The organism is Pseudomonas sp. GW821-FHT07F05 (genome assembly GCF_059418765.1).
Genome location: NZ_JBWKQL010000008.1, coordinates 55,522 through 113,192, shown reverse-complemented (window position 1 = coordinate 113,192; position 57,671 = coordinate 55,522). Strand labels below are relative to the sequence as shown.

The following is a 57,671-nucleotide window of genomic DNA, read 5'->3' as shown; positions in this document are numbered from 1 at the left end:
GCCATGTCACCACGCGCCGCGAGTTTCTTGATCACCGCGCCGATTTCTTTGATCACCGAGGGCTGAATGCCTTCGGTGGGTTCGTCAAGAATCAGCAGGCGAGGGCGACTGGCCAGGGCGCGACCGATCGCCAGTTGCTGTTGCTGACCGCCGGACAGGTCACCACCACGCCGGTGCTTCATCTGCAGCAGCACCGGGAACAGCTCGTAGATGAACGCCGGGACTTCCTTGGCCTCTGAGCCCGGGAAACGCGACAGGCCCATCAGCAGGTTTTCCTCAACGGTCAGTCGGCCGAAAATCTCCCGGCCCTGGGGCACGTAGGCGATCCCGGAATGCACACGCTGGTGGGGCTTGAAACCGGTGATCGGCTTGCCTTCCCAGTGCACCACGCCTTCTTTGGCGGGCAGCAGCCCCATCAGCACTTTCAACAACGTGGTCTTGCCCACGCCGTTGCGACCGAGCAGGCACGTGACCTCGCCGATTTTTACGTCAAACGACAGGCCTCGGAGGATGTGGCTGCCGCCGTAGTACTGGTGGAGCTTTTCGACTTGGAGCATGGCCAGTTTCTCAAGAAATCCTATGATCGTTCCCACGCTCTGCGTGGGAACGCCGCATCGGGCGCTCTGCGTCTGCTTCATGACGCGGAGCGTCACCGGATGCATTCCCACGCGGAGCGAGGGAACGATCAGCAGATCGGAGGTTTACCGCCCCAGATACACCTCAATCACCCGTTCATCCGCCTGCACGTCTTCCAGCGATCCTTCCGCCAGCACGCTGCCCTGGTGCAGCACGGTGACGTGGTCGGCGATGGTGCCGACGAAGCCCATGTCGTGCTCGACCACCATCAGCGAGTGCTTGCCGGCCAGGCTCTTGAACAGCTCGGCGGTGAATTCGGTTTCGGCGTCGGTCATGCCAGCGACGGGCTCATCGAGCAGCAGCAATTGCGGATCCTGGACCAGTAACATGCCGATCTCCAGAAACTGTTTCTGGCCGTGGGACAACAGCCCGGCGGGCCGTGACATCGACGCGGTCAGGCGAATGGTTTCCAGCACCTCGTCGATGCGGTCGCGCTGTTCGCCGTTGAGCTTGGCCCGCAGGCTGGCCCACACCGATTTGTCGGTCTTCTGCGCCAGCTCCAGGTTTTCGAACACGCTCAGCGCTTCGAACACCGTGGGTTTCTGAAACTTGCGCCCGATCCCGGCCTGGGCGATCTGCACTTCGCTCATCTTGGTCAGATCAAGGGTTTCGCCGAACCAGGCCTTGCCGTGACTGGGGCGGGTCTTGCCGGTGATCACGTCCATCAGCGTGGTCTTGCCCGCACCGTTGGGGCCGATGATGCAGCGCAGCTCGCCAACGCGGATGTACAGATTCAGATCATTGAGAGCCTTGAACCCGTCGAAACTGACGCTGATGTCTTCCAGAGTCAGGATCGTGCCGTGCAGGGTGTTCAGCCCCTTGCCGGCAACCTGCCCGAGACCGATGGCGTCGCGGCTGGTACCGGCATCGCTGTTCGGGTCGAGCACCGGATCGAATGCGGGCGTCGGAGTGCTTTTCATTGCTCGCCCCTTTTCTTGATCAGGCCGATCACGCCTTTGGGCAGATACAGCGTCACCACGATGAACAGCGCGCCGAGGAAGAACAGCCAGTATTCAGGGAAAGCCACGGTGAACCAGCTCTTCATGCCATTGACCACACCGGCGCCGAGCAGCGGGCCGATCAGCGTGCCGCGACCGCCCAGGGCGACCCAGACTGCCGCTTCAATGGAGTTGGTTGGCGACATTTCGCTCGGGTTGATGATGCCGACCTGGGGCACATACAACGCCCCGGCCAGGCCGCACAACACGGCGCTCAACACCCAGACGAACAGCTTGAAGCCGCGCGGGTCGTAGCCGCAGAACATCAGGCGGTTCTCCGCATCGCGCACGGCGGTCAACACGCGACCGAACTTGCTGCGCGCCAGACGCCAGCCGACGAACAGGCTGCCCGCCAGCAACGCCACTGTCAGCAGAAACAACACGGCGCGGGTGCCTTGGGAGGTGATGCTGAACCCCAGAATGCTGCGAAAGTTGGTGAAGCCGTTATTGCCGCCAAAGCCGGTTTCGTTGCGGAAAAACAGCAACATGCCGGCGAAGGTCAGGGCCTGGGTCATGATCGAGAAGTACACGCCCTTGATCCGCGAACGGAAGGCGAAGAAGCCGAACACCAGTGCCAGCAACCCCGGCGCCAGCACCACCAGGCACATGGCCCAGAGGAAATGCTGCGTGCCGACCCAGTACCACGGCAGTTCGGTCCACGACAGAAAGGTCATGAACGCCGGCAGGCTGTCACCCGACGCCTCGCGCATCAGGTACATGCCCATCGCGTAACCGCCGAGGGCGAAGAACAGCCCGTGGCCCAGGGACAACAGGCCGGCGTAACCCCAGACCAGATCCAGAGCCAGCGCGACGATCGCGTAGCAGAGGATCTTGCCCACCAGCGTCAGCGTGTAGGCCGACACCTGCAGGCCGTTGCTTTCAGGCAGCAAGGACAACAACGGCAGGGCGATCAGCAGGGCAAGAATGACCGCGCCGACCGCGACCGTGACTTTGGTGCCGGCGCGTTGTGCGGCAGTGACCATCAATGGCTGATTCATCAGTCGATCACCCGTCCTTTGAGTGCGAAGAGGCCTTGCGGACGTTTCTGAATGAACAGAATGATCAGCGCCAGGATCAGGATCTTGCCCAGCACCGCGCCGATCTGCGGTTCAAGGATCTTGTTGGCGATGCCCAGCCCGAAGGCCGCCGTGACGCTGCCGGCCAGCTGACCGACGCCCCCGAGCACGACCACCAGGAAGGAGTCGATGATGTAGCTCTGGCCCAGGTCAGGGCCGACGTTGCCGATCTGGCTCAGCGCCACGCCGCCCAGACCGGCGATGCCGGAGCCGAGCCCGAAGGCCATCATGTCGATGCGCCCGGTGGGTACGCCGCAGCAGGCGGCCATGTTGCGGTTCTGGGTGACGGCGCGCACGTTGAGGCCCAGGCGCGTTTTGTTCAGCAGCAGCCAGGTCAGCACGACGACAAACAGCGCGAACGCAATGATGACGATGCGGTTCCAGGGCAGCACGAGGTTGGGCAGCACTTGAATGCCGCCCGACAGCCATTCCGGGTTGGCCACTTCGACGTTCTGCGCGCCGAACACCACGCGAATCAGCTGAATCAGCATCAGGCTGATGCCCCATGTCGCCAGCAGTGTTTCCAGCGGGCGACCGTACAAGTGGCGAATGACCGTACGCTCCAGCGCCATGCCGATGCCCGCGGTGACGAAAAACGCGATCGGCAGCGCCACCAGCGGATAGAACTCAAGGGCGCCGGGGGCGTAGCGCTGGAACATCATCTGCACGACGTAGGTGGCGTAGGCGCCGAGCATCAGCATCTCGCCGTGGGCCATGTTGATCACACCGAGCAGGCCGAAAGTGATCGCCAGTCCCAGCGCCGCCAGCAGCAGAATCGACCCGAGCGACAGGCCGGCGAAGGCTTGCCCGAGGATCTCGCCGAACATCAATTTGCGTTTGACCTGAGCCAGGCTGGTTTCGGCCGCCAGGCGCACGGTAGCGTCGGTTTCGACGTTGGGTTCGAGCAGGGTTTCGAGACGGGTGCGGGCCAGCGGATCACCGGTTTCACCGAGCAGACGCACGGCGGCGAGCCGCACGGTGGGGCTGATGTCGACCAGTTGCAGATTGGCCAGCGCCAGGGTCAGGGCGGCGTGAACGCTGTCGTCCTGTTCGCTCGCCACTTGCTGCACCAGCAAGGGCAACTGCGCCGGACGGGCGCTTTTTTGCAGGACCTGCGCGGCGGCCAGACGGACTTTCGGGTCGGCGGCTAAAAGCTGATGGCTGGCCAGCGCGGTATTGATCAGGCCGCGAAGGCGGTTGTTCAGGCTGATGGCTTGGGGCGCATCGGGGTTGGGTGCATCGGCCACCGCGGGGGCGTCCGGGTCGACGGCGATAAAGCTGTCGCCGTTCTGGATGAACGCCCGGTTGCTGCTGTCGGCAGCGACGCGGCCATCCTGCAGGGCAACCAGCAACTCGACGCGCGCCGGGTCAGGCCTGGCGGCCCAGCTTTCCAGCAATTGGGCGCGCTCGGAGGAGTCGGCCGCAACAAAGTCGCCGGCCTCGCTGGCGTGGGCGGCGAAGGGCAGCCACAGGCACAGCGCGAGAATAAGGTGATGGAAGTATCTGGGCATATCGAATCCTGAGAGCACCCGCATGACGTAACGTCAGACGAGGAACCTGTAGGAGTGAGCTTGCTCGCGATGGCGGTATACCAGCCGACATCATCGTCACAGGCAGATCGCGATCGCGAGCGAGCTCACTCCTACAGGGATAGGTTCAGCCGGAACATTTCAACCGACCGTTTACCCTGTTTTTTCCTTAGTTGCTCTTCACCGCGTAGTCAGGCTTTTTGTCGTTGCCCGGAATGAACGGGCTCCACGGCTGGGCGCGAATCGGTTCTTTGGTCTGCCAGACCACGTTGAACTGACCGTCGGCCTTGATCTCGCCGATCATCACCGGCTTGTGCAGGTGGTGGTTGGTTTTGTCCATGGTCAGGGTGAAGCCCGACGGCGCGGCGAAAGTCTGGCCAGCCATGGCTTCGCGGACTTTATCCACATCGGTGGACTTGGCTTTCTCGACCGCTTGCGCCCACATGTGGATACCCACGTACGTGGCTTCCATCGGGTCGTTAGTCACGGCCTTGTCGGCGTTCGGCAGGTTGTGCGCCTTGGCGTAGGCCTTCCAGTCGGCGACGAACTTGGTGTTGACCGGGTTCTTCACCGATTCGAAGTAGTTCCACGCGGCGAGGTTGCCCACCAGCGGCTTGGTGTCGACGCCGCGCAATTCTTCTTCGCCGACCGAGAACGCCACCACCGGTACGTCGGTGGCTTTCAGGCCCTGATTGCCCAGCTCTTTATAGAACGGCACGTTGGAGTCGCCGTTGACCGTGGAGATCACAGCGGTTTTGCCGCCTGCCGCGAACTTCTTGATGTTCGACACGATGGTCTGGTAATCGCTGTGACCGAACGGGGTGTAGACCTCTTCGATGTCCTTGTCCGCCACACCTTTGGAGTGCAGGAACGAGCGCAGAATCTTGTTGGTGGTGCGCGGGTAGACGTAGTCGGTGCCCAGCAGGAAGAAGCGCTTGGCCGCGCCGCCGTCTTCGCTCATCAGGTATTCAACCGCAGGAATGGCCTGCTGGTTAGGCGCGGCGCCGGTGTAGAACACGTTCGGTGACATTTCTTCGCCTTCGTACTGCACCGGGTAGAACAGCAAGCCGTTCAGTTCTTCAAAGACCGGCAACACCGATTTGCGCGACACCGAAGTCCAGCAACCGAACACCACGGCGACCTTGTCCTGGGTCAACAACTGACGACCTTTCTCCGCAAACAACGGCCAGTTCGACGCCGGGTCGACCACCACAGGCTCGAGCATCTTGCCGTTGACGCCGCCCTTGGCGTTGATTTCATCGATGGTCATCAGCGCCATGTCCTTGAGCGAGGTCTCGGAGATGGCCATGGTGCCGGACAAAGAATGCAGAATGCCGACCTTGATGGTTTCGGCCGCCTGAGCGGTCCAGGTCAAACCCATCGCTGCGATCGATGCAGACAAAGTGAACGCTTTCAGCAAACTACGACGCTTCATTGGCTAGCTCCATTCCTTGATTTTTTTAGATGACGGCTGTTGGCGGTGCAGAGTTGAGTCTGCTTAGGCTTTAGCAAACGCTGGGCCAAGGCCGCGCGCGTCGCAAAATGGAATGAAAAAGTCGCCTGCACAGGGCGCCCCGCACCAATGTGGATCGGTGCGAGTCAGGTGGTGCGTCAGGTGCGCCCAACTGGTGCGATCCCTTTGGAGTCGCAAGGCTGGGTGGTCTGACGCGATTGGCGAGAAGGGCTACCTCACAAAAAGCTCACGCTCGCCGGTGAACAGATCGAATGTTTCGTACACCAGCCTGTCCGGCGCGGTGAAATAGGCGAACGTTTCTCCGTTCACCTCTCTGAACGCCCTGAGTTGCAGGCGGGTGCCGGGCGGGATGGCGACGTGATCACCGAGAAAGCCCGAGAACATGTTTTTCTTCGGAACCGACGGCGCGAAGATCAGAAATACCGGATGCGTATTGCTCGGCGCCGGGTCAGTCACGAAGCTGTCGAGGCTCCAGCGCACGGCATTGGTTCGGCTGATCGACGCCGATTGCACGCCCGCATCCACGAACACCGCACCGAGCTCGCGTCGCAATTGCTGCAGGCCCTCGTCTGTTACGTGCGCGGCGCGGAACGCATCGCCTTTCCATGAGCGCAGGCGGTGGAACTGGTTGAGGAATGCCTGCGTGCGGGGTGTTCGCGCGCCGCTTCTCAAGAGTCGGTTGATCTCGGCCGAGCCCCCTTCGATATAGTCGAGCAGTTCGGGGTAGAGCTCCGCTTTGGCGTGGTTTGCGAGGGCCAGGAAGCGCGGTTCATCAAGGGACGGTTCAGTGATGGAAATGCCTTCGATTGGGGTAGGCCATCCGTTGAGCAATCGGCTCAAGTCATGCCGGGCCTGTCGGTCGGCCTGTGGACTCAGGCGTACGACCGGTTGCGAGACCTTCTTCCAGCCCCCGGTGCTTGACCGGACGACATATTCATCCTCATGGATCAGTAGCGCTGGATCCCGAGGATAGGGGCGATACAGGCGAGATCGTCCGAACAGGTTGAAGCGTCGACCCACGTAACCCGTTTCAGAGCCGAAGGTGATTTCGGTGAATTTGTTCGGGTCCAGCCGCGTGACCATGCCCGACTCCGCAAAGAAGGGCGCACCAGCGGGTGACAGCATATAGCCGATTTGCACCTGCCCATGGCGTCCGGTGCGGCGGACCAGATGCGGGCGTTTTATCATCGCCAGTTGAGGCCCCTTCAGCGCTGCGGCGCTTGCTCGACCAATCCCGGCAGTCAGCAAATAACCGGCCGCGTCCATAAACTCTTGGGCTGCACCCTCCCAGTCGTCTTCATCCACTTTTTGAAAGCCGCTCCAGGCGTTGTAAAGGCCCAGCCCCAGTGCGAGCGGAACCATGACCGGCGGGGGCAACAGCAGCAGTGCGATGCTCACGACCATGTCGAATACCTGCTTTCGGGAATTGCCACCACCAGGCTGGACCAACAGGGATTTCGCTTCTTCTTTCAGTTGGCGGATCCTGATCCTGAAATGCTCGTCAAACAGGTCGCCGGTCTGCGTCACGAAGACCACTGGCTTTATCAAATGGGACGGGGCGGGAAATGGACCTGGCAGCGACGTCAATGCGTCTGGAAAGCGCCAGTGCTTGAGCCACTCCTCATAATCGAGCATCACCCGGGCCAGGCGCCTGTCGGCCAATGGCATCAACCTCGCCACGTAGGATTTGTACACGTCTTGTTCCAGAAACGCCTGGGTGAGATGGAACATGCTGTCAAAGGTGCGGAACACCACGTTATCCGGCGCGTTAAGCGTGCAAAGGGTCAGAGGCCCCCTGTCGAATTTGCCGACCGGGGCAATCAGCATGATGTCCGGGATTTTTACCCCGCTGATCTGCAGTAATCGCACCTCGATCCTGACCCCGTCCACCCCCTGACGCCGCTGTGAATCGGGACCGTCCAGTACCGCTTTGATCCAGGCCAGCCGGTTTTCAGGAAAGCCGTTCAGCTCACTCTCGATATACGCCATGCCCAGGCGCGCCAACAGCAACTCGCGGTGCTGATGCTTCAACTGGTCAGCGAAATCAGAGTGGTCAAAGTGTTCGGCAAGGTAGTCATCCAGTCGCTTTGGCATGTCGATTCGCGCCAGCAACTCGCGCGTGAATTCTGCGGAGAGCAACGGTATTTCTGCACCGTGCCCGTCTGCAGCCCGCAACTCGCTGGCATCCTGAGCGGTCACCCGCAGTGCGTTGTCGTGGGCCAGGGCGTGCAGTGAGAAGGTCTGCGAGTGAGTCTCGGTTTCCATCACGGTGATAGGGTAAAAGCGCACCGGGATGGGCTGGTGGAACATCGCCGTTACCACAATCTGTCGGGGCGACAGTTGAATGTTTTTCTCCGCCAGTGCGGCGCTGACCGTCGCATCGGCGTAAGCCCTCAGGACGTGCAGGCTGTCAGCTTGTGGTGTGTTGAAGTGATCAAGGCTGATGCGCCGGATTGCGCGGATCGCCTGCGCGTACACCGTCGCGTGTCGCGCCCATTCGACGTGCTGATCTTCATTCATCCGTTGCCACCACTCAGGCATCTGCTCGCGCACCACATCGCAATCCAGCAGGCGCTCGATGCGGTGGTTATCGAACAGCTGTTCCGAGGCCATCAGCTCGAAAATCAGCCGCTGGAATGAGGGTTGATCCAGCCTGAGGGACTGAGCGATTTTCACCGCGTGATCAAAGTCGGCCTTCTGTTTGATGATCTGCAATGTCAGCAGCAGGCTCATGAAATTGTTGCCCAGCCTCTGCAAGCTCCAGCGCAGAGCGGGCTGCGCGTTTTCAACGCCGGGAAGCGCCAGTGCCACTACGTCATCGAGCGTGAGATGGCTCAGCAGCCGACCGCGTTGAGTGTCCTCGGCAAGGCGTCGGGTGAGAGTCTCGGTGAGCTGATGCAGTGAATCGAATCGCTCCAGGCTGTCGGCGGGGGTGTACAGAATGACCTCGCCCAGTGACGCGTCGTCGGTTGCCGGAACCTGATCGCTGCGTTGTTCGGTGATCACAAACGTGCCGGTCAGAGGAAACAGCGGACCGTCGCTCCTACCCAGCGACAAGCTGAACACATCGTATTTCTGCAACGGCTCGGGCGAGGTGTCGACGCCGTAATCCAGCGTGTCGTTAAGCATGCTGTGCAGATGCGGCTGAAACTGGCCGCGCTCCACACGCATCTGGCCTTCCAGCCTGAGCAGTTGAACCCGGTCGGCGAGAAAGTCATCGCGCCGGGTTTTGCCGGAAGGCTGAATCTCTGCCCAGTGATCCGAGAGCCGTTGCTTGTACCGCTCGGCCAGCGTTTGTGCGACGCAGGTGTACAAAGTGGCCAGCGCGTCGCGGTCCAGTCCGCCAAGGGAGGGCGTGTCAGACGAAGGAAACTCTGTGGCGTAGAGCCCGGCAGACTCGACGTTCTGCCATTCAAAGAGCCCGGTGAAATGGGCTACCAGGCTGGCAAGCAGCGGGTAACTGCTGATGGTCGCCGTTGCGGCAGGTTGCGGGTTTCGCTCTCGGCAGACGAGCCGCGCACTGGCGCAGTCAACCACAAGACCGGGATGGGTCAGGCGAAGGCATTCGGCAAACGTCTGTTCAAGGGCCTGGGTGAAATCGGGCAGCTCGTAGCGTGTCAGCGCGGGGCTGTCAGCGATGGGTGTGGAGGTAGACGTAGTTGAGGGAGTGACGGTTGTGGGATTCATGGTGCCTGTTCATTGCATGGGGGATGATTCGCAGAACCGTTGGGTTCGGCAACTCATTGCATGGAGTCAGGGCTTGGGGCGTGCGTCTGTAGGCACTCTCTGGCCTGAGCGCGAAGGGAAAGCGACCAGGCAAGTAGGATTTTTCGGGGGAGAAAGGCAGCGCTCAGTGAGCAGATAAAACAGGTGCGGAGCCTGAAACCCGAAATGAGGAGGAATTCATCACTAAACCACCCAAAAGAGGTTCCAGGCCCCGCGAGACGCAATCTAAGCTGTTGTCGCCATTTTGGCAAAGCGCGAACGCACTATTCGATCGAGCAGCCACACCGCCAGCATCGAAACGCCCACCAGTGGGAAGGCCACGCCCAGCACGATCATCACCGCCGTCGCAGTTTTCCAGCGCGGCAAGTCATGGCGCAAAGGCGGAACGCCAAAGCCGTTCTGCGGGCGACGCTTCCACCAGATCACGATTCCGCTCACCGAACTCAGCAGCACCATCAGGCAGATGAACAGAATCAGCAGCTGGTTCACCCAGCCGTACATCTTGCCTTCGTGCAGCATCACGCCCAGTTCAGTGGCCTTCGACACCGTGCTGTAATCGCTGTAACGCACATCCGCCAGCACCTTGCCGCTGTACTGATCGACGTGCAGCGTGGCGTCATTTCGCGGGTCGTCGGCGAATACGGAAACGGTGAATACGCCGTCAGCCGTTTTCGGTTGGGTGATGCTGTAGCCCGGCTCGATATGGTGCGCCTTGGCAATGTCCACCACTTGCTGAAGGGAGATGCCCGGCGCTGCGGGAGCGCTGGACATGTGCATGTGATTCATGTGCTCGGCGTGATCCCCGGACGACACCGGCATCGGCGTGTTTTCCATGGCCCACGGCACGGTCTGTATGCTCGCGCTGTTCAATGCGCCCGCTTGCTTATCCGACTTGGGTACGTCATTCCACATGGCCGCCGGAAAAGTGTTCCACACGTCGGCGTAGACCTTTCCCCACATGCCGGTCCAGGTCATGCCGCTCAGCAGCATGAACAGCAGCGCCACCGAACCCCAGAATCCGGTCACCGCGTGCAGGTCGCGCCAGAGAATGCGACCACGCGCGGTGAGGCGAGGCCAGAGCACGCCGGCCGGTGATCGCCCTCGCGGCCACCACAGATACACACCTGAAACCACCAGCACGATGCCCCAGCCAGCGGCCAGTTCCACCAGCCGGTCACCGACGGTGCCAATCATCAGTTCGCCGTGCAGTTCGCGCGCGATGGCTTGCAGGTTTTGCTTGGCGTCCTGGGTACCGAGCACCGTGCCGCTGTACGGATCGATGAACACGTTCACGTCGCGGCCGTCGTTTTTCACCACGAACTGCGCGCTGCCCTCGGCATTCAGCGGCGGCAGGTACTTGCTCACCTGCGCCTGTGGATAAGCCGTCAGCACGCGGTTTTGCAGGTCATCGGCACTGAGTGAGTGGTGAGCGGGTTTGACCGTCAGCAGGTCGCTGTACATCAGCGTGTCGAGCTGAGGCTTGAACAGGTAAATGATCCCGGTGACCGCCAGCAGGATCATGAACGGCGCGACGAACAGGCCGGCATAGAAATGCCATCGCCACGCCAGGTTGTAGAAAGACACATTCGGTTTGGACATGGTGCAACGCTCCCGTCAGGGAAAACACGGCGCAACCCGCTGGCGGCCGGAAAGCCGTCAGCGGGTACGAATCAATTTGTGGTGTTCAGGCGACTGACGAGAGGGGCGGCGCGCGACTGCGGGCGTTGGGGAAGACGTTGCGCTGAGCGTGGCCGTGTTGCGGGGCCTCGTTGTAGAAGTCCGCGGGCTTAGGCGGGACCGGCGCCAATACGGCCACGGTTTTGGTCAGCGCCGGGCAACTGAACAGCAGCGTGCAATAGCCGCACTTGGCCCAGATGACGTGATCGACGCCGGCGCTTTGCTCGGCCTTGACGTGACTACTGTGCTCGCCTGCGCCCATGTCCATCGACGCCGACATGTCCATCTCGCCATGCATCGACATGGAAGTCGGCGCAGGCATCGCCATGCCGCTGTGATGCTCCATCGGCATGGATTGCGAGATCAGCGGACCGATGAAGATCATCAGCATGGCGAACAGGCTCAGCCAGGCGCCCTGCGGATGACGAGGGGCGGTGGCGGATCTGGCGCGGTTCGCGGGCAGGCGGTTCAAGTGGAGTGGTGTCGGTATTCAGCGGGTCAGTGGGCGTGGGCCGGAGCGGCAGCAACCGGTGGTTGTTTCAGTACCACGACGTCAACGGTCAGGTCGCCCGCTTTTTGAAAGTGCAGGGTCAGCGGGAAGGTCTGGCCGTCGATGAGTCGGGTGCGGTCTTTCAGATCCAGCAGCATGACGTGATAGGCCATGGGGGCGAATGTCACGGTGCCACCGGCAGGGATATTCACCGTCTCGACGTGCTGCATCTTCATCAGGCCGTCCTGGCTCACGTGTTGATGCAATTGGGCGGCACCGGCGATGGGGCTGTCGACCGCTTCCAGTCTGTCGGCGTCAGGACCGTTGTTGGTGATCACAAAATACGCAGCGACGGTGGGCGCGTTGGGCGGCAGCGCCATGGACCATGGCTGCGCGACGGTCAGTTTGCCCTTGGTGTAATCCTGGGCTTCAACGAAACCGGCTGGCAGCGCGAGGGCGATCAGCAGGAGGATTTTGTTCAGCATCTACGCAGGTCTCCGGTTCATTCAGGTACGCGACGGCACGATCGGGACATCAGACCTTGGGCGATGCGTGAGGATTACGGTCAGGCCAGTGCTGACGTGGTGCCGCGCGCAGCACCAGCACCGCGACAGGGAAACGCACCGGCTCGACCAGGGCGAACAGTCCGAAACCGATGCGGGTCGGCACTGCAACCAGTGGCGTGGCGTGTGTGCAGCAGGCGCAGTGCTGCATGAACGCGATGTCGGGGTGATAGGGTGATTGTCTGTCGATGACTTCAACGGGCGTCATGGCCAGTCGTGACGCGGCGCCAGTGCAGGCGCTTCCCCAGACCAGCCGCTCACCCTCGGGGCGCGGCATGGTCGGTGTCATCGGCATTGCCAGTACGCCGAACAGCAACGCGAAACAGGCCACCCAGGCAAAGGCCCGGCGCCGCTTCTGCGTGATGATTTGATCTTGTTGTTTTTTCATGTCGGCCATTTAGCCTGATCGGCCGCCAGATGTAAAAAGCCCGCCCGCGACGTTATGTCGCGCGGCGGGTTTGGTTCAGTCAGGGTTCAGCAGGGGGTCAGGCGGTGGAGGCGTGGAGTTTCAGGCCAAGGGCTTTGATGACTTTCATGATGGTGGCGAATTCGGGGTTGCCGTTTGTGCTCAGCGCTTTGTACAGGCTCTCTCTACCCAGCCCAGTATCACGTGCGATCTGAGACATGCCATAAGCCCGCGCGATGTTGCCCAGAGCTTTGCGTATGAGCACACCATCGCCATTGTCTTCTTCAAGGCACGCGTCCAGATAGCCTGCCATGTCTTCGGGTGTTTCCAGATATTCCGCTGCGTCGAACGGTTTGAATTCTTCTTTCATCATTGTTCCCTCGCCGTGAAGCGTTCCGCACAAAACACACGGGAAGGTATCCCGGAGGATACATTTCCGATGTCAGGCGAGTCAGACGGTGGAAGTCAGACCGATCCGCAAACCCGGACGATGTTCACGGCATCTTTGGCATGCGTCAGCCAACGTCCCGCAACGCATCCAGCACCTCGCCCACACTCCAGAACGCCCGATCCACCTCCGGCAACACCGGCCGCTTCAACACCAACACCGGCATCCCGCGTTCCCGCGCCACTTCCAGCTTCGGCTCGGTCGCGGTGCTGCCGCTGTTCTTGCTGATGAGGACGTCGATGTTGCGAGTCTCGAACAGCTCGCGCTCGTCCTCCAGGCGGAAAGGCCCGCGGGCGCCGATCACTTCACAGCGTTCGTTTCCGGCGTAGATGTCCAGGGCGCGCAGCGTCCAGAACTGATGGGCTGGAATCTCGTGCAGATGCTGCAAAGGCTCGCGGCCCAGGGTGAACAGGGGGCGTTGAAAGGGGGCGAGGGCTGCGATCAGTTCTGCCCAGTCCGCGACTTCGCGCCAGTCATCGTCTGGCCCCGGCTGCCACGCGGGTCGGCGCAGTGCCCAGCAGGGAACACCGGTCAGCTTCGACGCCGTGACAGCGTTCTGGCTCATCTGCGCAGCGTAAGGGTGCGTCGCGTCCAGGATCAGATCGATGCCAGTTTGCTGTACGAAGTTTGCCAAACCTTCAGCGCCGCCGAACCCACCCACACGCACTTCACAGCGCAAGTCGGTGGGCACGCGACCCACGCCCGCCAGGCTGTAAATATGTTGAGGCCCCAGCGTGCGGGCGATCGCGAGCGCGTCGGTCACGCCGCCGAGCAACAGCACGCGTTTGATGGCTGCCTTTTTCAAACGAAGCCCCCCGCGTGCCCGACGATCCCGCCCTGTCGGTCGATGGCAAAAACCTCGACCTGAACCTGCGCCGGCACCACGCTGCGGGCGAAATTCAGCGCGTGCTGACACACCGCATCACCCAGCGCGATGCCGAAGGCGGAGGCCATGGCCAGCGCTTGCTGACTGGTGTTGGCCTCGCGAATGTTCTGTTGCAGCTCGGCATCGGCGCCCACATCGGCAGCCCATCGCGCAAGCTGATGCAGATCGATGCTGGAGTGCCGGCTGTGAAGGTCCATGTGGCCTGCCGCCAGTTTGCTGATCTTGCCGAAGCCGCCGCAGACACTGAGCCGCTCCACCGGAGTTTTGCGCAGATGCTTGAGGACGGCGCCAACAAAGTCGCCCATCTCAATCAGCGCGATGTCGGGGATCTGATACACCCGACGCATCGTGTCTTCGCTGGCGTTGCCGGTGCAGGCGGCGATGTGCTGATAACCGTTGGTGCGCGCAACGTCGATGCCTTGGTGGATCGACGCGATGTACGCCGCGCAGGAAAAGGGCCGGACGATGCCGCTGGTGCCCAGAATCGACAGCCCGCCAAGAATCCCCAGTCGCGGGTTCATGGTTTTCAACGCCAGTTCGCTGCCGTTTTCGACGCAGACCGTCACTTCAAACCCGCCGCCATAGCCGACCTCATGGGCCAGTTGCGTGAGGTGTTCGGCCATCATCCTGCGCGGCACCGGATTAATCGCCGGCTCGCCGACCCCCAGCACCAGGCCTGGGCGGGTAACGGTGCCGACCCCTTCGCCCGCGACAAAACGCACGCCCGGCTCAGGGATCAGCCTGACCTGAGCAGACACCAGCGCGCCATGGGTAACGTCCGGATCGTCCCCGGCATCCTTGAGCGTGCCGGCCTCGGCGCCGCCCGCAATCAGGCGGCAGAATTCCAGGCGCATCTGCACGCACTTGCCTTTGGGCAGCGTGATTTCGATCGCATCGTTGGTTTCGCCGGCCAGCAACAGGCGCGCAGCAGCGAGGGACGTCGCCGTGGCGCAACTGCCGGTGGTCAAGCCGCTGCGCAATGGCGCGGGTTGTTCGGCTGTTTCGTCGCGCATCAGGGTTTGATCGCTTCGAGCAGGGTGATCGGCAGCGCCTGACGCCAGGTGTCGAACTCGCCCAGCGGTTTGGCGTGGGCCAGATGAATGCGGGTCAGTTCGCCGCCATATTGCTCCCGCCAGTTCACCAGCATCGCCTCGCTTTGCAGCGTGACGGCATTGGCCACCAGTCGACCGCCCGAGCGCAGGTTTTGCCAGCAGGCGCGCAGCACACCTTCGCGCGTCACGCCGCCGCCGATAAAGATGGCGTCCGGTTGCTCAAGGCCTTCAAGGGCATCGGGCGCACGTCCACGAATCAGCTGCAGGCCGGGCACGCCCAGCGTATCCCGGTTGAATTCGATCAAGTGTTGCCGTCCCTCGTCAGCCTCGACAGCGATGGCGCGGCAGGTCGGGTGCGCGCGCATCCACTCGATGCCGATGGAACCGCAGCCTGCGCCCACGTCCCACAGCAGTTCACCAGGAACGGGGGCGAGACGGGCCAGGGTAATCGCGCGCACGTCGCGCTTGGTCAACTGGCCGTCATGCCGAAACGCTTCGTCCGGCAGACCGCCCAGCGGCGAGAGGCGCAATGTATCAGGCTGTGTGCGGCACTCGATGGCGACCAGATTCAGCGCCGCGATGTCGGTGGCGTTCCACTCACCCGCAGTGCCCTCGATCTGTCGCTCGGCGCTGCCGCCCAAGTGTTCGAGGACGATCATGGGACTCGGACCAAAACCGCGTTCCTTGAGCTGCGCCGCGATGGCCGCCGGGCTCGAACCGTCGTTGCTCAGCACCAGCAGGCGCAGGCCATGCTGCAAGTGGGCGTTCAGCGCGGCGACGGGGCGGGCGACCACCGACAACGTCACCACGTCTTGCAACGCCCAACCCAGGCGCGCCGCTGCCAGGGAATAAGACGACGGCGCGGGAATTACCCGCATCTCATCGAAGGGGACGAGTTTGGACAGGCTTGCGCCGACGCCGAACAACATGGGATCGCCGCTGGCCAGCACGCAGACCGGGGCGCCGTGTTGTTCCAGCACCGGGCTCAGGGAAAACGGGCTCGGCCACTGGCGCTGCTCCGCCTGTATGCACGGCGGCAACAAGGCAAGCTGCCGCGCGCCGCCGAACACCTGCCGCGCCTGCAACAGCGCGTGCCGAGCGTTTCGGCCCAGGCCTTTATAGCCGTCCTCACCGATTCCCACGACTGTCAGCCACGGCGACATGAATTGCCCTCAACCCGATTGCGTGCAACAGGCCCGCCTGCTCGGCCTGTAAAAGTGGCCGGCATGATACCGCGCCGACGGGCCCGGTTCGTACGGGTTTGTGAATCCGACAGAGCGTCTTTTCATGGCAACGGCCAAAGCAGGCATAATACGGCCCCTGTAACTTTTCGTTTCTCTACGCGTCCGCCCGTTCGCACCAGGTGATCCTTTGACCGAGCCGTTGTCTGCTCGCCCATCCGCTACGCCCATTCGCCCCTCGGCCTGCCCGGGGTTGCTGCGTATCGTCCCGGCGCTGGATGGCGGCATCTGCCGGATCAAGCTGCCGGGCGGGGTGCTTTCAGCGGAACAGGCGATGGTCGTGGCAAGTGCCGCCGAGGAGTTCGCGAGTGGCGTGATCGAGGCGACCAATCGCGGCAATCTGCAGATTCGCGGCATCGGCGCCGACCACGACGGGCTGATTGCCAGCCTGCTAGATGCCGGTCTGGGGCCGAGCAATCCCGCCAGTGACGACGTGCGCAACCTGATGCTCAGCCCGACCGCAGGCATTGATCCGCAGCAGCTGCTCGACGTGCGTCCGTTGGCCGGGCAGATTCTGCATTCCCTTGAGCACCACCCGCGTTTCCATGAGCTGTCGCCCAAGTTCGCGCTGTCGCTGGACGGCGGCGAGGGGTTGGCGATGCTCGAGCATCCCCATGACCTCTGGCTGTCCCCGTTGCAGGTCGATGGCCAGACGTTGCTGGGATTTGGATTCGCGGGTTGCCCGGCCACCGATTCGCCGGTGGCCGCAGTGGCGCCGGACGCAGCGCACGCATTGGTGGTCGCGGTGCTGGAAACCTTTCTGAATCTCGCTCGCCCCGAACATGCCCGCATGCGCGATCTGCTGAAAGAAGTGCCCGTTGCGCGACTCATCGAACACATCGCCGCGCGTTTGCCGCAGCGACTGGTGATTAATCAAAAAGTAACCGATTGGCGGCGTTCGCCTGCCCGGTCTTTCGCGCACATCGGCACGTATTCCCAGGCAACAGCCGGCATCATGGCCGTGGGCGCAGGCGTGCCGTTGGGTCGTTTGCGACCGTCCATGTTGCGCGAAGCCGCCCGACTGGCGATCGCGTTCGGCGACGGTCAGTTGTGCATGACCCCATGGCAAAGCCTCATGCTGCGCAATGTCCCGGCAGGCCATTCGGTGACCGTGATGGAAGGCTTGAGCCAAGCGGGTTTGCTCGTCGATGCCGCTCAGTCGCTGTCGAAAATCGTCGCCTGCACCGGCTCCGCTGCCTGCGCGAAAGGGCTGGCGGACACCAAGGCCGATGCCCTGCATCTGGCCGCACTGCTGCAAGAAAACGCCATCAGCCGCGCAGTGCATCTGTCCGGCTGCGCGCGTTCATGCGCCGCTGCGCACGTGATGCCGGTGACCTTGCTGGCAGCGTCGCCCGGTCGGTACGACCTTTATTTTCGTCATGCAGGAGTGTCCGGATTCGGCGATCTGCATGCACGTGACCTCACTATTGAAGCAGTCGGCGCGTTGTTGACCGCCGACTCACGGAGCAACACCGATGATTGATTACATCCGCGACGGCCAGGAGATCTACCGTAACTCCTTCGCGATCATTCGTGCCGAAGCCCGGCTCGATTCCATCCCGGCCGACCTGGAAAAACTCGCCGTTCGGGTGATTCACGCTTGTGGCATGGTCGATGCGGTCGAGGGCCTGCGCTTCTCCCCCGGTGCGGGCACGGCCGGCCGCCGCGCGCTGGCGGCCGGGGCGCCGATTCTGTGTGACGCGCACATGGTCGCCGAAGGGGTCACGCGCACGCGCCTGCCCGCCAACAATCAAGTGATCTGCACCCTGAAAAACGAACGCGTGCCCGAGATGGCCCGTGAGCTGGGGAACACCCGCTCGGCGGCGGCGCTGGAGCTGTGGCGGCCGCACCTGGAAGGAGCGGTCGTGGTGATCGGCAACGCGCCGACTGCGCTGTTTTATCTGCTGGAAATGCTTGATGCCGGAGCGCCCAAGCCTGCGCTGATCCTGGGCTTCCCGGTAGGTTTCGTCGGCGCCGCTGAATCTAAGGACATGCTCGCCGCCGACAGTCGCGGCGTGCCCTACGTGATCATGCAGGGTCGTCGTGGTGGCAGCGCCATGGCCGCCGCGGCAGTCAACTCACTCGCCACGGAGATCGAATGATGGCACCACGGGGTCGTCTGATTGGCCTGGGCGTGGGGCCGGGTGATCCGGAACTCATCACCGTCAAGGCGCTGCGCCTGCTGCGCGAATCGCCCGTGGTCGCGTACTTCGTCGCCAAGGGCAAGAAGGGCAATGCGTTCGGCATCATCGAAGGCCATTTGCAGCAGGCCCAGACGCTGATGCCGCTGGTGTATCCGGTGACCACCGAGGCGTTGCCCGTTCACATGTCTTACGAGCAAGTGATCAGCGATTTCTACGACTGCTGCAGCGCTGATCTGGCGGCGCATCTGGACGCTGGACGCGACGTGGCGGTGATCTGCGAAGGCGACCCGATGTTCTACGGGTCCTACATGTACCTGCACGATCGTCTGGCCGATCACTACGACGCGGAAGTCATCCCGGGCGTCTGTTCGATGCTCGGCGGTGCGTCGGTGCTGGGTGCGCCGCTGGTGTACCGCAATCAGAGCCTTTCAGTGCTGTCCGGCGTTTTGTCCGCCGAGGAACTCAAACGTAAGCTTGAGGACGCCGACGCTGCGGTGATCATGAAACTGGGGCGCAATCTGCCGAAAGTGCGCCAGGTGCTGGTTGAAACCGGGCTGGCCGAGCGCGCGCTGTACGTCGAGCGCGCGACCATGGCCAATCAGAAGATCGTGCCGCTGGCCGAGGTCGACCCGATGTCATCGCCGTATTTCTCGCTGATCATTGTCCCCGGTGAACGGTGGCAGGGCTGATGAGCACAACCCCTCTCAACGCCCCGGCCATCGTCATTCTGGGCAAAGGCGCGCTGGCCACGGCGCGACGCATTCAGCAGCTGTACCCCCAAGCGCTGATTTATGGGCTGGCCGGACGTGTCGAAGACGTCGACCGCCGCTATTCGGAATTTGGCGCGACGCTGCGCCAGCTGTATCAGCAAGACACGCCGATCATCGCGCTGTGCGCGGCGGGTATCGTCATCCGCACGCTGGCGCCGGTGTTGCTGGAGAAGGGCGTCGAGCCGCCGGTGCTGGCCGTCGCCGAGGATGGCAGCGCAGTGGTGCCGCTGCTTGGCGGACTGGGCGGCGTCAATGTCATGGCCCGGGAAATCGCCGCCTCGCTGAACACCGCAGCCGCCATCACCACCAGCGGCGAACTGCGCTTCGGCACCTGTCTGCTTAATCCTCCCGCCGGCTATGCGTTGGGCGATCTTGAGCTGGGCAAGCGCTTCGTCAGCGATTTGCTGTCGGGGGAAAGCGTGCGCGTCGAGGGCGCGGCGCCGTGGCTGGCTCAGGCACAGTTGCCTGAAGATGACCAAGCGCAGTTGGCTATTCACGTCGGTTACGCCGAGCGCGAGCCCAGCGACCACGAACTGTTGATCTACCCGCGCAACGTGCTGGTGGCGGTGAGCGGTGATCTGGCAGATCCCGCCGATACCGTGAAAGCCGCGCTGCATGAATCGCGCATCGCCGTGCAGGCGCTGGGCTGTTTACTGGCCAGCAAAGCCGAGATGGCCAATCCGGCGCTGCACTCGGCTGCCGACGCACTGGGCGTACCGTTGCGTTTTACCACCGCCGGTACGCCCGCCGACATGACCCGGCAGGTCCTGCCGCAATTGTTGCCACCGTTGACCCCGGCGGCGGGCATCGCCATTGCCGTGGCGCCGCAGCCGTTGGAGGTTGAAAAGATCGGCTGTGCACGAGGACGACTGGCGGTTATCGGGCTTGGCCCGGGCGCTACTGACTTCATGATTCCTGCTGTTAAAGCCGAGCTCGCACGCGCCAATGACGTGCTCGGCTACGAGACTTATGTACGCATGGCCGGGCCGTTCCGCGCCGACCAGGTGCTGCACTGCACCGACAACCGCGAAGAAATGCTGCGCGCCCGGCATGCATTCGAACTGGCCGCTGAAGGCCGTTCGGTGGTGGTGGTTTCATCGGGTGACCCCGGCGTGTTCGCCATGGCCGCGGCGGTGCTGGAAGCGCTGCACGAATCGGATAATCCCGACTGGCACCGGGTTGATCTGCACATCCTTCCGGGGGTGTCTGCCTCGCTGGCGACGGCGGCGCTGGCGGGTGCGCCGTTAGGTCACGACTTCTGCGTCATGTCCCTGTCGGACAACCTCAAGCCATGGGAGATCATCGAGAAGCGCCTGGATCTGGCCTGTCAGGCCGATCTGGCGCTGGCGTTCTACAACCCGATCTCGCGCTCTCGCCCTTGGCAGCTGGGGCGGGCGCTTGAAGTCGTGCGCCAGCATCGCAGCCCTGAGACGCCGGTGACGCTGGGGCGTGATGTGGGTCGGCCGGCGCAGACGTTGCGGGTCATCACCCTTGGCGAGCTGAGGCCGGAGCACGTCGACATGCGCACGATGGTGCTGGTGGGGTCGTCGTTGACCTGCGTGTTCCCGCGCACCAATGGTGAGTCGTGGGTCTACACGCCGCGCTGGTACGGTGCCAAGCCGACGTGAGCGACGGTTCGGTTTGCTCTGTGGGATTGGTCCGATAACTCGCGCAGGCCTGACGGCAACGCCATGACGAAACCGCTGCAGACGCCTGCGGAAATCCCGTTGGGCCGGCTCCGGGTTACGTCGTCTGGTTCCGCGCTGACTGAGCCCCAACCTCGAGAGCATCCGTATTTCTTGAGGTTCAGGGGCTTCATGTTTCCCTGAATTCAACGCTTTGCTGTAGGACATGCTGCGCACACACAGCGCGAGGGGCTCTTTGCCACTGCGTTGCGACCCCAGAAAATTCCGTTAACCTCGGTTGTGTCCACGACGGACATTCCCACCAGTTAAAGGAATAACGAAATGACACATGAAGCAAGCCTGACCGACTCTGAACGCCGCGCCTATATCGCCGGTTGCCAACTGGCCGACTGTTCTCACTCGCTGATTGACCACGTTTCAAAGATGGATGTGCCGGCCCTGGACAATCCACCTCAGGGCGCTGTTGTCGGCAGCAATCTCCTCGCCTTTGCAGAAGGTGTTTCGCGACAGAACAAGCAAGACGTTATGGATTCCTTCCTGTTCGCGACGATGGTGGCTAACAAAGCGTTCAATCCAGAAACTCAGAGTCAGGAGTGGTACGGACGTTTTAACCGAGTGTTGTCAACCCAGGGCTGGTTTTCAACCAACTGGAATTACGCTCGTTATCGCTCCACCCACCAGCGTTTCAGCATGGAACAAGCGGGGCTTGAAATCCTGGGCTCCGCCATTGCTGCTGCGGCTCTGCCCGGACCCGCCAGTGCCGCAATGCTCAAAGTGGCTGGCGATGCCATCGCGGCACTTAGGGCTCAGGAAAAACCGCTGCATTTGTTCGAACGTCAGACCAAGACCCATCGGGGTGCAAACTTCCGGGTCGGCGCATGTGCGGAGTCTGCTGAAGGAACCGTCACGATGGCGCTGGGCGCGGTCAACTTCTCCGCCAACTCGACCGTCACCGACGTGCTCTTCTGGACATGGAACAGCGCAGACGTTTCGACTTTCCGCGGCGAGGATATGCTGGTGTTCAACACCCGCGCCTATGCGCGGGTCCGCAACCAGGTTCAGGACCAATTGAGCAAGAGCGCTTCTTTGGCCATCTCGGAATTCGAGATCTGAACAAAAGGGAGGCGCCATGCGCCTCCTTTTCTCTGGAGATGTGCCATGCATCAGGGAATGATTGAAACCCGGATCAGCGCAGGGTGCTTATTGTTCATGCACCGTGACTGCACTGAAACCCAAAAGAGCGATATCGCTGACTGCGTGTTGTACACGCAACTGGCGGCCACAAAAAAACACGAACGGTTTGCCGCAACGCCTGCGTGGAACGAGACCTGGCTCGCGGCCTTCACGCGCTTTGGCGGGGTGCTGAAAGCCCATGAGGCAATCAGCTGCCCAGCTCCGGAGCTTGGTCCCGGCTCTGTGTGGGCATGGATGAAAATCAGACTACCGCTCTTCATGCCCAGCGATATGGTATTCGAGGGTGAATCCGCCGCCTGGCGCGCTCTATCCAGCCATCCCGCTCAGCCAGCCTTCGACCTGCTGGCCGCGCAGGTGCTTGAACCGATGACGACGGCGATTCCGGGGGAGATCCGCATCGAGCAGAAAGTGGCGATGCAAATCGCTTTCCTGGATGAAAGCGCAGCGCTCTCGGTTGTCCTTGTCACCTTTACTCACCGCTTGCCGCTGAAAAATGACTTTCTTTTCGAGCCTCTGCTGCCCGGCGATATCATCGGCAATGTTGAGTTACGGTTCTACTCTCTTCGCCTGATGGATTTGGTCTACTCGCCGTTTCGGCAAAAGATCAGCCAGGCGCTGGAGGATCGTCGACCCCATCTGGTGTCTGCGCTGGAAGGAGCTGAAGCATGAGCGCCACAGGTGCGGTGGTCGGTAACGGTCTGGTGTCGCTGTCCACCGGCATCAATAAGCAGGACCGCGAGGATCTGTTTGACTGCTTGCTGCGAGCCGAGCGCGTGGCCGGTCAGGTCAGTCGGGATGAGCATTTCACCTACTGGGCGTACCGGTATGGCAAGGCACTGGAGCAACGAAGTTTCGTCAAGTTGAGTCCGATCATGCATGAACCCATGGTGATCCGGAGCGCGTCGGAGCTTGAGGAAATCAGCTTCCGTGTTATCGAATCACGCGGGTCCGCTCGGTTGGCGCGACAGGCGCAGGCGTCGCTTCAGGCCATGCAGATTCACCACTACGCGGAGCACTTTTTTGAAAGCATCAACGGGAACAGCGTCATCGCGGGTTTTCAGGTCATTCCGTGCGCAGTGGATACGACAGGCGCTGTGATGGTGCTGCTGTGCGGCATCCAGATGACAGGTCACGTCGAGACGCGGGATTTCGACTTCTGGTCTGACTCACGCAGTGAGCTGATGTTGCGTATCACGGGAGGGGCCTACCGTTTTGATCGTCGAGATTATGCGACGCATCGCGATGCCGTCGCCAGGGAGCTGGACGCCCATGGGTCGAGGGCCATTCAGACATTTGCGCTCTGAGCGCGCCTCAGGTCAGCAGGTAGCCCTTGATGCCCGTGAAGATGATCTGGGCCGCGAGTGCGCACACAAACAAGCCCATGAGGCGGCTGACAATCTGTAGCCCCTGATCCCCCAGAATTCGCTCGATGCTGTTGGACAGATAAAGGATCACGCCCACCGTCAGGCTGGCCAGCGCGATGCTGACGATGGCAGTGAGTTTGTCATCCCAATGGGGCTGGCTGATCCCCATGACCAGCAGTGCGCCAATGGTGCCGGGGCCGACGGTGATGGGGATGGTCAGCGGCACGATGGCGACGTCCTGCTGAACGTTGTCGGTCTGCACGCCGGATTTACCCTGGGCCATGGCCAGGGCTGAGATGAACAGCACGCTGCCGGCGCCAATTCTGAAGGCGTCGGCGGTGATGCCGAAGACCCCGAAAATCACCCGCCCGAACAGGTACAGCAAGACGCTGGACACCAGGGTCGCCAAGGCGATCTTCCAGGCCAGCTGCCGGCGTTCCTTGCGCGAATAACCGCGGCTCAGGGAAATGAAACAGGACAGGACGAAGAACGGGCTATAGAGCACCAGCATCTTCAGGTAAACGCTGAACAGCACGTGAAGCATGGTTTGAGCTCATGGCAGCAGACTGGGACGGCGCCAAGTCTATCAGCCCGTCACGGACACTTGGCGGTCAGTTTTGCTCGTAGCGGTCTTCGCCACGGGTGGCGCGCGTCGCCTCATCCCGGGCACGCTGTTCCACCCAGTATTCGACCAGCTCGCGTAACTGCGACAGCTCCACCGGTTTGGACATGTGGCCGTCCATCCCGGACTGGCGCGCGCGATCCTTGTGCTCCGCAAGGATGTGCGCGGTCAACGCCACCACAGGGGTGCGAATGCGCTGGTTGCCGGTTTCCCAGGCGCGGAACTGCTGTGTGGCCGAGAACCCGTCAAGGATCGGCATTTCGCAATCCATCAGCACCAGGTCATAGCGCCGGGTCTTCATCGCCAGCAGCGCCTCTTCGCCATTGCTGGCGGTGTCCGGCTGCAGGTTGAGCTTGCCGAGCATGCCGCGAATGACCTTGGTGGAAATGCTGTTGTCCTCGGCGACCAGAATGCGGAAATCGCTGGGCACATCGATGTCGCTGATCAGCCCCGGCACCGCAGGGAAGGGCGCGTTACCTTTGTTGCGCTGATTGAGCTCGTCCGCCAGCGTGGTCTTCAACGTGTACCCGGCAACCGGTTTGGCGAGGATGCGTTTGACCCCGGCATTGCGCGCGATGACCTTGCTCGGCGCGTTGCTGATACCCGTGAGCATGATCAACAGAATGTCGTGGTTCAGGCTCGGGTCTTCCTTGATCTTGGCGGCCAGTTGCATGCCGGTCATGCCGGGCATGTTCTGATCGAGCAAGACGATATCGAAGTAGTCGCGCAGGTGAGCCTTGGTGCGCAGCAGCGCCAGTGCTTCCTTGCCCGATGGCACGGCGCTGACGTTCAGCCCCCACGCGCTGCACTGCTGGACCAGTACCTTGCGGCAGGTGTCGTTGTCATCGACGACCAGAACCCGCGCGCCTTTGAGCGGGCTGTCCAGATCAGCGGGCGGCTGCTCCAGTCGTTCTGCATCAAGGGGCAGACTCAGCCACAGCGTGCTGCCCTGATTGGTGCCGCTCTGGATGCCGAACTCACCGTTCATCAACAGGATCAGCTGTCGGGCAATGACCAGCCCCAGGTGACCGCCGACCTTGCTGGCAGCCAGGAAGTTCTTGCTATGCAGCTCGGCGTGCAGCAGTGCGTCCCGTTCCTTGGCCGTCAGCGGCGTGCCGCTGTCCTGCACCGCGATGCGCAGCCGTGGCTTGCCGCCGCGGGAGTCGAGGGCGACGACCAACAGGATCTCGCCCTCGTCGGTCTTCTTTAAGGCGTTCTCCAGCAGACTGAGCAGCGTCTGCCGCAGGCGTGTCGGGTCACCGCTGATGACGCGCGGCACCTGGGGCTGAATGAAGCTGATCAGCTCGACACTTTGCTGCTCGGCCTTGGCGCGGAAGATACTCAGGCAGTCCTCGATCATCGCGTTGAGGTCGAACTGCACGTCATCCAGCTCGATCTGCCCTGACTCCAGTTTGGTGATGTCGAGGATTTCGTTGATCAGGGTGAGCAGTTCGTTGCCGGCGCTGTGAATGGTCTGCACGTAATCGCGCTGTTTGACCGACAGCGGCGTGCCCAGCAGCAACTCGGTCATCCCCAGCACGCCGTTCATGGGGGTGCGAATCTCGTGACTGATCTTCGCCAGAAACTCGGCCTTGGCGTTGATTTCTGCCGTGCTGGCGGCCAGTTCGCGGCTGATGCTGAAATTGTCTTCGGTGATGCTGCGATGCCGCTCGCTGAGGGCGATGCTCATCAGCAGGCCGCACAGGCAGAACACCGCCAATACCCCGATGATCAGCGTCTGCGCGGGAAAGCTTGTCAGCCAGAGCATGGCCGGCAGCACCACGAGGTTGCCGAGATTGAACGCGATCATGGCGATCACAAACGGTCGGGCAGGGGAGTAACCCTTCTGCAGGTGGTAGATCGACACCAGGGTGATGCTGACCGTGGTCAATGCCACCAGCAGGAACGTCATGATGTTCAGAGGCAGCGTTTCAACGAACAGCACCAGCAGAGCGCCAAAGCCGACCACCAGCAGCACGCCCATCAGCAGCCGGTTGAGCATCTCGACCCCGCGCTGAATGAAGAAACAGTACGTGTACATCAGGCCTGTCGCGGCGGCGAGCAGCAGAGCCAGGTGAGCGCTCGGCGTCTGCGCCAGATGCCAGCGCGGCAGCCATGGCGCCTGAAGGTTGAGCAGCAGTAAGGCGCTCAGCCCCAGAAACGCCTCGCACGCTGCCAGCCACAAGCTACTGACCGAGCGGGACTGGGCGAAGCGCGTGAGGTTCTGCACGATCAGCATGGCCAGCGAACCGAAGAACAGGCCGAGCAGCAGGGGGCGGCGCTCGTCTGCGGCACTGGTGACGGCGGACTGCAGAGTGATGTTCGGGCGCAGTTCCTGTTCGGATTTGAGGCGCAAATACAGGTCGAGGGGCTTGTCGCTCTGGGGCACCGGCAGCAGGAAGTCCAGTGACGGCAGGGGTTGGGCTCCGCGCGGCACCCGGTTACCGGAGCGCGAATGATCGATCAGGCTGTCGCCGTCGAGCACGTACATGTCGACCGTCGCCAGGTCGGGCGCGAAGATCCGCACCAGTTGCTCATGGGTGGTCGGGGGCAGGCGGTAGTGCAGCCACAATGCGGCGTCGCGGCTGGTCGCGCGCACTTGATCGAGTTCGACCGGGCTGAACTGGGATTCGTAGTGGGGGGAGCGGACGTCGCTGAGGTTCAGGTTCGCCTGGTCGTCGACAAGGGTTGACCAGCCTGCACTGACCTCGGCGGCGGCGGAGGATATACAGAGCAGGGTCAGCAATGTGACGGTCAAACGAGTGGCAATCCTGAGCCAGCGCACGGCGAAATCCCTTCGTGAATGAAGCCTGTTTAACTCTGGGGCACCGGATGAACGATCAGCGACTCCACGAGGAGTCGCTGATCGGGCCGAGGCTCACGCCAGATCTTCGCCGCGTTCCCGGGCAATGGCGCGGTAGCCAATGTCCTTGCGGTAGAAACAACCGTTCCAGTCAATCTTTGCCGCCAGTTCGTACGCTTGTTTCTGCGCATCGCCAACGGTGTCGCCCAGGGCCGTCGCGCACAGTACGCGACCGCCGGAGGTCACGATACGGCCATCCTGCAACGCGGTGCCAGCGTGGAACACTTTGCCCTGCAACGCGGCCGCAGCGTCCAGCCCGTGAATCTCGTCGCCCTTGGCGTAATCGGCCGGGTAACCGCCGGCTGCCAATACGATTCCCAGACTCGGACGCGGGTCCCACTGAGCATCCACTGTATCCAGCGTTTGCGCCAGAGCGGCTTCGACCAGCGATACCAGGCTCGACTGCAGACGCAGCATGACCGGCTGGGTTTCCGGATCACCAAAGCGGCAGTTGAACTCGATGACTTTCGGATTGCCGGCCTTGTCGATCATCAAACCAGCATAGAGGAAACCGGTGTAAATGTTGCCCTCGGCAGCCATGCCCCTGACGGTCGGCCATATGACCTGATCCATCACGCGCTGGTGAACCTCGGCGGTGACCACAGGGGCCGGGGAATATGCGCCCATGCCACCCGTGTTCGGGCCGCTGTCGCCGTCGCCGACGCGTTTGTGGTCCTGGCTGGTGGCCATGGGCAGCACGTTCTTGCCGTCGACCATGACGATGAAGCTGGCTTCTTCGCCATCGAGGAATTCCTCGATCACCACCCGCGAACCTGCGTCGCCGAAGGCATTACCGGCCAGCATGTCGCGAACGGCGTCTTCTGCTTCCGCGAGGGTCATCGCGACGATCACGCCTTTGCCCGCTGCCAGGCCGTCGGCCTTGATGACGATCGGTGCGCCTTTCTCTTGCAGGTACGCCAGTGCCGGTTCGATCTCGGTGAAGTTCTGGTAATCGGCGGAGGGAATAGCGTGGCGCGCCAGGAAATCCTTGGTGAAGGCCTTGGAGCCTTCCAGCTGCGCGGCGCCCTTGGTCGGGCCGAAGCAGTTCAGGCCACGGGCGCGGAACAGGTCGACAACACCGGCCACCAGCGGCACTTCCGGGCCGACGATGGTCAGCGCGACGTTCTTCTCGGCGAAGTCGGCGAGTTGCTCGAGCGCCAATACGTCGATGGCAACGTTTTCGCACTTGGCTTCAGTGGCAGTACCCGCATTGCCCGGTGCGACGAAGACTTTCTCGACACGAGCGTCCTGCGCGACCTTCCAGGCCAGAGCGTGTTCACGGCCACCGCTGCCAATGATCAAAACATTCATTTCCAAAACCTCAATAACGACAACGCGTAAAAATCCGAAGGCAAACAGTGTGGAACGCCGAACGCAGACTGTGGGACCGGCTTTAGCCGGGAAGAGGACAGTACATCCGACACATCTGTCGGGTCAGTCATACCGCCTTCCCGGCTAAAGCCGGTCCTACAAAGGCCAACAGCGTAAACCGTATCAGTGACGGAAATGGCGCATGCCGGTGAATACCATCGCGATGCCTGCTTCGTCCGCTGCCGCAATCACCTCGGCGTCGCGCATCGAGCCGCCTGGCTGGATCACTGCGGTGATGCCAACCTTGGCCGCATTGTCGATGCCGTCGCGGAACGGGAAGAACGCATCGGAAGCCATGACAGCGCCCTGCACCTGCAAACCGGCGTGTTCGGCCTTGATCGCCGCGATGCGCGCGGAGTTCACGCGGCTCATCTGGCCTGCGCCGACGCCGATGGTCTGGCGGTTCTTGGCGTAGACAATGGCGTTGGACTTCACGTACTTGGCGACTTTCCAGGCGAAGATCAGGTCGTGGACTTCCTGCTCGGTCGGCGCGCGCTGGGTGACCACTTTCAGGTCGTCGGCGCCGATCATGCCGATGTCGCGGCTCTGCACCAGCAGCCCACCGTTGACGCGCTTGTAATCCCAGGCCGGCGCGCGCTCGGCGTCCCACTGGCCGCTGGTCAACAGGCGCACGTTGGCTTTGCTGGCGATGATGGCCTGGGCTTCGGCGCTGACGCTCGGGGCGATGATCACTTCGACAAACTGACGCTCGACGATGGCCTTGGCCGTCTCGGCATCCAGTTCACGGTTGAAGGCGATGATGCCGCCGAACGCCGATTCGCTGTCGGTGGCGTAGGCCAGCTCGTAGGCCTGACGAATCCCGCCTTCGGCATCCGGGCTTACTGCAACGCCGCACGGGTTGGCGTGCTTGACGATCACGCACGCGGGTTTGACGAAGCTCTTCACGCACTCAAGCGCCGCGTCGGTATCGGCGACGTTGTTGTAGGAAAGCTCTTTGCCTTGCAGCTGGGTCGCGGTGGCGATGCCCACTTCGGCGGGCTTGGCTTCAACGTAGAACGCCGCGCTCTGGTGCGGGTTCTCGCCGTAGCGCATTTCCTGCGCCTTGACGAACTGAGTGTTGAAGGTGCGCGGGAATTCGCTGCGGCCTTCGGTGCTCAGGGTTTCAGCGGACTGGTCAACGCTGCCCAGGTAGTTGGCGATCATGCCGTCGTAGGCCGCAGTGTGCTCGAAAGCCTTGAGCATCAGATCGAAGCGCTGCGCGTAAGTCAGGCCACCGGACTTGAGGCTTTCCAGCACATTCTTGTAATCGCTGGCGTTGACGACGATGGCGACGTCTTTGTGGTTTTTAGCGGCAGAGCGAACCATGGTCGGGCCGCCGATATCGATGTTCTCGATGGCCGTCGGCAGGTCGCAGCCCGGCTTGGAAACCGTGGCTTCGAACGGGTAGAGGTTCACGGCGACCAGGTCGATCGGCTTGATGCCGTGTTCGCTCATGATGGCGTCGTCGATGCCGCGACGGCCGAGGATGCCGCCGTGAATTTTCGGGTGCAGCGTCTTGACCCGGCCGTCCATCATTTCAGCGAAGCCGGTGTAGTCAGCGACTTCTACTGCGGCAACGCCGTTGTCCTTGAGCAGCTTGAACGTACCGCCAGTGGAGAGGATCTCGACACCGAGGGCTTCGAGTTCACGCGCGAATTCAAGGATGCCGGTCTTGTCGGATACGCTGATCAAGGCGCGGCGGATCGGCAGGCGGGTCGTCTGGTCGGTCATCTCAACTTCCATCAAAAGCAAAAGAATTTTGCAAAAAAAACGACCGCATTGAAGTGAGGTCGCTTGTTTTTCGGATGCTTACAGCAGGTCGTACTGCTTGAGTTTCTTGCGCAGGGTGCCGCGGTTCAGCCCCAGCAGCTCGGAGGCCTTGGTCTGGTTGCCCTTCACGTAGTTCATCACGCACTCGAGCAACGGCGCCTCGACTTCCGAGAGCACCAGGTTGTAGACATCAGTGACGGCCGCACCTTCCAGATGAGCGAAGTAGTTGTGCAACGCCTTCTCGACGCTTCCGCGCAGGGTCTGACCCTCTTCGCTCGGCGTATTGAGGTGTTGTTTCAAATTGACGTTGTCGCTCACGGGTGTTGTTCCACTCACTAAAGTCTCAGTCATCATCGTCATGCGGCCACCTCTTCTTCGTTCCCTGCCGGGCGGGATTTATCGCGCTGGGAAAAGAACTCCCGAACGTTGGCGCACTGTGCTTCTGTATCGTCCAAACGGTTGAAAAGGGCGCGAAACTCCCGGGCGCCCGGCAACGTTGCGAGGTACCAGCCGACGTGTTTGCGGGCGATTCGCACGCCCATCACGTCGCCATAGAACGTGTGAAGCGCAGCCAGATGCTCTAGCAGAATGCGTTCCACTTCACCGACGGGCAGGCCCGGAAGTTTTTCCCCGGTCTGCAGGTAGTGTTCTATCTCGCGAAAAATCCATGGGCGCCCCTGGGCGGCCCGGCCAATCAACAGCCCGTCAGCGCCGGTAGCGTCGAGGACGTAGCGGGCCTTTTCCGGTGAATCGATGTCGCCGTTGGCAAACACCGGGATGGACACCGCCTGCTTGATGGCGGCGATGGTGTCGTACTCGGCTTCACCGGTGTAGAGATCGGCACGGGTTCTCCCGTGTACCGCCAGTGCCTGAATGCCGGCTTGCTCGGCGATTCTGGCGACGGTCAGACCGTTCTTGTTCGCCCGGTCCCAGCCGGTGCGAATCTTCAGCGTGACCGGTACCTCGACTGCCTCGACCACCGCGTGCAGGATTTCGGTCACTAACTGTTCATCTTTCAACAGCGCCGAGCCAGCGGCCTTGTTGCAGACCTTTTTTGCCGGGCAACCCATGTTGATGTCGATGATCTGCGCGCCGAGTTCGACGTTGGCGCGTGCTGCATCCGCAAGCATCTGCGGGTCCCCGCCAGCGATCTGTACCGAGCGTGGCTCGGGATCGCCTTCGTGAATCATGCGCAACCGCGACTTGCGGCTGTTCCAGAGGCTCATGTCGCTGGTGACCATTTCCGAGACCACCAGGCCTGCGCCGAGCTGGCGACAGAGTTGTCGGAAGGGCTGGTCGGTGACACCCGCCATCGGGGCGAGAATCAAGCCGTTTTGCAATGTGTAAGGGCCGATGCGTACCGCCGACATAGGGTGACCTTTTGTGGGGCCGAATCACGAGGTCTGGTCCGAAAAGTGCTTCAGCGCCAATTCAGACGGGACCCAGAGTATGAAAAAGGGTGGGCATGATACCCGCTCTCGATGACTGGATAAAGGCTGAATTGGATAAAATCTGAACAGCTCCGTTCTTATCGCGAACGGTTAGGTTTAGGCCGGTATTGTCATAAAAGTGTCGTCGGATTTCGGGCATCCCGTCCCGCGCAGGGTGCTGCATTTCGGTGCGGACAAACCCGCAACGGGCGGTGTTTTACTCCGGCGAACGGAAGCTCAGGCTGTAGTTCGCCGCCTTGGGGCCCGGGTCGAGAATGTCCAGTGCGATATGAATCGGCGTCTGCGGCGGCATCTCGTCCTTGCCCGCCAGCTCGCCGCTCAGGTACTCGCCCGGTTTGAATCGACGACTGGCGATCAACTGACCGGTCGCATCGGCAAAGCGTAGTTCGAGCAGCGGGAACGGCTGGGAAAAGGACGCGCGGTTGTAGATGATCGCGTCAACCACCAGCGCACCCTGGAATTCGGGGTGGCTGCGCACGACAAGGTTGCTGCTCTTGAGCAGTTTGATATCGACCTTGGACGGGACCTTGCAGCCGAGTGTCGGGCACAGGTCCTGGAAGAGGGGGCGGTACTGATCCTGCCGCGCGAGTTCTTCGAAGTGGTAGGCAACGTATTGCCCGGCCAGCGCGCCCAACGCAATCAGGATCAACAGCATCCACAGCAGACGCCGACCCCAGCGCGCTTTGGGTTTTTGCCAGGACAACTGCAGCGGATCATCCGTCAGATCGAGCAGCGCCCTGTCCCGCAGACCCGGTTCATTGCGCCCGCCGCGCTTGCCGCCGGCAGCAGCGAGCGGGGCCTCGTCGTCTTCATCATCGTGACGGGCGCTGAGGCGATCCTGATCGTCATGGGTGTCGAGGGCGGAGAAGCGTTCCGACGGCTGATCATCGGGTTCGCCTTGAGGCTGGAGCGAGTGGGGGCGAGCCGATTCGTCGTCCAGGTCGTCCGGGGTCAGCGAGAATGACGGCTCGGTGCGATGACGGTCCTGCGAGTTGATCGGCTCGTCCAGCGGGCCTTCGTCTATCGTGTGGTCGGTATGCTCTTCGCGTTCCTCAACGACTTCGGCGCGCAGTTCGGGGAGCCGGTCGACATCGTCGTGACTCATGCCGTGGGCCCACGACTCCTGCGCGACGTCAGGCTCGTCGCGCCTTGCGCTGAAGGACTCGACTTCGTCGTGATCGAGCGCCTTGCTGACACGACCGAAGGACTCGGGCAGTTGAATCTCGCGCTGTTCGAGACGGGCCAGTTCCACGTCGAGATCGTCCAGGTCCAGGCTGTCCAGATCGACTTCACGCTCTTCACGCTTGACCGGCAGTGGCGCTGGTTGGGTGACAACGAGTGACTGCGTCGCGAGAATTTCCGGTTTTTTCTCAACGGATTCGGTATTTGGCACTGAAGTCAGCGGCGCTTCCGGGGGTGTCCCGCCGCGTTGTTCCAGCAGCTGCTTTGCGGCGTTGAACACCTGCAGGCATGAGCCACAGCGCACCATGCCTCTGGCCACACTCAACTGAGCGTGACTGACGCGGAAACTGGTCTGGCAATGCGGGCACTGAGTGACGAAGCTGTCGGTCATGCGGGTATCCGGGGTTAAAGAGCGCCTGATGGTTGGATCTTAGGGCAACTGGCTGTCAGCGGCGACGACCGGTGATCCGTACCCAGCCTTCGCGGTTGGCAATCGGGTCCAGCTCGAAGGTGTCGGCGTAGGCGGCAGCGACTTCATCGCCTTGCTCGGCAAGGATGCCGGACAGCGCCAGACGGCCGCCGGGCTTGACCAGGCTCGCCAACTGCGGCGCCAGAGAAACCAGCGGGCCGGCGAGGATATTGGCGACCAACACGTCGGCCTGCACCTGGGGCAGGTCTTCAGGCAAGTACAACGGAAATTTCTCGGCCGGGACGTTGTTGCGGCCGGCATTGTCGCGCGAGGCTTCGAGGGCCTGGACGTCGATGTCGGTGCCGACCGCCTGTTCGGCGCCCAACAGCAACGCGGCGATGGCGAGAATGCCGGAACCGCAGCCGAAATCCAGCACGTTGCAGCCGGCGAGGTCCTGACCATCGAGCCACTCAAGGCACAGCGCAGTGGTCGGGTGGGTGCCCGTGCCGAACGCCAGGCCCGGGTCGAGCAACAGATTGACTGCGTCGGGTTCCGGCGCGGCGTGCCAGCTCGGCACGATCCACAACCGCTGGCCGAAGCGCATCGGGTTGAAGTTGTCCATCCAGCTGCGTTCCCAATCCTGATCTTCGATCACTTCATGGGTGTGTTCCGGCAGCTCGGCGTCGGTGAGCAATCTCAGGTGAGCGAGCACGTGATCGGCATCGGTGTCGGCTTCGAACAGCGCCAGCAGGTGCGTGTGCGACCACAGCGGCGTGGTGTTCAGCTCTGGCTCGAAGATCGGCTGGTCTTCAGCGTCCATGAACGTCACCGATACGGCGCCGACTTCGAGCAGCGCGTCTTCGTAGGTTTCGGCTTGTTCTGGGCTAATGGCGAGACGGACTTGCAGCCAAGGCATGGCGGGTGACCTTCGAGTTGGAAAATTGAAAGGGGGCCGACGGCCACGAAAGACCGGCAAGTTTACGGGGTTTGCGGGGAAACAACAAAGCGGGTGTCGCAGCGATGCCGGTCCTGCTAAAACCAACAAAGCCGCTCGAGAGCGGCTTTGTTGGTCTGTCGCACTTACTGGCGGATCAATGCTTGTCAGCGGCCAGCTTGTGTTCCAGGTAGTGAATGTTGACGCCGCCTTCGCAGAAGCCTTCATCGCGGGTCAGATCACGGTGCAGCGGGATGTTGGTCTTGATGCCGTCGACCACGATTTCATCCAGGGCGTTACGCATGCGCGCCATGGCTTCATCGCGAGTGGCGCCCCAGGTGATCAGCTTGCCGATCAGCGAGTCGTAGTTGGACGGAACCTTGTAGCCGCTGTACAGGTGCGAATCCACACGCACGCCGTTGCCGCCCGGCGCGTGGAAATGCTTGACCAGGCCCGGACTCGGAACGAAGGTTTTCGGGTCTTCAGCGTTGATCCGGCATTCCAGCGCATGCCCGGTGATGACCACGTCATCCTGGGTGTACGACAGCTTGTTGCCGGCGGCGATGCTGAGCATCTCCTTGACGATGTCGATACCTGTGACCATTTCCGATACCGGGTGCTCCACCTGAACACGGGTGTTCATTTCGATGAAGTAGAAGCGGCCGTTCTCGTACAGGAACTCGAACGTGCCAGCGCCACGGTAGCCGATGTCGATGCACGCTTTGACACAGGCCGCGAACACGTCCTTGCGGGCTTGTTCGTCGATGAAGGGCGCCGGCGCTTCTTCCAGGACCTTCTGGTGACGGCGCTGCAGAGAGCAGTCGCGATCGCCCAGGTGGATCGCGTGGCCCTGACCGTCGGAAATCACCTGAACTTCCACGTGACGTGGGTTGGTCAGGTATTTTTCCAGGTAGACCATCGGGTTGCTGAACCAGGCAGCCGCTTCAGCACGGGTCTGCTTGGCCGCTTCGATCAGGTCTTCTTCCTTGTGCACCACGCGCATGCCGCGACCACCGCCGCCGCCAGCGGCTTTGATGATCACCGGATAGCCGACTTCACGGCCGATGCGCAGCGCGGTTTCTTCGTCTTCCGGCAACGGGCCGTCGGAACCGGGAACGGTTGGCACCTTGGCAAGCTTCATGGCGTCTTTGGCGGAAACCTTGTCACCCATCAGGCGAATGGTTTCGGCTTTCGGGCCGATGAACGCGAAGCCGGATTTCTCGACCTGTTCGGCAAAGTCTGCGTTTTCCGCGAGGAAACCGTAGCCCGGGTGAATCGCCGTGGCGCCGGTCAGCTCAGCTGCCGAAATAATGGCCGGAATGTTCAGGTACGACAGGTTGGCTGGCGCCGGGCCGATACAGACGGTTTCGTCTGCCAGGCCAAGGTGCATCAGCTCACGGTCTGCCGTGGAATGGACCGCGACGGTCTTGATGCCCAGTTCTTTACAGGCACGCAAGATGCGCAAGGCGATTTCGCCGCGGTTGGCGATCAGGACTTTTTCCAACATCGCAGGCTCTCCCCGGTTCAAACGATGGTGAACAGCGGCTGGTCATACTCAACCGGCTGACCGTTTTCTACCAGGATGGATTCGATCGTGCCGCTGACTTCAGCTTCGATGTGGTTCATCATTTTCATCGCTTCAACGATGCAGATTGTGTCGCCTTTCTTGACGGTCTTGCCGACTTCAACGAACGCTGGCGAGCCAGGCGCCGGGGTGCGGTAGAAGGTGCCGACCATTGGAGATTTGACGACGGTGCCGTTGAGCTTCGGAGCAGAAGGTGCTTCCGCAGCGGCCACTGGCGCTGCAACCGGGGCAGGTGCCGGAGCGGCAACCGGAGCAGGCGCGTAGTACTGCTGTGCTGGAGTCTTGCTGTGACGGCTGATCCGTACGGATTCTTCGCCTTCACGGATTTCCAATTCGTCGATGCCGGACTCTTCCAGCAATTCGATCAGTTTCTTGACTTTACGGATATCCATTAATCATCAACTCCCAAGGGACGGTCAGGGGGATTTGGTAGCCGGTTCCGGCGGTCTGGCTCAGTACGGGACTGTGCCGTTCACGCTTTCGAACTCTTGGCCAATTGTTCCAGGGCGGCCTCCAGGGCCAGTCGGTAACCGCTGGCGCCAAGGCCGCAGATCACGCCTACAGCAACATCTGAAAAGTAGGAGTGATGGCGGAAAGGTTCGCGCTTGTGCACGTTCGACAGGTGCACTTCGATGAATGGGATGCTCACTCCCAGCAACGCGTCACGTATCGCAACGCTTGTGTGCGTAAAAGCAGCCGGATTGATCAGGATGAAATCCACGCCTTCATCGCGTGCAGCGTGGATGCGATCGATCAGCTCGTATTCAGCGTTGCTCTGCAGGTACATCAGGTGGTGACCGGCTTCGCGCGCACGCTGTTCCAGATCCTGGTTGATATCGGCCAACGTGACCGAGCCATAGATCCCCGGTTCACGGGTTCCCAGCAGGTTCAGGTTAGGTCCGTGAAGAACCAGAAAAGTCGCCATCGAGTGTTCCTTGTTGTTCGCGTTTTCGACGCTCACGCACAGAGTGAGCCGCTGATGGGCAGCGACTATGCCGGAAAGTACGATGGACTGTCCAGTTACCCACAATATTCAGCACGATGCCCGATGTTCGCGCGAAGTTTGTGACCATGACGCTAAATTTGGTCATTTGCTCTAGAAAGGCGCTCTGCGAAGGCTTCGACGTCGATTTCGCCGACGACACGCACGTTTTCCAGCTCATTGCCGTTTTTTCCGAAAAACAGCAGCGCTGGAGGGCCGAACAGTTTGTAGCGATCCAGCAAGGCGCGTTGCTCGGCGTTACTGTCGGTCATGTCGAAACGGACCAGCCTGAAAGCGCCTAGCTCACTGGCAATTTTCGGGTCAGGCAGAACTTCGTGCTCGATGACCTTGCAGCTGATGCACCAGTCCGCATACCAGTCGACCAGAACCGGCTGACCTGCGCTTTTGGACTCCGCAAGAATTCGGTCCAGTTCACTCGCCTGGGTCACCGTCTCCCAGCGGCTGTCGGACTTTGGCTGGGCACCGCTCGCAATGACTTGAGCCTGACCCAGCGGGCGCATCGGGTCAGTCTGACCACTCAGCGCGCCGTACCAGCACGCGAGGGCGTACACCAGCAGGAACAGACCCATCAATTGAGCGAGGCGGCCACGGGTGGTCTTTTCGCCCAGCTCCAGCGCACCCATAAAGATCGCAACGCCGGCTCCTAGCAGCCCGATCAACAATAACGTGGCTTGCCCCGGAATCACCCGGCTCAGCAAACCGATGGCCAGGGCGAGCAACAGCACGCCGATGGCGTTCTTGACCGCAACCAGCCATGGCCCGCTTTTCGGCAGCCACGCCGCGCCACCCGTTGCCACCATCACCAGTGGAGCGCCCATGCCCAAGCCCAGAGCGAACAGCTTCAAAGCCCCGCCCAGCGCATCGCCGCTCGCGCTTATATAAAGCAGTGCGCCGGCCAATGGTGCCGAGACACAAGGCGAGACCAGCAGGCTTGAAACCACGCCCAGAACCGCTGCTCCCCACAAGGATCCGCCCTGGGTATTGCCTGCGATGCGGTCCAGCCGGTCATTGAGCGCGCGGGGCAGGCGCAGCTCGAACGCGCCGAACATGGCGATAGCGAAGAGCGCAAAGAACCCGGCGAACGGCACGAGTACCCATGCCGACTGCAGGCGTGCTTGCAGGTTGAGACTGGCGCCAAACATGCCCATCAGTGCGCCGAGGATGGCGAAGCAGATCGCCATCGGCAGCACGTAGGCCAAGGACAAAGAGAGACCGCGCAGCCCGCCGATCTGCCCCCGCAGGACCACGCCGGAGAGGATCGGCAGCATGGGCAATACGCACGGCGTAAAGGTCAGCCCGACGCCGGCGAGGAAAAACAGCGCCAGTTGTTTCCAGCTGAAGGAGCGTACCGGTTGCTCATTGCCTGATGGCGCCGCAGCAGACGCGTCGGCAGAAAAGGTCGCGCTGCCGCCGATGCTCAGGCGCTCGGTTTCCGGCGGGTAGCAGAGCCCTTTGTCTGCGCATCCCTGGTAGGTGACGACCAGCGTGAAAGGGCGGTCGTCCCCGGCTTTGCGCGGCAAGTTGACGTCGAGAATGCCGTGATAGACCTCGACGTCGCCAAAGTACTCGTCGTGTTTCTTTTCGCCGTCTGGCAGTTGCGCGGCGCTGAGGCCGATGTCGGCGGGCTCGGTGCGAAATTGAAAGCGATGGCGATACAGGTAGTAGCCTTCGGTGGCGACGAACTGCAACTTGATGGAGTCAGCGGTGGTGTCGCTCAGGTTCAGCTGGAACGCCTGGCGAACCGGCAGGAAGTCCTTGCTGTTGTCGACTGCTGCGCTGCCCAGTGTCGGGCTCGATCTGTTCTCCAGAAAGCTCGCGCCGACAGCGGGGAGGGCACAGATCAGCAGTAGCAGACAAAGCAGGCGGCGCATGGCGGTCTCGCATCACAGAAGTCCGCGCATGATAGCGGAGTGGCTGCGGGCGTGCAGGGAGGGCTTGAGTTCTTCGGTCTGCTTCGGTCTGAAAATGATGTAGGACGCAGCGGTCAAGACGCAGGGGTCAAACAGTGTCCGGCTGGGTGTTTTTGCTCAAGGGCGACACTGCAACGCGCTCCTGGAGCCCATGCACCTGATTGCGGCCAGCCTTTTTTGCGCGGTACAGCGCTTCGTCTGCTTGCGAGGCCATCATCAGCGCATCGTCGTCCTCGGCGATTTCCACCACCCCGGCGCTGAACGTGCAGAACAGATCAACGGGCTGCGCGGGGTAGTGGATTTCGGCGAAGCGCTGGCGGATTTCGTCGAGCACGCCGTGGGCGGCTGCCAGATCTGTGTCCGGCATGACCACCGCGAACTCTTCACCGCCATAGCGACCGATGTAATCGGTCTTGCGCAGGCGTTGCTTGAGGAACAGCGCCAGGCTCTTGATCACACGGTCGCCCATGGGGTGGCCGTGGCTGTCGTTGACCTTCTTGAAGTGGTCGATGTCCAGCATGGCGAAGCTCAGCGGCTTGTTCTCCCGCCGCGAGCGGAAGCTGCAATCTTCGAGCAATTGCAGGATGTGCGTGTGGTTGTACAGGCCGGTCAGGCTGTCGCGGACCATGCGCGCTTTTAGGTTGCGCGCCCGCGCCGCGCGATTGCGCACGGTGGTGATCAGGTGGCGGGGCTTGATGGGTTTGGTAAGAAAATCGTCGCCGCCTTCGCTCATCGCATCCAGCTGTTTATCCAGATCGTCCTCAGCCGAGAGGTAGATGATCGGCACGCTGACGTAGCGGTCATTGTGGCGGATCACCTTGGCCAGCTCGGTGCCAGTGCAGCCGGGCATGTACATGTCGAGAATGATCAGGTCAGGCTGAAATTCGGCCAGTTCAGCCATGGTCTTGATCGGGTCGAACAGGGTCCGGGTGACAATTCCGGCGCCGTTGAGCAAGCGCTCGGTGTGTGTGGCCTGGGCGCGCGAATCATCGATGATCAGGACCTTGTACGGTTCGTACTGCGCGACCCGGGTCAGGATTTCGATCTTCTCCAGCAGGCTGGAGGCCTCAAGCGTGCCGGTCAGAAATTCTTCCCCTCCGGCGCGCACGGCCGCAAGGCGTGTGGGGGTGTCCGTCTCGTGATGGCTGAAAAACAGCAGCGGCAGTTTTTGCTCCAGTCCTTCCTGCATTTGAGTGGCGAGCTTCAGGCCCTGGCCCGGGGCGCCGAAGTCGACATCCATGACGACGGCGGCGGGCAAGCGCTCGGCCATGGTCATGTGGAAGGAGTCGACGTTTGCGAGTGACTGCGCGCTCAGGCCGAAGAACTCCAGCTGCTTGGCCAGACGTTCGCCGCGTTCATGATCCTGCAGCACGATATAGATCGGCTTGCGCAGGGGCGGCAGGGCGGTTTGCTCAAGGCGGTCGCCGTGCCTGAGGCCGGTTCGGGACAGGCGCTGCATCAGACGATTGAGGTCGGTAATCAGGGCGCTGCTCAAACGGCCTCGGTTGGCCTCGACGTCAAGCAACGCCAGGTTGATCGCGGTCGCCAGTTGCACGTGTTCGGCCTGCTCGAAGCGTTCGGCGAAACGCAGCAGGCGCTGGTTGGCCTCGCTGAGTTCAGCCATGTCCGTTGCCGACCATTCACTTTGCTGCAGGCGTTGCCACACCTCAAGAATCTGACGGGCCTGATGGATAACGCGTTGGGCAAAGTGGTGTTTGAGCCGGTCGCGGCTCGGATCTTCTGCTTCGGTCATGTGCTGACTTCTTTACAGGGGAAACCCCGATATAAATGCTGGCGCTATGCTAGCACTACTTCCCCGGATCAGGATTGCCGCAAGTCATTTTCTCGTCATTTTTGACGGTTTTATCCGTCAAATTTCTATCTTTAAACCCGTTTGAGTGTTCGAACCAGTTGGTTCAGTTCAAGGCAGGAAGCGTAGCTGCGGATAGCGGGATAGGAGAATGGATAAGGTGCCTTTGGCCGGGGACGCGCTCGACTCAGCTGCTAAACAATTGCACCTGCCACTACATTCCTGCCAAACGCACCTTGCTGTAAGGTTGCGGTCAGAAGCACTGAATTCCGTGATTGAAAGGACAAGGCCATGCTGGATTGGAAGAAGCGCTCGGGCAGCGCGGGAACTGAACGCGTTGACGAAAAGCCGATGGGCAAGGCGCCTCGGGGTTCTCGGGGGTATTGGGGCGGCCTGTTGTTCAGTCGTGCCGTCGGGGCCGTGGTGGGTATTTATCTGGTGGTCACCGTGGTGCTCGGCATCTGGTGGAGCAGCGAACCGCCACTGTTTCCGGTCCAGCAGCAAGCCCAGGCCGCCGCACAAAGTGAAGGCAAGCAGATGGTGTTGGGCTACACCACCGTCGAAACCCTGAAGACCGTCGCGTCCACGTTGCTGGATAAACCGGGCGGTTACATTTCCAACGATCGTTCGCCGCCCGGCCTGTGGATGGACAACATGCCGAGCTGGGAGTACGGCGTGCTGGTCCAGGTGCGCGACCTGAGCCGCGCACTGCGCAAGGACTTCGCCCGCTCGCAGTCGCAGTCTGCCGAAGACGGCGATCTGGCGCGCGCCGAGCCACTGTTCAACTTCGACAATAAAAGCTGGGTGCTTCCTTCGAGCGAGTCTCAATACCGCGACGGCATCGCTGCATTGAGCCGCTACCAGGCGCGCCTGTCTGACCCCAATCAAAAGGGCGCGCTGTTTTACACCCGCGCCGACAACCTGAATAACTGGCTGGGCGACGTGGGCACGCGACTGGGTTCTCTGTCCCAGCGACTGTCCGCCAGCGTGGGTCGGGTCAAGCTGAACAGCACCCTGAAAACCGAGGCGCAGTCCACGGTCACGGTCAAACCGGGCGAAGTGCCGCAGGTTGACGAAGAAATCGTTGAAACCCCATGGATGCAGATCGACAACGTCTTCTATGAAGCACGCGGTCAGGCCTGGGCTCTGTCGCACCTGCTGCGTGCGATCGAAGTCGATTTCGCCGATGTGCTGGCGAAGAAGAATGCAACCGTCAGCGTGCGTCAGATCATTCGTGAACTGGAAGCCTCGCAAGAGCCGATCTGGAGCCCGATGATCCTCAACGGCAGCCCTTTCGGTATCTTCGCCAACCACTCGCTGGTCATGGCCAACTACCTGTCCCGTGCCAACGCGGCGGTGATTGACCTGCGCCAGTTGCTGTCCCAAGGCTGATCGATGAGCGTTTCCGATCAAGAGGCCGCCCACCGTGCGGCCTCCGACGCCGAGCTGATTGCCTGGGTTGATCGTCACGATCAATCCCTCGGCGCGCTGCCCCGGGCAGAGCTGCGTGAGCGCGGTCTCATCGGACGCGGCACCTATATCCTTCTGTTCAACTCGGCCGGTGAGCTGTGTGTGCATCGACGCACGCTGAGCAAGGCGATCTATCCCGGGTATTGGGATGTGGCGGCGGGCGGCATGGTACAGGCCGATGAAAGCTACGAGCTTTCGGCAGCGCGCGAGCTGGAGGAAGAGTTGGGCGTCTCTGGCGTGCCGCTTACCCCTCACGAACGTTTCTTCTTCGATCAGCCGGATAACCGACTGTGGTGCGCGGTGTTCTCTGCAGTCTGGGACGGACCGCTGAAACTGCAGCCGGAAGAAGTGCTGGAAGCGCGCTTTCTCAGCATCGATCAGGTGCTGCGCGAAACCACCGAAAAGCCTTACTGCCCGGACTCGCTGGCCGCCTTCAGGCGCTATTTGGAAGGCGTCGCAAAAGTCCCGTAAATTGGCGCATATTTGCTCTTAGCATCGGCGCCTTTTGCCGTTACACTGCGCGACTTTTCACGCCGGACCGTTCTTTCGATCCGGTAGCGCTGCCCCTGCCTGAGTGGGGCTTCGCGGTCGGTTCCCGCCGGCCAGACTTCGCTCCTCAACAAGAGGATTGCCGGTGGCCAAAAAAGCCGCATCCTTCGCCGCCCTCGGTGGCCTGGTATTTTCAACCGACGCCGGTCGGCATTGTCCCGACTGCCGTCAGCCCGTCGACGCCTGTACCTGCAAAAGCACGCTCGTCGCGGAAGGTGATGGTATTGCCCGCGTGCGCCGCGAAAGCAAAGGCCGGGGCGGCAAGACTGTCACGACCGTCACCGGCGTTCCGCTGGCCGAAGACGCGCTCAAGGACCTGGCAAAGACCCTCAAGCAACGGTGTGGAACCGGCGGCGCGCTGAAGGATGGCGTGATCGAGATCCAGGGTGACCACGTCGAAACGCTGTTGGCCGAGTTGGTCAAGCAGGGTTTCAAGGCGAAGAAGTCGGGCGGTTGAGCCGTCTGTTTCGAGCCCGTTGATTTAGTCGTCGGTCTGGCCGCATTCATCCATGCAAACTCTGCTGCGCAATGCGGGTCTATTGCCCCACAGCGAGCAGGCGCCAAATCGTCATTTCCACGCTCTACACTGCGCCCAGCCGGTCAGGCCGGGGCTTTATGACTTTTCTATAGGGGACTTTGATGTCCGTACGACGCACACGCAAAGACGATGGCAGCCAATGGACCGTGGCAGACAGCCGCAGTGTCTACGGGATCCGTCATTGGGGGGCCGGTTATTTCGCAATCAACGAGGCCGGCCGCGTTGAAGTTCGCCCCAACGGGCCGACCAGTTCGCCCATCGATCTTTACGAGCAGGTCGATCAGCTGCGCAAGAGCGGCTTGTCCCTGCCACTGCTGGTGCGTTTCCCTGACATTCTGCAGGACCGCGTGCGTCAGTTGACTGGTGCGTTCGACGAGAACATCGCCCGCCTGGAATACCAGAGCAAATACACCGCGCTTTACCCGATCAAGGTCAACCAGCAGGAAGCGGTGGTAGAAAACATCATCGCCACGCAAAACGTGTCCATCGGCCTCGAAGCCGGCTCCAAGCCTGAGCTGATGGCCGTGCTGGCCCTGGCGCCGAAAGGCGGCACCATCGTCTGCAACGGCTACAAGGACCGCGAGTTCATTCGTCTGGCCTTGATGGGTCAGAAGCTGGGCCACAACGTCTTTATCGTCATCGAGAAAGAGTCCGAAGTCGAACTGGTCATCGAAGAAGCCGCCGAGCTGAAGGTCGCGCCGCAAGTGGGTCTGCGTGTGCGCCTGTCGTCCCTGGCGTCGAGCAAGTGGGCCGACACCGGTGGCGAAAAGTCCAAGTTCGGGCTGTCCGCCGCGCAGTTGCTGTCGGTCGTCGACCGCTTCACCAAGGCCGGCCTCGATCAGGGCATTCGTCTGCTGCACTTCCACATGGGCTCGCAGATCGCCAACCTGGCGGACTACCAGCACGGTTTCAAGGAAGCGATTCGTTACTACGGTGAGCTGCGCAACCTTGGCCTGCCGGTGGACCACATCGACGTGGGCGGCGGTCTGGGTGTCGACTACGACGGCACCCACTCGCGCAACGCCAGCTCGATCAACTACGACATGGATGATTACGCCGGCGTCGTGGTCGGGATGCTCAAGGAGTTCTGCGACGCGCAGGGCCTGCCGCATCCGCACATTTTCTCGGAAAGCGGCCGCTCGCTGACCGCGCACCACGCCATGCTGGTGATCCAGGTGACGGACGTCGAGCGTCACAACGACGAAGTGCCTGAAATCACCGACAAGGAAAGCCTGCCGGAAACCCTGCAGTGGTTGATCGATCTGCTCGGCCCGACCGACATCGAGATGGTCACCGAGACCTACTGGCGCGCCACGCACTACATGAGTGACATCGCGTCGCAGTACTCCGACGGCAAGATCACCCTGGCGCAGAAGGCTTTGGGCGAGCAGTGCTATTTCGCGGTGTGCCGTCGTTTGCACAACTCGCTGAAAGCCCGCCAGCGTTCCCATCGTCAGGTGCTCGACGAACTCAACGACAAGCTGGCCGACAAGTACATCTGCAACTTCTCGGTGTTCCAGAGCCTGCCGGACACCTGGGCGATCGATCAGGTGCTGCCGATCATTCCGCTGCATCGTCTGGACGAAGAGCCACTGCGTCGCGCCGTGCTGCAAGACCTGACCTGCGACTCCGACGGCAAGATCAATCAGTACGTCGACGAGCAAAGCATCGAGACTAGCCTGCCGGTGCACTCATTGAACGAGGGTGAGGACTACTTGCTGGGCGTGTTCCTGGTCGGCGCGTATCAGGAAATTCTCGGCGACATGCACAACCTGTTTGGTGACACCGATTCGGTGAACATCTACCAGAACCAGGATGGCAGTGCGTATTCGGCCGGGATCGAGACCCACGACACCATCGAAGACATGCTGCGTTACGTGCACTTGTCGCCGGAAGAACTGATGACCCATTACCGGGACAAAGTCGCCAGCGCCAAGATCACCCCGCGCGAGCGCACCCAGTTTCTGGATGCCTTGCGTCTAGGCCTGACGCGGTCGTCCTACCTGTCGTCGTGATGAGGTAGCGACTCCCAAAAACGGGCCCTTGTGGCCCGTTTTCGTTGTCTGCACAGTCAGGCGTCCTTCACTGTTTCGGGAGCATGAATGATGATCAAGCTGGCGCTCAAAGCGGTGTTCGCCGCCTGGTTGATGACCTTGCTGATGGCTTGCACGCCGCTGAAGGTGCTCAACGCGTTTACCCCGAGCAGCACGTTCAGCAGAACGTCTGACTTGGCGTACGGCCCGGACCCGCGCAACAAACTCGACATCTACACGCCCAAAGATGCAGCGCCGGACGCGCCCGTCGTCGTGTTTTTCTATGGCGGCAGCTGGATCAGCGGATCGCGGGGTGACTACGCCTTCGTCGGTGAGGCGCTCGCGTCCCGGGGCATCGTTGCGGTGCTTGCCGATTACCGGTTGTACCCGCAAGTGCATTACCAGGAACTGCTGCAGGACAGCGCCCAAGCGGTGGGCTGGACCCACGCGCACATTCGTCAGTACGGCGGTGATCCGGGGAAGTTGTATGTGATGGGCCACAGTGCCGGGGCCTACAACGCCGCGATGCTTGCTCTGGACCCAAAATGGCTGGCGGCAGCGGGTACGACGCCTTCCATCATCAAGGGCTGGATCGGTCTGGCCGGGCCCTATGATTTTCTGCCCATCGACGACCCGGAAGTGAAACCGGTGTTTTACTTCCCGGATTCGCCGCCCGACTCGCAGCCGATCAACCATGTCAGCGCAGCGTCACCGCCGGCGTTGCTGATCGCTTCCGCCGATGACACGGAGGTGAACCCGCAACGCAACACGGGGGGCATGGCCAGTCGTTTGCGCGCTCAGGGCGTGTCAGTGCGAGAGGTGTATTTCTCTCGCACCAGTCACCGCACGCTGGTGGGTGCACTTGCCCGCCCATTGCGCAGCCTGGCGCCGGTGCTGGAGGAGGTCGCATCCTTTATCCACGCACAGGATCAGGCGCCGGTGTCGAGCGTCTCGGTCAACCGTTGAACCAAGCGCCGCTGCGGTTGAGCTTCAACGCCAGATACCCCAGCGTCAGCGCCCTTAATGCCATGAACAGCAAAAACGCCAGCCACAGACCGTGGTTGCCGAATCCGCTTGCCAGCCAGGCAAACGGTGCGGTGATCAAGGCCGTGACGACCATGGCATTGCGCATCTCGCGGGCGCGGGTGGCGCCGATGAAAAGGCCGTCGAGCAAGTAACTCCAGACCGCGACAAAGGGCAGCACGGCGAGATAGGGCAGATAGACGAAGGCGATGTCGCGCACTGCGGTGATGTCGGTCTGCATCTCGATGAACAGGTGCCCGCCCAGCAGAAACAGCGCCACAAACGCGACGCTGCAAATCAGCGACCAGCCTCCCGAGACATTCAACGAGCGCCGCAACGCCCCGCGGTCCCGCGCGCCGATGGCGTGTCCGCAGAGGGCTTCGACGGCGTGGGCCAGTCCGTCCAGCGCGTGGGCCATCAGCAACAGCCCATTAAGCAGCAGCGCGTTGGCCGCCACGGTCGCGTCGCCCAGTCGAGCGCCTTGCACCGTGATCAGGAAGAACACCGATTGCAGGATCAGGCTGCGAATGAAGATGTCGCGGTTGACCGTGAGCAGTGGTCGCCAGCTCTGCCAGCGCTTGAGTACGGATACTGCCAGCTGTCCCGGGTATGCGCGCAAACCTCTGTGGGTGAGGGCGAGGCCAAGCAGGGCGCCGGTCCATTCGGCGATGACCGACGCACGCGCGCTGCCGACCACGCCCCAGTCCAGGCCCATGACGAACCACAGGTTCAGCGCGATGTTGACCAGGTTGGTGGTCAGCAGAATCGCCAGCGGCGCTCGGGCGTTTTGCAGCCCGAGGAACCAGCCCACCAGCGCGTAACTGGCCAGCGCGGCGGGTAAGCCGAACAGGCGGGTATGGAAGAAGTCGCGGGTCAGCTCGTTGAGATCGTCCGAGGGCTGCATCATCTCCAGCGCCAGGTGCTGGAACGGCAAGCCGATCAGCCCCAGCAGCACGGAAAATCCCATCGCCAGCAGTAAGCCCTGCAACAGCACTTGGCGCAGCGCCGCTCCGTCGTTGCGGCCGGCGGCCTGGGCAGCGAAACCGGTCGTGCCCATGCGCAGAAAACCCATCGCCCAGGCGAGAAAGCTGTACAGCGTGCCGCCGACCGCTACAGCGCCGAGCTGGTGAGCGTGGGGCAGGTGACCGATCACCGTGCTGTCGACCAGCGAAACCAGCGGCACGGAGATATTCGACAGGATCATCGGCGCAGCCAGCGCCCACACCTGCCGATGCGTCGCGCGCTGACGCCAGTCGTTGAAGAAGTTGGACATGAAGGCTCCCGGGCAAGCGCGCGAGTGTAGCGATGACGACGCGGGAATGCAGGACTTCTGCATTCCCGTCACCCGTCTCGGGGCGCGCCCTGTTTTTGAGTCGACCCCGGTCACTCCCACCAGTCCCCGAGCATGGCCGAGAAATCATGTCGACTCCCGCAAGGGTAGGAACCATGGCTGCGTTCCCCCTCGAGAACAAACGCACAAACCCACGGTCTATCTGCGCGCCGCGCTTTACGATTGCGAATGCGGTGCTATAACTTCTGCTCCCTCATCGCTGCCGTCCAAATGAGTGCCTCATGCTAAACAAAGGATTGTTCCTGGCCTGCGCGCTGGTACTGCTCAGTGCCTGCGATTCCTCCACCTCCGATAAGCCCGCTTCAGCGGCGGCCACCCCTCCGGTTGCTGCGGCTTCATCAAGCGCCGCCGAGTCCGCGAAGCCCAAGCCTGCAGTAGACATTCCTGCGCTGAGCAAGCGCTACGCCGGGCGCGAGTTGACGGTGGTGGACGTCTCCGAAGTTCAGCTCGATGGCGCCAGCACGCTGTCGTTGAGCTTCTCGGTGCCGTTGAACCCCGATCAGAAATTCGCTGAAAAAGTGCACCTGGTCGACAGCAAGGACGGCAAAGTCGATGGCGCCTGGGAGCTGTCGGACAACCTCATGGAGCTGCGCCTGCGTCACATCGAGCCCAAGCGCAAACTGGTGCTGACCATCGACCCGGGTTTGGTGGCGGTGAACAACAACACCTTGGCGGCAGAGTATTCCGCACGGCTGGAAACCTCCGATCTCCAGGCGACCGTGGGCTTCGCCAGTCGCGGCAGCCTGCTGCCCACCCGGCTCGCTGAAGGCCTGCCGGTAATCGCCCTCAACGTCGATAAAGTCGACGTCGAATTCTTCCGCATCAAGCCTGAGTCACTGCCTGCGTTTCTTGGCTCATGGGAAGGCTCGTCCAGTCTTGAGAGCTACCAGTCCAAAGAACTGCTGCCCCTGGCCGATCTGGTCTACAGCGGCCGTTTCGACCTGAACCCTGCGCGCAACACCCGCGAGACCGTGCTGCTGCCGATCTCGGGCCTCAAACCGCTGCAACAACCGGGCGTTTATCTGGCCGTGATGCGCGCCTCCGGTACCTACAACTACACCCAGCCTGCCACGCTGTTCACCCTCAGCGACATCGGCTTGTCAGCGCACCGTTACGCCAATCGCCTGGACGTGTTCACTCAGGCGCTGGAAGGCGGCAAAGCCCTGAGCGGCGTCGACGTCGAGCTGTATGACGAGAAAGGCCGCGTGATCGGCCAGGGCAAGACCGACAACGCCGGCCACGCCGAGCTGCCACTGCCGGCCAAGGCTGAAGTGCTGCTGGCCCATCAAGGCGAGCAAACCAGCATGCTGCGCCTGAACAGCGCCGCGCTGGATCTGGCCGAATTCGACATCACCGGCCCTAAGGCCCACCCGCTGCAATTCTTTATTTTCGGCCCGCGCGATCTCTATCGCCCGGGCGAAGTGGTGCTGCTCAACGGTTTGCTGCGTGACAGCGACGGCAAGAGCGTGAAGCCTCAGCCGATCACCGTGGAAGTGCGCCGACCGGATGAGCAGGTCAGTCGCAAGTTCGTGTGGGACGCTGACGCCACCGGGCTGTATCAATATCAATTGCAGCTGTCGGAAGAAGCGCCGACGGGTCGCTGGCAACTGGTGTTTGATCTGGGTGACGGCAAGCCGCAGCTGTATGAATTCCAGGTCGAAGATTTCCTGCCAGAACGCATGGCCCTGGAACTCAAGGGCAGCGACATCCCGCTGGCACCCGACGCGCCGTTCGATGTGGCGATTACCGGTCGTTACCTCTACGGCGCACCCGCGTCGGGCAATCGCCTGAACGGTCAGCTCTATGTGCGTCCGCTGCGGGAAGCCGTGCCCGGCCTGCCGGGTTATCAGTTTGGTTCGGTGACCGAGGAGGACCTCAAGCAGGACCTGGAAATCGAAGACAGCACGCTCGATGCCAACGGCAAGCTGGACCTGAGCATCGACAGCCAATGGGCCAAGGCCCGTTCACCGCTTGAGCTGGTGCTGCAAGCCAGTTTGCAGGAGTCGGGTGGGCGTCCGATCACGCGGCGTCTGACCCAGCCGGTCTGGCCCGCTGACGCAATGCCGGGCCTGCGCGGTTTGTTCGACGGCGAAGCCACCGACGGCGACGGCCCGGTTGAATTTGAAGTGCTGATGGCCGACGCCCAGGGCCACAAACTGGCCGCCGACAACCTCAAAGTACGGCTGGTCCGCGAGCGGCGCGATTACTACTGGAACTACTCCGACAGCGACGGCTGGAGCTATCACTTCAACGAGAAATTTCTCAACCTCTCCGAAGAAACCCTCAGCGTGAAGAAGGACTCGACGGCGAAAATCAGCTTCCCGGTGGAGTGGGGCCCTTATCGCGTCGAAGTCGAGGATCCGGCCACGGGCCTGATCAGCAGCGTGCGTTTCTGGGCTGGTTATCGCTGGCAGGACAATGCCGAAGGCGGCGCCGTGCGTCCCGATCAGGTCAAGCTGGCGCTGGACAAACCGGCCTATGCCGACGGCGACACCGCAAAAGTCACCGTCACGCCGCCGTCGGCGGGCAAGGGCTATCTGTTGGTGGAGTCGAGCGAAGGGCCGCTGTGGTGGCAAGAGATCGACGTGCCCGCCGAAGGCAAAACCTACGACATCCCGATGGACAAGAAATGGGCGCGGCATGACCTCTACGTCAGCGCGCTGGTGATTCGTCCGGGTGAGCGCAAAGCCAACGTCACGCCGAAACGCGCCGTGGGCGTGCTGCATCTGCCGCTGGACCGCTCGCAGCGCAAGCTGGCGCTGACCGTCACGGCGCCCGAGAAGATGCGGCCCAAGCAGCCGCTCAAACTGAAGGTCAATGCGAAGAACGCCGACGGCACGATCCCGAAGAGCGTGCATGTGCTGGTCGCTGCGGTGGACGTCGGCATTCTCAACATCACCGAGTACGCCACGCCGAATCCGTTCGCGGCGATGTTCGGGCGCAAGGAATACGGCGCCGATCAGCTGGACATCTATGGCCAGTTGATTGAAGCAGGACGTAATCGTCTCGCCAGCCTGGCCTTCGGCGGTGACGCGGCGCTGGCCAAAGGCGGCAAGCGGCCGGAAACCAGCGTCACCATCGTCGCCCTGCAAAGCGCGCCGGTGACCTTGAACGAGCAGGGCGATGCGGAAGTCAGCGTCGACATCCCGGATTTCAACGGTGAGCTGCGGATCATGGCCCAAGCCTGGACCGACGAGCGTTACGGCATGGCAGAAGCCAAAACCGTTGTGGCGGCGCCGCTGATCGCCGAGCTGTCGGCACCTCTATTCCTGGCGGGCGGCGACCAGACCAAGGTGGCGCTGGACCTGTCGAACCTGTCCGGCAAGGCGCAGAAGCTCAACGTGCAAGTCGCGGCTGAAGGGCAGTTGAGTCTGGCTGAAGGTGACGGCGCCAAAGCCATCAGCCTGAATCAGGGGCAACGCACCACGCTGCAGATTCCGGTCAAGGCGCTGGGCGGTTTCGGTCAGGGCGTCATTCGGGTCACGGTCAACGGTCTGGACCTGCCGGGCGAGAACCTGCCAGCCTTCAGCCGCGAATGGACCATCGGCGTGCGCCCTGCGTACCCGGCGATGCTCAAGCAATACCGCGCGGTGCTCAAGGATCAGGCATGGAGCCTGCCGGACGGCGCGCTTGAGGCGTTCGAGCCAGCGGGACGCGAGGCGCTGCTGTCGGTGTCGAGCCGTCCGCCGCTGAACCTCGGCGAACAGATCCGCGCGCTGAAAGCCTATCCCTACGGTTGCCTGGAGCAGACCACCAGCGGCTTGTACCCGTCGCTTTATGCCGACGCCGCAACGCTCAAGCGTCTGGGCCTGCAAGGCGAGTCCGATGCCGACCGCAAGCGCAAGATCGTGCTGGGGATCGAGCGACTGATCGGCATGCAGCGCTACAACGGCAGCTTCGGCCTGTGGGCGGCGGACGGTGAGGAGGAATACTGGCTGACCGCATACGTCACCGACTTCCTGCTGCGTGCTCGCGACCAAGGCTTTGCCGTGCCACCGGACGCGCTGAAGAAGGCCAACGAGCGGCTGCTGCGTTACTTGCAGGAGCGCAATCAGATCGAGGTCAACTACAGCGAAAACGCCGATCACACCCGTTTCGCTGTGCAGGCTTACGCAGGTCTCGTGCTGTCGCGCAGTCAGCAGGCGCCGTTGGGTGCGCTGCGCAGTCTGTTCGACCGCCGCAGCGATGCGCGATCGGGTTTGCCGCTGGTGCAGCTGTCCATCGCGCTGGAAAAAATGGGCGACAAACCCCGCGCCGATCAGGCCTTGCTCGCAGGGCTGGCGGCCGGTCGCAAGGCCAACGACTGGCTCGCCGATTACGGCAGCCCGTTGCGTGATCAGGCGTTGATTCTGTCACTGCTGGAAGAAAACAAACTGGCGCCGGACAAAGTCGAGGAGCGGCTGTTTGCGCTGTCCGATCAGGTCGCGGCGAACCGTTATCTGTCGACCCAGGAGCGCAATTCGCTGTTCCTCGCCGGTCGCGATCTGCTGGGCAAGCCGGAAGGCAAATGGGCGGCGACCTTGACCAGCGGCAGCAACAATCGCGAACTGAGCAACGACCAACCGGGCGTCAAACTCGACAGTTCAGTGCTGGCCGCGCCGTTGACGGTGCAGAACACCGGTGGCGACACGCTGTACCAGCAGATGACGATTTCCGGTTATCCGTCGCAGCCGCCGGCGGCCGGGGGCGAGAATTTGTCTATCAGTCGCGACTACTTGGGCATGGACGGCGAGGCGCTGAATCTCAATGCCTTGAAGAGCGGTGAACTGGTCTTGGTGCACCTTGAGATCAAGGCCAAAGAGCGCGTGCCGGATGCGTTGGTAGTGGATCTGCTGCCCGCAGGTCTGGAGATCGAAAACCAGAATCTGGCGCAGAGTTCGGCCAGTCTGGAAGACGCCAGCGAGTCGGTGAAGCAGTGGCGCGAATCGATGGAAAACGCTGGCGTGAAGCATCAGGAATTCCGTGGCGATCGCTATGTGGCTGCGGTGGATCTGGAAGGCTTCAACACGGTGCACCTGCTGTATCTGGCGCGTGCTGTGACGCCGGGTGTGTACCGCGTGCCGCCGCCGCAAGTGGAGTCGATGTATCGGCCGAACTGGCAGGCACTGGGCGAAGCGCCGGCGCAATTGGTGGTGAAGGGCAAGAAGTAGAGGAGGGGTGATGCCGGTTGCTCCCACGCTCTGCGCGGTAGCACCTCGGTCGACGCTCTGCGTCAGGGGACGCGGAGCGTCTTGGGCTGCATTTCCGCGCGGAACGTGGGAACGATCAGCGCCGAGCGGACGATCAGCGCCGCGAGGGAACGATCAAAGCACTCAATGAATAGTCCAGCTCAACAGCCACAACCCCAGAAACAGCCAGATGATCCCCATGATGATCGAGGCGCGCATGAAGGCGCGGATCGCTGAATACAGCAGCATCAACCCGACGATAAGGGCGACGATGCTGACGATTGAAGTGTCCATGCCCAGCGTGCGCGACAGGCCGTCAACGAAATTGCCGCCCGCGTGAGTGAACATGTTGAACAACCAGCTTAAGCCGTCGACGACGAAGCGGATCACGGCGCCAATCACTTGGCCGAGCCATTCGAAAACGCTTTCTACCTGCATATCTGCTTCCTGATGAGGGACGTGGACCAAAAACGGCACTGCCCGCTTTGGCTGCTGATTGTCCGGGCGAGTTCCCTGTCGGGTAAAGGCTTTCTGTGAAGATCACGCGATTATTGCCGCGAAGGAACCGCCCGGGATTCACAAGTCCATTGTGGGAGCGAGCGTGCTCGCGAATGGGACGACGGTGTACTCGCGTTTTGGCCTGGCTCATTGGCAGCCTGCTCATCGTGTGCCTGCTGCTCTGGCTCGCCGACCGGATCTGGCCGCTGCCCTTGCCCAAGGATGATCTGGCCCGCGTGGTGCTCGCCGAAGACGGCACGCCGCTGTGGCGATTCGCCGATGCCAATGGCGTCTGGCGCTACCCGGTGACGGTCGATCAGGTGTCGCCCTATTACCTCGAAGCGCTGCTGACCTACGAGGACCGTTGGTTCTATCAGCATCCCGGCGTGAACCCCATGGCGCTGGCGCGCGCCGCCTGGCAAAACCTCAGCGGCGGCCATGTGGTGTCCGGGGGCAGCACGCTGTCGATGCAGGTGGCGCGTTTGCTCGACCCCCATTCGCGCACCCTGGCGGGCAAGCTTCGTCAACTGTGGCGCACCGCGCAGCTGGAATGGCACCTGTCCAAACAGGACATTCTGGTGCTGTACCTGAATCGCGCGCCGTTTGGCGGCACGTTGCAGGGCGTCGCCGCTGCCAGTTGGGCGTATCTCGGCAAGTCCCCGCAACAACTGACCCGTGCCGACGCGGCGCTGTTGGCGGTATTGCCCCAGGCGCCGAGTCGCCTGCGCCCGGATCGTCACGCCCAACGAGCCCAGGCCGCGCGGGACAAAGTGCTGCGGCGTCTGGCTGAGTTCGGCACGTGGCCTCAGGGCGCGGTCGACGAAGCGCTGGAAGAACCGCTGCTGCTCGCGCCCCGTCAGGAACCGAGCCTGGCGCCTTTGCTGGCCCGGCGCCTGAACCGCCCGAACAGCCCGCCCCTGATCCGCACCACGCTGGACGCCGGCCTGCAGCGTCGTCTCGAAGACCTGCTGCTGGGCTGGCGCGCACGCTTGCCCGAGCGCACGTCCGCCGCGATTCTGGTGGTGGAAGCGCAGAACATGGCCGTCCGCGCGTACGTTGGCTCGGTGGACATCGGCGACGCCAAACGTTTTGGTCATGTGGACATGGTCAGCGCGCTGCGTTCACCCGGCTCGACGCTCAAACCCTTTCTCTACGGCAAGGCCATCGACGCCGGGCTCATCCACTCCGAATCGTTGCTGCAGGACGTGCCCCGGCGCTACGGCGACTATCGTCCCGGCAATTTCTCGTCGGGGTTTAACGGCGCGGTGGCGGCGAGTTCGGCGCTGTCGATGTCGCTCAACCTGCCGGCGGTGCAGTTGCTGGAAGCCTACGGACCCAAGCGCTTCGCTGCCGAATTGCGCAACGGCGGCGTGCCGCTGACCCTGCCGCCTCTGGCCGAACCCAATCTGGCGTTAATTCTCGGCGGCGCGGGCAGCCGACTGGAGGATCTGGTGGGCGGCTACAGCGCTTTCGCGCGGGGCGGGCGCAGCGCGGACATTCGCTTGCAGCCCGATGATCGTCTGCGTGACCGACCGATGATGTCGCCGGGGGCGGCGTGGATCATCCGGCGGATTCTCAGCGGCCAGTCACGGCCTGATCTCGACCCCCATGCCGAGCTTGTGCAGCGGCCGCAACTGGCCTGGAAAACCGGCACCAGCTACGGCTTTCGGGATGCGTGGTCGATTGGCGTGGGGCCAAGGTTTCTGATTGGCGTGTGGATTGGCAGGCCCGACGGGACGCCGGTGCCGGGGCAGTTCGGTCTGGCGTCGGCGGCGCCGCTGATGCTGCAGGTTCACGACCTGTTGGTGAACCGCGACGCCCAGCGCAACATCCTGCCGCCCGTGTTGCCGGTGCCGCTCAACGTTGGCGTCGCGGCGATCTGCTGGCCGCTGGGGCAGCCGATGAGCAAGAGTGATCCGAACTGCCGCCGTCAGCGTTTCGCCTGGACCCTCGACGGCACGACGCCGCCGACCTTGCAGGCGACCGATCAGCCGCTGGGATTGGGGCTCACGGAAAAAGTCTGGCTGAATGATAAGGGCCTGCGTGTCGCGGCAAGTTGTCCACAGGCTCAACCAAAAGACATTGCCCTCTGGCCGGCGCCGCTTGAGCCTTGGCTGCCGAAAACCGAGCGGCGCGAGGCGCGTTTGCCGGACATCGACCCGTCATGCCCGCCCCAGGGATTGAGCCTGGCGCCGCCGTTGTCCGTGGTGGGGGTGCGAGAGGGCGATCAGTTGCGCTTGCCGGCCGGCAGTCAGCAACTGTTGCGGCTCACGCTGTCGGCGCTGGGCGGAAGTGGCCGGCGCTGGTGGTTCATCGACGGCACGCCGGTGGGCGACACCGCCAGTCAGGACAGCTACACCCACACCTTCACGCGCCTGGGGCGGTACCAACTGAGCGTGCTGGATGAAAGCGGGCAGACCGCCCGGGTGGAATTCAGTGTGGTGGATTGAGGCAATGCCCTGGACTCAATTTCCGTCTTCGTGAGCAAGCCCACGCCCACATGCGATGTGTCGGCTGCGAGATAACGCGGTGTCAGAGGACGCCGCAGATGTGTCTGTTCAAACACGGATTGTGGGAGCGAGCTTGCTCGCGAATGGGCCAGGACAGCCGCTAAATATCCAGCGGCTAATCTGCCGTCTTCGTGAGCAAGCTCACTCCCACAGGGGATGCGTCTACTGCGAGTAATTGCAGTGTCAGGAAACACTGCAGATGCATCTGCTGAAGCGCGGACCGTGGGAGCGAGCTTGCTCGCGAATGGACCGACCCCTCAATGGGGCGGATATTGCTGCAGAATTTGCTGCACCGTCTGGCGCAGGGCCTGCTCGCGCGCAGCAGGGTTGGCGTTGCTGTCGCTGACCATCTGCTCGGTGCTGCCACGCCACACCAGCTTGCCGTCCTTGCCGTCGAGCATGTCGATCTGCAGGGTCGAGACTTTGTAATCGATGTTGCGCGTCTCGGTGCCGATCGGGCCGCCCCAGTAGCCGCCCCACGGATTACCCCAATAACCGCCAGCGCCGCCATAGTTGGTAGTCACCGTCTGTTGGCGGTTCTCGACGATCAGCCATGCCTGCAGTTGAACATCCGCTTTCACGCCGGGCGCTGCCATGCGCAGGCCGCGTTGCTCCAGTTGCTCGCCGACCGCCTGGCGGATGCGCTGCTCGGTCAGATCACTTTTGATGCGCGGATCGTTAGGCTGATATTGCAAGCCGGGCTCTTTCCACGCCCAAGAGCGGTAAGCGCCGAAATCGCGCTGGGCGTCGAAGTCACGGTTGACCCGATCGGTCTGGCAGGCGCCGAGCAGCAGGGCGACACAGAGGACAGCAATGCGGCGATACATGGGTTTCTCCAGCGTGAAAACAAAACGCCACGGGGCGCGAAATCAGGACGGCGGGTAAGCCGTCAGGGCTTGTTGTACAGCCTGGCGCAGGGCTTTGGCGCGTTCTGACTGATCGCCGCCGCTGGCGGTTTCGGCACTCGCGCTCCACACCGGCTGGCCGCTGCGGGCATCGAACAGGCTGATGCGCACCACGACCACCTGCTCTTGATACGTGCGCACGATCGGGACGCTGGCATAACCGCCGTAACCGTTGCGGTAGCCATTACCACCGTAATAGCCCACACCTGAACCGCCGTAGTACGGATCGTAATAGTCGTCGCGCACCTGACGAATCCGGGTCTCGGCGTGGGCATCAGCCGCGACGCGCAAGTCCGCCGCCTGCGGGTTCTGCGAAGGCCGCAAGCCCCGTTGATCCAGCCCGTTGCTGACGGCTTCAGCCAGCTGAGCCGAGTCAGCCCAGAGGGTGCCCGGTGGCAACTGGTCGTTGAGCCAGGCCCAGTTGCGATAACGGCCATAATCCCGCGGCGCCGCAGGGTAAGCGCTCATGTCGATGGCATTGGCGGCCTGAGGCGGCGCCGGTGGAATGGCCGCAGACACAGCGCGATAAGGGTTGGGGCTCTGGCAGGCGGCGAGGCCCAGGCAGAGGGATAGCAAAGCGAGACGGCGTTTCATGAGGGTCTCCGCAGCGAGTGTTAAGCAGCGTGTATCAACCAGCGTGGGTCAGACAGCCCGGCACATCCAGTGCAGATAGCGTCCCAGTCCGGCGAAGGCCGGGTGGCGACGATGGGCGAGCTCCATTTCCAGGAGATCCGCAAGATGGGCCTTGGCCTGAAACTCGACCGGCATGTAGTCGTGGAAAACCCGAACGCCACTTTGGGTTTCGACTCGCCACAGGGAGCCAAGTTGCGTCGCCAGTTCTCGGGGATCAAGGGGCTCCTGCGGGGTCAGGCTCTGTTTTTCGCCGGCCAGGGTGTTCTTGCGCATTTTGCGGAAGTGGCCCTTGAGCAGATTGCGATAAATCAGCGCGTCGCGGTTGTAGAAGGCCAATGACAGCCAGCCTTCGGGCTTGGTTAGCTGATGCAGTACCGGCAGAATCGTGAACGGTTCTTCCAGCCATTCCAGCACGGCATGGCAGATCACCAGGTCGTACCGCTCGGTCAGAATATCGGGCAGTGCTTGCCACGGCGCCTGAATGAAATTAGCCGTCTGCCCCGCGTCGGCAAAGCGCTGGCGGGCGCCTTCGAGCATGGGCGCGGCGGGTTCGGCCAACGTGACGTCATGACCGCGCTCGGCCAGCCACAACGACATGTGCCCAAGCCCGGCGCCGATGTCCAGCACGCGCAACGGACGATCGGGGAGGCTTTCGATGAGGTCAGCTTGTAGCACCGCCAACCGGATCGCGCCCTTGGCACCGCCGTAGATTTTTTCAGCGAAGCGCGTCGCCAGTTGATCGAAATGACGGTCGCTCATTTGC

General features: G+C 62.1%; 47 protein-coding genes (2 of these 47 only partly in view). 14 read left to right on the top strand and 33 right to left on the bottom strand.

The annotated features are described in order from the left end of the window. From urtE to cbiE, 14 genes are all read right to left on the bottom strand, one after another. Window positions 1–557, bottom strand: partial view of an urea ABC transporter ATP-binding subunit UrtE gene (urtE, locus tag AC07RO_RS17430; RefSeq protein ID WP_495086668.1) — the 5' portion only. It extends 142 nt beyond the left edge of the window; the window shows 557 of its 699 coding nt (coding positions 1–557); the start codon lies at window positions 555–557; its stop codon lies beyond the left edge, outside the window. A gap of 144 nt (window positions 558–701) precedes the next feature. Beyond that, window positions 702–1,556, bottom strand: coding sequence for an urea ABC transporter ATP-binding protein UrtD (gene urtD / locus AC07RO_RS17425; protein WP_192173458.1), 855 nt, complete (start codon window positions 1,554–1,556; stop codon window positions 702–704). Beyond that, entirely contained in the window at window positions 1,553–2,632 is a 1,080-nt protein-coding gene (gene urtC, locus AC07RO_RS17420) for an urea ABC transporter permease subunit UrtC (RefSeq protein WP_495008501.1), read from the bottom strand. Before urtC ends, urtD begins: the two co-directional genes overlap by 4 nt. Next, entirely contained in the window at window positions 2,632–4,221 is a 1,590-nt protein-coding gene (gene urtB / locus AC07RO_RS17415) for an urea ABC transporter permease subunit UrtB (RefSeq protein ID WP_495086667.1), read from the bottom strand. Before urtB ends, urtC begins: the two co-directional genes overlap by 1 nt. 187 nt (window positions 4,222–4,408) lie before the next feature. Beyond that, a complete protein-coding gene (gene urtA / locus AC07RO_RS17410; RefSeq protein WP_122533769.1) occupies window positions 4,409–5,674 on the bottom strand; it encodes an urea ABC transporter substrate-binding protein in 1,266 nt (421 codons plus the stop codon). 249 nt (window positions 5,675–5,923) lie between these two features. After that, the gene (locus AC07RO_RS17405; protein WP_495086666.1) at window positions 5,924–9,400 is read right to left on the bottom strand and encodes a dermonecrotic toxin domain-containing protein; all 3,477 of its coding nucleotides are present in this window, start codon (window positions 9,398–9,400) and stop codon (window positions 5,924–5,926) included. A 264-nt stretch (window positions 9,401–9,664) separates the two neighbouring features. After that, on the bottom strand, window positions 9,665–11,038 hold the full coding sequence (locus AC07RO_RS17400; RefSeq protein ID WP_495086665.1) for a PepSY-associated TM helix domain-containing protein: 1,374 nt from the start codon (window positions 11,036–11,038) through the stop codon (window positions 9,665–9,667). A gap of 85 nt (window positions 11,039–11,123) precedes the next feature. Next, window positions 11,124–11,579, bottom strand: a complete 456-nt coding sequence (locus tag AC07RO_RS17395) for a DUF2946 domain-containing protein (protein ID WP_495086735.1) — start codon at window positions 11,577–11,579, stop codon at window positions 11,124–11,126. Between the two features lie 35 nt (window positions 11,580–11,614). Next, complete coding sequence (locus AC07RO_RS17390; RefSeq protein ID WP_495086664.1) at window positions 11,615–12,091, bottom strand: copper chaperone PCu(A)C; 477 nt, start codon at window positions 12,089–12,091, stop codon at window positions 11,615–11,617. A gap of 49 nt (window positions 12,092–12,140) precedes the next feature. After that, entirely contained in the window at window positions 12,141–12,557 is a 417-nt protein-coding gene (locus tag AC07RO_RS17385) for a DUF2946 domain-containing protein (RefSeq protein WP_282370805.1), read from the bottom strand. 97 nt (window positions 12,558–12,654) lie between these two features. Beyond that, window positions 12,655–12,945, bottom strand: a complete 291-nt coding sequence (locus tag AC07RO_RS17380; RefSeq protein ID WP_463579250.1) for an addiction module antidote protein — start codon at window positions 12,943–12,945, stop codon at window positions 12,655–12,657. A 145-nt stretch (window positions 12,946–13,090) separates the two neighbouring features. Beyond that, the gene (locus AC07RO_RS17375) at window positions 13,091–13,813 is read right to left on the bottom strand and encodes a cobalt-precorrin-6A reductase (protein WP_495086734.1); all 723 of its coding nucleotides are present in this window, start codon (window positions 13,811–13,813) and stop codon (window positions 13,091–13,093) included. Between the two features lie 11 nt (window positions 13,814–13,824). Beyond that, window positions 13,825–14,922, bottom strand: a complete 1,098-nt coding sequence (locus AC07RO_RS17370) for a cobalt-precorrin-5B (C(1))-methyltransferase (protein WP_423570812.1) — start codon at window positions 14,920–14,922, stop codon at window positions 13,825–13,827. Next, window positions 14,922–16,124, bottom strand: a complete 1,203-nt coding sequence (gene cbiE / locus AC07RO_RS17365) for a precorrin-6y C5,15-methyltransferase (decarboxylating) subunit CbiE (RefSeq protein ID WP_495086663.1) — start codon at window positions 16,122–16,124, stop codon at window positions 14,922–14,924. The genes AC07RO_RS17370 and cbiE overlap by 1 nt, the downstream gene beginning before the upstream one ends. Window positions 16,125–16,332: 208 nt before the next feature. On the opposite strand from cbiE, the gene cobG reads away from it, so the two are divergent. The 7 genes from cobG to AC07RO_RS17330 all read left to right on the top strand — a co-directional run bounded on the left by cobG (window position 16,333) and on the right by AC07RO_RS17330 (window position 23,260). Next, a complete protein-coding gene (cobG, locus tag AC07RO_RS17360; protein WP_495086662.1) occupies window positions 16,333–17,685 on the top strand; it encodes a precorrin-3B synthase in 1,353 nt (450 codons plus the stop codon). Beyond that, the gene (locus AC07RO_RS17355) at window positions 17,678–18,304 is read left to right on the top strand and encodes a precorrin-8X methylmutase (protein WP_108119017.1); all 627 of its coding nucleotides are present in this window, start codon (window positions 17,678–17,680) and stop codon (window positions 18,302–18,304) included. Before cobG ends, AC07RO_RS17355 begins: the two co-directional genes overlap by 8 nt. Next, window positions 18,301–19,035, top strand: coding sequence for a precorrin-2 C(20)-methyltransferase (locus AC07RO_RS17350; protein ID WP_495086661.1), 735 nt, complete (start codon window positions 18,301–18,303; stop codon window positions 19,033–19,035). Before AC07RO_RS17355 ends, AC07RO_RS17350 begins: the two co-directional genes overlap by 4 nt. Next, window positions 19,035–20,744: a precorrin-3B C(17)-methyltransferase gene (gene cobJ / locus AC07RO_RS17345; RefSeq protein ID WP_495086660.1), complete on the top strand. Its 1,710-nt coding sequence runs from the start codon at window positions 19,035–19,037 to the stop codon at window positions 20,742–20,744. The genes AC07RO_RS17350 and cobJ overlap by 1 nt, the downstream gene beginning before the upstream one ends. Window positions 20,745–21,083: 339 nt before the next feature. Beyond that, on the top strand, window positions 21,084–21,875 hold the full coding sequence (locus tag AC07RO_RS17340; RefSeq protein WP_423570805.1) for a hypothetical protein: 792 nt from the start codon (window positions 21,084–21,086) through the stop codon (window positions 21,873–21,875). A gap of 45 nt (window positions 21,876–21,920) precedes the next feature. Continuing rightward, window positions 21,921–22,625 (top strand): hypothetical protein, encoded by a 705-nt coding sequence (locus AC07RO_RS17335; RefSeq protein ID WP_495086659.1) that lies wholly within the window; start codon window positions 21,921–21,923, stop codon window positions 22,623–22,625. Continuing rightward, a complete protein-coding gene (locus AC07RO_RS17330; RefSeq protein ID WP_282370784.1) occupies window positions 22,622–23,260 on the top strand; it encodes a hypothetical protein in 639 nt (212 codons plus the stop codon). Before AC07RO_RS17335 ends, AC07RO_RS17330 begins: the two co-directional genes overlap by 4 nt. 7 nt (window positions 23,261–23,267) lie before the next feature. Here AC07RO_RS17330 and AC07RO_RS17325 read toward each other — a convergent pair whose 3' ends face one another. The 13 genes from AC07RO_RS17325 to AC07RO_RS17265 all read right to left on the bottom strand — a co-directional run bounded on the left by AC07RO_RS17325 (window position 23,268) and on the right by AC07RO_RS17265 (window position 40,173). Beyond that, window positions 23,268–23,864, bottom strand: coding sequence for a MarC family protein (locus tag AC07RO_RS17325; RefSeq protein ID WP_192173441.1), 597 nt, complete (start codon window positions 23,862–23,864; stop codon window positions 23,268–23,270). A 67-nt stretch (window positions 23,865–23,931) separates the two neighbouring features. Next, window positions 23,932–26,727 (bottom strand): hybrid sensor histidine kinase/response regulator, encoded by a 2,796-nt coding sequence (locus tag AC07RO_RS17320; RefSeq protein ID WP_495086658.1) that lies wholly within the window; start codon window positions 26,725–26,727, stop codon window positions 23,932–23,934. 93 nt (window positions 26,728–26,820) lie between these two features. Beyond that, window positions 26,821–28,116: a phosphoribosylamine--glycine ligase gene (gene purD / locus AC07RO_RS17315; protein ID WP_192173439.1), complete on the bottom strand. Its 1,296-nt coding sequence runs from the start codon at window positions 28,114–28,116 to the stop codon at window positions 26,821–26,823. 183 nt (window positions 28,117–28,299) lie between these two features. Beyond that, window positions 28,300–29,907 (bottom strand): bifunctional phosphoribosylaminoimidazolecarboxamide formyltransferase/IMP cyclohydrolase, encoded by a 1,608-nt coding sequence (gene purH / locus AC07RO_RS17310; protein WP_495086657.1) that lies wholly within the window; start codon window positions 29,905–29,907, stop codon window positions 28,300–28,302. Window positions 29,908–29,985: 78 nt separating this feature from the next. Then, window positions 29,986–30,306 (bottom strand): DNA-binding transcriptional regulator Fis, encoded by a 321-nt coding sequence (gene fis / locus AC07RO_RS17305; RefSeq protein ID WP_007907419.1) that lies wholly within the window; start codon window positions 30,304–30,306, stop codon window positions 29,986–29,988. Continuing rightward, window positions 30,303–31,316 carry a tRNA dihydrouridine synthase DusB gene (dusB, locus tag AC07RO_RS17300; RefSeq protein WP_495086656.1) on the bottom strand — a complete coding sequence of 338 codons (1,014 nt, stop codon included), beginning with the start codon at window positions 31,314–31,316 and terminating at the stop codon, window positions 30,303–30,305. The genes fis and dusB overlap by 4 nt, the downstream gene beginning before the upstream one ends. 277 nt (window positions 31,317–31,593) lie before the next feature. After that, complete coding sequence (locus tag AC07RO_RS17295; protein ID WP_495086655.1) at window positions 31,594–32,970, bottom strand: DUF3426 domain-containing protein; 1,377 nt, start codon at window positions 32,968–32,970, stop codon at window positions 31,594–31,596. 55 nt (window positions 32,971–33,025) lie between these two features. After that, a complete protein-coding gene (gene prmA, locus AC07RO_RS17290) occupies window positions 33,026–33,904 on the bottom strand; it encodes a 50S ribosomal protein L11 methyltransferase (RefSeq protein ID WP_192173436.1) in 879 nt (292 codons plus the stop codon). Between the two features lie 175 nt (window positions 33,905–34,079). Next, the gene (accC, locus tag AC07RO_RS17285) at window positions 34,080–35,429 is read right to left on the bottom strand and encodes an acetyl-CoA carboxylase biotin carboxylase subunit (protein ID WP_192173435.1); all 1,350 of its coding nucleotides are present in this window, start codon (window positions 35,427–35,429) and stop codon (window positions 34,080–34,082) included. A gap of 17 nt (window positions 35,430–35,446) precedes the next feature. After that, a complete protein-coding gene (gene accB / locus AC07RO_RS17280) occupies window positions 35,447–35,899 on the bottom strand; it encodes an acetyl-CoA carboxylase biotin carboxyl carrier protein (RefSeq protein ID WP_346626798.1) in 453 nt (150 codons plus the stop codon). 80 nt (window positions 35,900–35,979) lie between these two features. Continuing rightward, window positions 35,980–36,432, bottom strand: a complete 453-nt coding sequence (gene aroQ / locus AC07RO_RS17275) for a type II 3-dehydroquinate dehydratase (protein WP_192173433.1) — start codon at window positions 36,430–36,432, stop codon at window positions 35,980–35,982. A 152-nt stretch (window positions 36,433–36,584) separates the two neighbouring features. Then, on the bottom strand, window positions 36,585–38,381 hold the full coding sequence (locus tag AC07RO_RS17270) for a protein-disulfide reductase DsbD (protein ID WP_495086654.1): 1,797 nt from the start codon (window positions 38,379–38,381) through the stop codon (window positions 36,585–36,587). Between the two features lie 127 nt (window positions 38,382–38,508). After that, window positions 38,509–40,173, bottom strand: a complete 1,665-nt coding sequence (locus tag AC07RO_RS17265) for a GGDEF domain-containing response regulator (RefSeq protein ID WP_495086653.1) — start codon at window positions 40,171–40,173, stop codon at window positions 38,509–38,511. 348 nt (window positions 40,174–40,521) lie between these two features. Between AC07RO_RS17265 and AC07RO_RS17260 the strand changes: the two genes are divergently transcribed. The 5 genes from AC07RO_RS17260 (at window position 40,522) to AC07RO_RS17240 (ending at window position 45,786) form a co-directional block, all read left to right on the top strand. Beyond that, entirely contained in the window at window positions 40,522–41,622 is a 1,101-nt protein-coding gene (locus AC07RO_RS17260) for a DUF2333 family protein (RefSeq protein WP_192173430.1), read from the top strand. Between the two features lie 3 nt (window positions 41,623–41,625). Then, window positions 41,626–42,171, top strand: a complete 546-nt coding sequence (locus AC07RO_RS17255) for an NUDIX hydrolase (protein WP_192173429.1) — start codon at window positions 41,626–41,628, stop codon at window positions 42,169–42,171. A 163-nt stretch (window positions 42,172–42,334) separates the two neighbouring features. Next, a complete protein-coding gene (locus AC07RO_RS17250; RefSeq protein WP_423570788.1) occupies window positions 42,335–42,706 on the top strand; it encodes a translation initiation factor Sui1 in 372 nt (123 codons plus the stop codon). Between the two features lie 182 nt (window positions 42,707–42,888). Beyond that, window positions 42,889–44,802: an arginine decarboxylase gene (speA, locus tag AC07RO_RS17245; RefSeq protein WP_074890462.1), complete on the top strand. Its 1,914-nt coding sequence runs from the start codon at window positions 42,889–42,891 to the stop codon at window positions 44,800–44,802. Between the two features lie 90 nt (window positions 44,803–44,892). Continuing rightward, the gene (locus tag AC07RO_RS17240; protein WP_495086733.1) at window positions 44,893–45,786 is read left to right on the top strand and encodes an alpha/beta hydrolase; all 894 of its coding nucleotides are present in this window, start codon (window positions 44,893–44,895) and stop codon (window positions 45,784–45,786) included. Here the strand turns inward: AC07RO_RS17240 and AC07RO_RS17235 are convergent. Next, window positions 45,776–47,116 (bottom strand): MATE family efflux transporter, encoded by a 1,341-nt coding sequence (locus AC07RO_RS17235; protein ID WP_192173427.1) that lies wholly within the window; start codon window positions 47,114–47,116, stop codon window positions 45,776–45,778. The two genes, AC07RO_RS17240 and AC07RO_RS17235, sit on opposite strands and share 11 nt — an antisense overlap. Window positions 47,117–47,415: 299 nt before the next feature. Between AC07RO_RS17235 and AC07RO_RS17230 the strand changes: the two genes are divergently transcribed. Continuing rightward, the gene (locus AC07RO_RS17230) at window positions 47,416–52,344 is read left to right on the top strand and encodes an alpha-2-macroglobulin family protein (RefSeq protein ID WP_495086652.1); all 4,929 of its coding nucleotides are present in this window, start codon (window positions 47,416–47,418) and stop codon (window positions 52,342–52,344) included. Between the two features lie 162 nt (window positions 52,345–52,506). Here the strand turns inward: AC07RO_RS17230 and AC07RO_RS17225 are convergent, their stop codons facing one another. After that, the gene (locus AC07RO_RS17225; protein ID WP_495086651.1) at window positions 52,507–52,800 is read right to left on the bottom strand and encodes a hypothetical protein; all 294 of its coding nucleotides are present in this window, start codon (window positions 52,798–52,800) and stop codon (window positions 52,507–52,509) included. A 197-nt stretch (window positions 52,801–52,997) separates the two neighbouring features. Here AC07RO_RS17225 and pbpC point away from each other — a divergent pair, with 197 nt between their 5' ends. Further along, window positions 52,998–55,310, top strand: coding sequence for a peptidoglycan glycosyltransferase PbpC (gene pbpC / locus AC07RO_RS17220; protein ID WP_495086650.1), 2,313 nt, complete (start codon window positions 52,998–53,000; stop codon window positions 55,308–55,310). Between the two features lie 317 nt (window positions 55,311–55,627). Here pbpC and AC07RO_RS17215 read toward each other — a convergent pair whose 3' ends face one another. The 4 genes in view from AC07RO_RS17215 to AC07RO_RS17200 are tightly spaced (at most 48 nt apart) and all read right to left on the bottom strand, a layout consistent with a single transcriptional unit that may run on beyond the window. Then, window positions 55,628–56,197 carry a DUF4136 domain-containing protein gene (locus AC07RO_RS17215; RefSeq protein ID WP_495086649.1) on the bottom strand — a complete coding sequence of 190 codons (570 nt, stop codon included), beginning with the start codon at window positions 56,195–56,197 and terminating at the stop codon, window positions 55,628–55,630. Window positions 56,198–56,239: 42 nt separating this feature from the next. Beyond that, the gene (locus AC07RO_RS17210) at window positions 56,240–56,869 is read right to left on the bottom strand and encodes a DUF4136 domain-containing protein (RefSeq protein WP_423570782.1); all 630 of its coding nucleotides are present in this window, start codon (window positions 56,867–56,869) and stop codon (window positions 56,240–56,242) included. 48 nt (window positions 56,870–56,917) lie between these two features. After that, window positions 56,918–57,667, bottom strand: coding sequence for a methyltransferase domain-containing protein (locus tag AC07RO_RS17205; RefSeq protein WP_495086648.1), 750 nt, complete (start codon window positions 57,665–57,667; stop codon window positions 56,918–56,920). Beyond that, on the bottom strand, window positions 57,664–57,671 hold the end of the coding sequence (locus AC07RO_RS17200; protein ID WP_192173421.1) for a MazG-like family protein. It continues 298 nt past the right edge of the window; the window shows 8 of its 306 coding nt (coding positions 299–306); its start codon lies beyond the right edge, outside the window; its stop codon occupies window positions 57,664–57,666. Before AC07RO_RS17200 ends, AC07RO_RS17205 begins: the two co-directional genes overlap by 4 nt.

What these genes read in the sequence shown, in the direction of transcription:
- urtD (WP_192173458.1), bottom strand. Translation starts at nt 1,556, where the DNA reads ATGAAAAGCACTCCGACGCCCGCATTCGATCCGGTGCTCGACCCGAAC.
- urtC (WP_495008501.1), bottom strand. Translation starts at nt 2,632, where the DNA reads ATGAATCAGCCATTGATGGTCACTGCCGCACAACGCGCCGGCACCAAA.
- urtB (WP_495086667.1), bottom strand. Translation starts at nt 4,221, where the DNA reads ATGCCCAGATACTTCCATCACCTTATTCTCGCGCTGTGCCTGTGGCTG.
- urtA (WP_122533769.1), bottom strand. Translation starts at nt 5,674, where the DNA reads ATGAAGCGTCGTAGTTTGCTGAAAGCGTTCACTTTGTCTGCATCGATC.
- AC07RO_RS17405 (WP_495086666.1), bottom strand. Translation starts at nt 9,400, where the DNA reads ATGAATCCCACAACCGTCACTCCCTCAACTACGTCTACCTCCACACCC.
- AC07RO_RS17400 (WP_495086665.1), bottom strand. Translation starts at nt 11,038, where the DNA reads ATGTCCAAACCGAATGTGTCTTTCTACAACCTGGCGTGGCGATGGCAT.
- AC07RO_RS17390 (WP_495086664.1), bottom strand. Translation starts at nt 12,091, where the DNA reads ATGCTGAACAAAATCCTCCTGCTGATCGCCCTCGCGCTGCCAGCCGGT.
- AC07RO_RS17385 (WP_282370805.1), bottom strand. Translation starts at nt 12,557, where the DNA reads ATGAAAAAACAACAAGATCAAATCATCACGCAGAAGCGGCGCCGGGCC.
- AC07RO_RS17380 (WP_463579250.1), bottom strand. Translation starts at nt 12,945, where the DNA reads ATGAAAGAAGAATTCAAACCGTTCGACGCAGCGGAATATCTGGAAACA.
- AC07RO_RS17370 (WP_423570812.1), bottom strand. Translation starts at nt 14,922, where the DNA reads ATGCGCGACGAAACAGCCGAACAACCCGCGCCATTGCGCAGCGGCTTG.
- cbiE (WP_495086663.1), bottom strand. Translation starts at nt 16,124, where the DNA reads ATGTCGCCGTGGCTGACAGTCGTGGGAATCGGTGAGGACGGCTATAAA.
- AC07RO_RS17355 (WP_108119017.1), top strand. Translation starts at nt 17,678, where the DNA reads ATGATTGATTACATCCGCGACGGCCAGGAGATCTACCGTAACTCCTTC.
- AC07RO_RS17350 (WP_495086661.1), top strand. Translation starts at nt 18,301, where the DNA reads ATGATGGCACCACGGGGTCGTCTGATTGGCCTGGGCGTGGGGCCGGGT.
- cobJ (WP_495086660.1), top strand. Translation starts at nt 19,035, where the DNA reads ATGAGCACAACCCCTCTCAACGCCCCGGCCATCGTCATTCTGGGCAAA.
- AC07RO_RS17340 (WP_423570805.1), top strand. Translation starts at nt 21,084, where the DNA reads ATGACACATGAAGCAAGCCTGACCGACTCTGAACGCCGCGCCTATATC.
- AC07RO_RS17335 (WP_495086659.1), top strand. Translation starts at nt 21,921, where the DNA reads ATGCATCAGGGAATGATTGAAACCCGGATCAGCGCAGGGTGCTTATTG.
- AC07RO_RS17330 (WP_282370784.1), top strand. Translation starts at nt 22,622, where the DNA reads ATGAGCGCCACAGGTGCGGTGGTCGGTAACGGTCTGGTGTCGCTGTCC.
- AC07RO_RS17325 (WP_192173441.1), bottom strand. Translation starts at nt 23,864, where the DNA reads ATGCTTCACGTGCTGTTCAGCGTTTACCTGAAGATGCTGGTGCTCTAT.
- purD (WP_192173439.1), bottom strand. Translation starts at nt 28,116, where the DNA reads ATGAATGTTTTGATCATTGGCAGCGGTGGCCGTGAACACGCTCTGGCC.
- purH (WP_495086657.1), bottom strand. Translation starts at nt 29,907, where the DNA reads ATGACCGACCAGACGACCCGCCTGCCGATCCGCCGCGCCTTGATCAGC.
- fis (WP_007907419.1), bottom strand. Translation starts at nt 30,306, where the DNA reads ATGACGATGATGACTGAGACTTTAGTGAGTGGAACAACACCCGTGAGC.
- dusB (WP_495086656.1), bottom strand. Translation starts at nt 31,316, where the DNA reads ATGTCGGCGGTACGCATCGGCCCTTACACATTGCAAAACGGCTTGATT.
- AC07RO_RS17295 (WP_495086655.1), bottom strand. Translation starts at nt 32,970, where the DNA reads ATGACCGACAGCTTCGTCACTCAGTGCCCGCATTGCCAGACCAGTTTC.
- prmA (WP_192173436.1), bottom strand. Translation starts at nt 33,904, where the DNA reads ATGCCTTGGCTGCAAGTCCGTCTCGCCATTAGCCCAGAACAAGCCGAA.
- accC (WP_192173435.1), bottom strand. Translation starts at nt 35,429, where the DNA reads ATGTTGGAAAAAGTCCTGATCGCCAACCGCGGCGAAATCGCCTTGCGC.
- accB (WP_346626798.1), bottom strand. Translation starts at nt 35,899, where the DNA reads ATGGATATCCGTAAAGTCAAGAAACTGATCGAATTGCTGGAAGAGTCC.
- aroQ (WP_192173433.1), bottom strand. Translation starts at nt 36,432, where the DNA reads ATGGCGACTTTTCTGGTTCTTCACGGACCTAACCTGAACCTGCTGGGA.
- AC07RO_RS17270 (WP_495086654.1), bottom strand. Translation starts at nt 38,381, where the DNA reads ATGCGCCGCCTGCTTTGTCTGCTACTGCTGATCTGTGCCCTCCCCGCT.
- AC07RO_RS17265 (WP_495086653.1), bottom strand. Translation starts at nt 40,173, where the DNA reads ATGACCGAAGCAGAAGATCCGAGCCGCGACCGGCTCAAACACCACTTT.
- AC07RO_RS17260 (WP_192173430.1), top strand. Translation starts at nt 40,522, where the DNA reads ATGCTGGATTGGAAGAAGCGCTCGGGCAGCGCGGGAACTGAACGCGTT.
- AC07RO_RS17255 (WP_192173429.1), top strand. Translation starts at nt 41,626, where the DNA reads ATGAGCGTTTCCGATCAAGAGGCCGCCCACCGTGCGGCCTCCGACGCC.
- speA (WP_074890462.1), top strand. Translation starts at nt 42,889, where the DNA reads ATGTCCGTACGACGCACACGCAAAGACGATGGCAGCCAATGGACCGTG.
- AC07RO_RS17240 (WP_495086733.1), top strand. Translation starts at nt 44,893, where the DNA reads ATGATCAAGCTGGCGCTCAAAGCGGTGTTCGCCGCCTGGTTGATGACC.
- AC07RO_RS17235 (WP_192173427.1), bottom strand. Translation starts at nt 47,116, where the DNA reads ATGTCCAACTTCTTCAACGACTGGCGTCAGCGCGCGACGCATCGGCAG.
- AC07RO_RS17230 (WP_495086652.1), top strand. Translation starts at nt 47,416, where the DNA reads ATGCTAAACAAAGGATTGTTCCTGGCCTGCGCGCTGGTACTGCTCAGT.
- AC07RO_RS17225 (WP_495086651.1), bottom strand. Translation starts at nt 52,800, where the DNA reads ATGCAGGTAGAAAGCGTTTTCGAATGGCTCGGCCAAGTGATTGGCGCC.
- AC07RO_RS17215 (WP_495086649.1), bottom strand. Translation starts at nt 56,197, where the DNA reads ATGTATCGCCGCATTGCTGTCCTCTGTGTCGCCCTGCTGCTCGGCGCC.
- AC07RO_RS17210 (WP_423570782.1), bottom strand. Translation starts at nt 56,869, where the DNA reads ATGAAACGCCGTCTCGCTTTGCTATCCCTCTGCCTGGGCCTCGCCGCC.
- AC07RO_RS17205 (WP_495086648.1), bottom strand. Translation starts at nt 57,667, where the DNA reads ATGAGCGACCGTCATTTCGATCAACTGGCGACGCGCTTCGCTGAAAAA.